The organism is Flavobacterium sp. ST-158 (genome assembly GCF_058309975.1).
On record NZ_JBZEEN010000006.1, the window covers coordinates 230686 to 285401 of the forward strand.

The 54716-nt window shown below is 34.3% G+C and carries 54 protein-coding genes and 2 tRNA genes (1 of these 56 running past the window's edge); 19 read left to right on the forward strand and 37 right to left on the reverse strand.

The window, feature by feature from the left end; translation table 11 throughout:
• The 8 genes from AC4FRF_RS11010 to ruvC form a co-directional block, all read right to left on the reverse strand.
• On the reverse strand, positions 1-26 hold the start of the coding sequence (locus AC4FRF_RS11010; protein ID WP_491159584.1) for a dihydrodipicolinate synthase family protein. 904 nt of this gene lie to the left of the window's left edge; only the first 26 of its 930 coding nucleotides appear in the window; the start codon lies at positions 24-26; its stop codon lies beyond the left edge, outside the window.
• 11 nt (positions 27-37) lie between these two features.
• Complete coding sequence (locus tag AC4FRF_RS11015; protein ID WP_491159586.1) at positions 38-1180, reverse strand: iron-containing alcohol dehydrogenase; 1143 nt, start codon at positions 1178-1180, stop codon at positions 38-40.
• Positions 1181-1279: 99 nt separating this feature from the next.
• Positions 1280-2287 (reverse strand): LacI family DNA-binding transcriptional regulator, encoded by a 1008-nt coding sequence (locus AC4FRF_RS11020; protein ID WP_491159588.1) that lies wholly within the window; start codon positions 2285-2287, stop codon positions 1280-1282.
• A gap of 130 nt (positions 2288-2417) precedes the next feature.
• Positions 2418-2780 (reverse strand): MmcQ/YjbR family DNA-binding protein, encoded by a 363-nt coding sequence (locus tag AC4FRF_RS11025; protein ID WP_491159589.1) that lies wholly within the window; start codon positions 2778-2780, stop codon positions 2418-2420.
• Positions 2777-3178 carry a GNAT family N-acetyltransferase gene (locus AC4FRF_RS11030; RefSeq protein WP_491159591.1) on the reverse strand — a complete coding sequence of 134 codons (402 nt, stop codon included), beginning with the start codon at positions 3176-3178 and terminating at the stop codon, positions 2777-2779. The genes AC4FRF_RS11025 and AC4FRF_RS11030 overlap by 4 nt, the downstream gene beginning before the upstream one ends.
• Positions 3175-3939 carry a cyclase family protein gene (locus tag AC4FRF_RS11035; protein WP_491159593.1) on the reverse strand — a complete coding sequence of 255 codons (765 nt, stop codon included), beginning with the start codon at positions 3937-3939 and terminating at the stop codon, positions 3175-3177. The genes AC4FRF_RS11030 and AC4FRF_RS11035 overlap by 4 nt, the downstream gene beginning before the upstream one ends.
• Positions 3940-4033: 94 nt before the next feature.
• Positions 4034-5167 (reverse strand): radical SAM family heme chaperone HemW, encoded by a 1134-nt coding sequence (gene hemW / locus AC4FRF_RS11040; protein ID WP_491159595.1) that lies wholly within the window; start codon positions 5165-5167, stop codon positions 4034-4036.
• A gap of 58 nt (positions 5168-5225) precedes the next feature.
• Entirely contained in the window at positions 5226-5780 is a 555-nt protein-coding gene (gene ruvC, locus AC4FRF_RS11045; protein WP_491159596.1) for a crossover junction endodeoxyribonuclease RuvC, read from the reverse strand.
• A gap of 55 nt (positions 5781-5835) precedes the next feature.
• Here ruvC and AC4FRF_RS11050 point away from each other — a divergent pair, with 55 nt between their 5' ends.
• The gene (locus AC4FRF_RS11050) at positions 5836-6780 is read left to right on the forward strand and encodes a hypothetical protein (RefSeq protein WP_491159598.1); all 945 of its coding nucleotides are present in this window, start codon (positions 5836-5838) and stop codon (positions 6778-6780) included.
• Positions 6777-7868, forward strand: coding sequence for a glycosyltransferase family 2 protein (locus AC4FRF_RS11055; protein ID WP_491159600.1), 1092 nt, complete (start codon positions 6777-6779; stop codon positions 7866-7868). Before AC4FRF_RS11050 ends, AC4FRF_RS11055 begins: the two co-directional genes overlap by 4 nt.
• Before the next feature lie 80 nt (positions 7869-7948).
• Here the strand turns inward: AC4FRF_RS11055 and AC4FRF_RS11060 are convergent, their stop codons facing one another.
• The 7 genes from AC4FRF_RS11060 to AC4FRF_RS11090 form a co-directional block, all read right to left on the reverse strand.
• Positions 7949-8425: a hypothetical protein gene (locus tag AC4FRF_RS11060; RefSeq protein ID WP_491159601.1), complete on the reverse strand. Its 477-nt coding sequence runs from the start codon at positions 8423-8425 to the stop codon at positions 7949-7951.
• A 156-nt stretch (positions 8426-8581) separates the two neighbouring features.
• Positions 8582-8655 (reverse strand) — tRNA-Asp (locus AC4FRF_RS11065).
• A gap of 254 nt (positions 8656-8909) precedes the next feature.
• Positions 8910-8983: transfer RNA gene (locus tag AC4FRF_RS11070), tRNA-Asp, on the reverse strand.
• 86 nt (positions 8984-9069) lie between these two features.
• Complete coding sequence (locus AC4FRF_RS11075) at positions 9070-9996, reverse strand: DUF58 domain-containing protein (protein ID WP_491159603.1); 927 nt, start codon at positions 9994-9996, stop codon at positions 9070-9072.
• 142 nt (positions 9997-10138) lie between these two features.
• Positions 10139-10456, reverse strand: coding sequence for a thioredoxin (gene trxA, locus AC4FRF_RS11080; RefSeq protein WP_491159605.1), 318 nt, complete (start codon positions 10454-10456; stop codon positions 10139-10141).
• A gap of 218 nt (positions 10457-10674) precedes the next feature.
• Positions 10675-15213 (reverse strand): DNA polymerase III subunit alpha, encoded by a 4539-nt coding sequence (gene dnaE / locus AC4FRF_RS11085; protein ID WP_491159607.1) that lies wholly within the window; start codon positions 15211-15213, stop codon positions 10675-10677.
• Positions 15214-15331: 118 nt separating this feature from the next.
• A complete protein-coding gene (locus AC4FRF_RS11090) occupies positions 15332-16078 on the reverse strand; it encodes a tetratricopeptide repeat protein (protein WP_491159609.1) in 747 nt (248 codons plus the stop codon).
• 699 nt (positions 16079-16777) lie between these two features.
• On the opposite strand from AC4FRF_RS11090, the gene leuC reads away from it, so the two are divergent.
• From leuC to leuB, 4 genes are all read left to right on the forward strand, one after another.
• Positions 16778-18172 carry a 3-isopropylmalate dehydratase large subunit gene (gene leuC, locus AC4FRF_RS11095; protein WP_491159611.1) on the forward strand — a complete coding sequence of 465 codons (1395 nt, stop codon included), beginning with the start codon at positions 16778-16780 and terminating at the stop codon, positions 18170-18172.
• A gap of 132 nt (positions 18173-18304) precedes the next feature.
• Positions 18305-18901, forward strand: a complete 597-nt coding sequence (leuD, locus tag AC4FRF_RS11100) for a 3-isopropylmalate dehydratase small subunit (RefSeq protein ID WP_491159613.1) — start codon at positions 18305-18307, stop codon at positions 18899-18901.
• A gap of 145 nt (positions 18902-19046) precedes the next feature.
• Entirely contained in the window at positions 19047-20570 is a 1524-nt protein-coding gene (locus AC4FRF_RS11105; RefSeq protein WP_491159615.1) for a hydroxymethylglutaryl-CoA lyase-like TIM-barrel protein, read from the forward strand.
• A 42-nt stretch (positions 20571-20612) separates the two neighbouring features.
• Positions 20613-21668 (forward strand): 3-isopropylmalate dehydrogenase, encoded by a 1056-nt coding sequence (gene leuB, locus AC4FRF_RS11110; protein ID WP_491159617.1) that lies wholly within the window; start codon positions 20613-20615, stop codon positions 21666-21668.
• Positions 21669-21738: 70 nt separating this feature from the next.
• Here the strand turns inward: leuB and rbp are convergent, their stop codons facing one another.
• Together rbp and AC4FRF_RS11120 are read right to left on the reverse strand one after the other, a co-directional pair.
• Positions 21739-22089, reverse strand: a complete 351-nt coding sequence (rbp, locus tag AC4FRF_RS11115; protein WP_408081648.1) for an RNA-binding regulator — start codon at positions 22087-22089, stop codon at positions 21739-21741.
• A 156-nt stretch (positions 22090-22245) separates the two neighbouring features.
• Complete coding sequence (locus tag AC4FRF_RS11120; RefSeq protein WP_491159620.1) at positions 22246-22725, reverse strand: DUF6252 domain-containing protein; 480 nt, start codon at positions 22723-22725, stop codon at positions 22246-22248.
• Positions 22726-22923: 198 nt separating this feature from the next.
• Here AC4FRF_RS11120 and AC4FRF_RS11125 point away from each other — a divergent pair, with 198 nt between their 5' ends.
• Both AC4FRF_RS11125 and rimM read left to right on the forward strand, forming a co-directional pair.
• On the forward strand, positions 22924-23469 hold the full coding sequence (locus tag AC4FRF_RS11125) for a 30S ribosomal protein S16 (protein WP_491159622.1): 546 nt from the start codon (positions 22924-22926) through the stop codon (positions 23467-23469).
• 14 nt (positions 23470-23483) lie between these two features.
• Positions 23484-24008, forward strand: coding sequence for a ribosome maturation factor RimM (gene rimM / locus AC4FRF_RS11130; RefSeq protein ID WP_491159624.1), 525 nt, complete (start codon positions 23484-23486; stop codon positions 24006-24008).
• Between the two features lie 63 nt (positions 24009-24071).
• On the opposite strand, the gene AC4FRF_RS11135 is transcribed toward rimM, so the two are convergent.
• Entirely contained in the window at positions 24072-24422 is a 351-nt protein-coding gene (locus tag AC4FRF_RS11135) for a four helix bundle protein (protein ID WP_491159626.1), read from the reverse strand.
• 201 nt (positions 24423-24623) lie between these two features.
• Here AC4FRF_RS11135 and AC4FRF_RS11140 point away from each other — a divergent pair, with 201 nt between their 5' ends.
• The 4 genes from AC4FRF_RS11140 to AC4FRF_RS11155 all read left to right on the forward strand — a co-directional run bounded on the left by AC4FRF_RS11140 (position 24624) and on the right by AC4FRF_RS11155 (position 28427).
• Entirely contained in the window at positions 24624-25331 is a 708-nt protein-coding gene (locus AC4FRF_RS11140; RefSeq protein WP_491159627.1) for a tRNA1(Val) (adenine(37)-N6)-methyltransferase, read from the forward strand.
• 151 nt (positions 25332-25482) lie between these two features.
• A complete protein-coding gene (locus tag AC4FRF_RS11145) occupies positions 25483-26661 on the forward strand; it encodes an acyl-CoA dehydrogenase family protein (RefSeq protein ID WP_491159629.1) in 1179 nt (392 codons plus the stop codon).
• A gap of 176 nt (positions 26662-26837) precedes the next feature.
• A complete protein-coding gene (locus AC4FRF_RS11150) occupies positions 26838-27620 on the forward strand; it encodes a DUF3050 domain-containing protein (protein WP_491159630.1) in 783 nt (260 codons plus the stop codon).
• Positions 27621-27677: 57 nt separating this feature from the next.
• Positions 27678-28427, forward strand: a complete 750-nt coding sequence (locus tag AC4FRF_RS11155) for an SGNH/GDSL hydrolase family protein (protein WP_491159632.1) — start codon at positions 27678-27680, stop codon at positions 28425-28427.
• Positions 28428-28485: 58 nt separating this feature from the next.
• Here AC4FRF_RS11155 and AC4FRF_RS11160 read toward each other — a convergent pair whose 3' ends face one another.
• From AC4FRF_RS11160 to AC4FRF_RS11195, 8 genes are all read right to left on the reverse strand, one after another.
• Complete coding sequence (locus tag AC4FRF_RS11160; protein WP_491159634.1) at positions 28486-28803, reverse strand: 2Fe-2S iron-sulfur cluster-binding family protein; 318 nt, start codon at positions 28801-28803, stop codon at positions 28486-28488.
• A 78-nt stretch (positions 28804-28881) separates the two neighbouring features.
• On the reverse strand, positions 28882-29121 hold the full coding sequence (locus tag AC4FRF_RS11165; RefSeq protein ID WP_128192921.1) for a NifU family protein: 240 nt from the start codon (positions 29119-29121) through the stop codon (positions 28882-28884).
• A gap of 8 nt (positions 29122-29129) precedes the next feature.
• Positions 29130-30257, reverse strand: a complete 1128-nt coding sequence (locus tag AC4FRF_RS11170; RefSeq protein WP_491159636.1) for an Mrp/NBP35 family ATP-binding protein — start codon at positions 30255-30257, stop codon at positions 29130-29132.
• 178 nt (positions 30258-30435) lie between these two features.
• Positions 30436-30768 (reverse strand): MGMT family protein, encoded by a 333-nt coding sequence (locus tag AC4FRF_RS11175; protein ID WP_491159665.1) that lies wholly within the window; start codon positions 30766-30768, stop codon positions 30436-30438.
• A complete protein-coding gene (locus tag AC4FRF_RS11180; protein WP_491159638.1) occupies positions 30768-31919 on the reverse strand; it encodes an AraC family transcriptional regulator in 1152 nt (383 codons plus the stop codon). Before AC4FRF_RS11180 ends, AC4FRF_RS11175 begins: the two co-directional genes overlap by 1 nt.
• A gap of 155 nt (positions 31920-32074) precedes the next feature.
• A complete protein-coding gene (locus tag AC4FRF_RS11185) occupies positions 32075-32713 on the reverse strand; it encodes a LysE family transporter (RefSeq protein ID WP_491159640.1) in 639 nt (212 codons plus the stop codon).
• Between the two features lie 43 nt (positions 32714-32756).
• Positions 32757-33434, reverse strand: coding sequence for a tRNA (guanosine(46)-N7)-methyltransferase TrmB (gene trmB, locus AC4FRF_RS11190; RefSeq protein WP_491159642.1), 678 nt, complete (start codon positions 33432-33434; stop codon positions 32757-32759).
• A gap of 105 nt (positions 33435-33539) precedes the next feature.
• Positions 33540-34904 carry an ammonium transporter gene (locus AC4FRF_RS11195; protein WP_491159643.1) on the reverse strand — a complete coding sequence of 455 codons (1365 nt, stop codon included), beginning with the start codon at positions 34902-34904 and terminating at the stop codon, positions 33540-33542.
• 342 nt (positions 34905-35246) lie between these two features.
• On the opposite strand from AC4FRF_RS11195, the gene AC4FRF_RS11200 reads away from it, so the two are divergent.
• On the forward strand, positions 35247-36824 hold the full coding sequence (locus AC4FRF_RS11200) for a L,D-transpeptidase family protein (RefSeq protein ID WP_491159644.1): 1578 nt from the start codon (positions 35247-35249) through the stop codon (positions 36822-36824).
• Between the two features lie 83 nt (positions 36825-36907).
• Here AC4FRF_RS11200 and AC4FRF_RS11205 read toward each other — a convergent pair whose 3' ends face one another.
• The 4 genes from AC4FRF_RS11205 to AC4FRF_RS11220 all read right to left on the reverse strand — a co-directional run bounded on the left by AC4FRF_RS11205 (position 36908) and on the right by AC4FRF_RS11220 (position 42520).
• A complete protein-coding gene (locus tag AC4FRF_RS11205) occupies positions 36908-37222 on the reverse strand; it encodes an HPF/RaiA family ribosome-associated protein (protein WP_491159645.1) in 315 nt (104 codons plus the stop codon).
• A gap of 118 nt (positions 37223-37340) precedes the next feature.
• Entirely contained in the window at positions 37341-39473 is a 2133-nt protein-coding gene (locus AC4FRF_RS11210; protein ID WP_491159646.1) for a prolyl oligopeptidase family serine peptidase, read from the reverse strand.
• Between the two features lie 213 nt (positions 39474-39686).
• Complete coding sequence (locus AC4FRF_RS11215) at positions 39687-41894, reverse strand: TonB-dependent receptor (protein ID WP_491159647.1); 2208 nt, start codon at positions 41892-41894, stop codon at positions 39687-39689.
• 275 nt (positions 41895-42169) lie between these two features.
• On the reverse strand, positions 42170-42520 hold the full coding sequence (locus tag AC4FRF_RS11220; RefSeq protein WP_491159648.1) for a hypothetical protein: 351 nt from the start codon (positions 42518-42520) through the stop codon (positions 42170-42172).
• Positions 42521-42688: 168 nt separating this feature from the next.
• Between AC4FRF_RS11220 and AC4FRF_RS11225 the strand changes: the two genes are divergently transcribed.
• The 4 genes from AC4FRF_RS11225 (at position 42689) to AC4FRF_RS11240 (ending at position 44965) form a co-directional block, all read left to right on the forward strand.
• The gene (locus AC4FRF_RS11225) at positions 42689-43408 is read left to right on the forward strand and encodes an HNH endonuclease (protein WP_491159649.1); all 720 of its coding nucleotides are present in this window, start codon (positions 42689-42691) and stop codon (positions 43406-43408) included.
• 209 nt (positions 43409-43617) lie between these two features.
• Complete coding sequence (locus AC4FRF_RS11230; RefSeq protein ID WP_491159650.1) at positions 43618-44085, forward strand: DUF4262 domain-containing protein; 468 nt, start codon at positions 43618-43620, stop codon at positions 44083-44085.
• A gap of 246 nt (positions 44086-44331) precedes the next feature.
• A complete protein-coding gene (locus AC4FRF_RS11235) occupies positions 44332-44685 on the forward strand; it encodes a type II toxin-antitoxin system RelE/ParE family toxin (protein ID WP_491159651.1) in 354 nt (117 codons plus the stop codon).
• Complete coding sequence (locus tag AC4FRF_RS11240; RefSeq protein WP_491159652.1) at positions 44675-44965, forward strand: helix-turn-helix domain-containing protein; 291 nt, start codon at positions 44675-44677, stop codon at positions 44963-44965. Before AC4FRF_RS11235 ends, AC4FRF_RS11240 begins: the two co-directional genes overlap by 11 nt.
• Positions 44966-45130: 165 nt before the next feature.
• Here the strand turns inward: AC4FRF_RS11240 and AC4FRF_RS11245 are convergent, their stop codons facing one another.
• From AC4FRF_RS11245 to AC4FRF_RS11255, 3 genes are all read right to left on the reverse strand, one after another.
• Complete coding sequence (locus AC4FRF_RS11245; RefSeq protein WP_491159653.1) at positions 45131-46126, reverse strand: aspartate-semialdehyde dehydrogenase; 996 nt, start codon at positions 46124-46126, stop codon at positions 45131-45133.
• Between the two features lie 168 nt (positions 46127-46294).
• On the reverse strand, positions 46295-46717 hold the full coding sequence (gene mscL / locus AC4FRF_RS11250; protein WP_491159654.1) for a large conductance mechanosensitive channel protein MscL: 423 nt from the start codon (positions 46715-46717) through the stop codon (positions 46295-46297).
• Between the two features lie 91 nt (positions 46718-46808).
• A complete protein-coding gene (locus AC4FRF_RS11255; protein ID WP_491159655.1) occupies positions 46809-49253 on the reverse strand; it encodes a bifunctional UDP-N-acetylmuramoyl-tripeptide:D-alanyl-D-alanine ligase/alanine racemase in 2445 nt (814 codons plus the stop codon).
• A 168-nt stretch (positions 49254-49421) separates the two neighbouring features.
• Here AC4FRF_RS11255 and AC4FRF_RS11260 point away from each other — a divergent pair, with 168 nt between their 5' ends.
• Complete coding sequence (locus AC4FRF_RS11260; protein ID WP_491159656.1) at positions 49422-50030, forward strand: hypothetical protein; 609 nt, start codon at positions 49422-49424, stop codon at positions 50028-50030.
• Here AC4FRF_RS11260 and AC4FRF_RS11265 read toward each other — a convergent pair.
• Complete coding sequence (locus tag AC4FRF_RS11265) at positions 50025-50741, reverse strand: porin family protein (RefSeq protein ID WP_491159657.1); 717 nt, start codon at positions 50739-50741, stop codon at positions 50025-50027. The genes AC4FRF_RS11260 and AC4FRF_RS11265 overlap by 6 nt on opposite strands.
• Positions 50742-51098: 357 nt before the next feature.
• Between AC4FRF_RS11265 and AC4FRF_RS11270 the strand changes: the two genes are divergently transcribed.
• Entirely contained in the window at positions 51099-51461 is a 363-nt protein-coding gene (locus AC4FRF_RS11270) for a hypothetical protein (RefSeq protein ID WP_491159658.1), read from the forward strand.
• A 99-nt stretch (positions 51462-51560) separates the two neighbouring features.
• On the opposite strand, the gene uxuA is transcribed toward AC4FRF_RS11270, so the two are convergent.
• Genes uxuA through AC4FRF_RS11285 form a run of 3 tightly spaced genes read right to left on the reverse strand, consistent with a single transcriptional unit; the run spans position 51561 to position 54654 of the window.
• On the reverse strand, positions 51561-52739 hold the full coding sequence (gene uxuA, locus AC4FRF_RS11275; protein ID WP_491159666.1) for a mannonate dehydratase: 1179 nt from the start codon (positions 52737-52739) through the stop codon (positions 51561-51563).
• 28 nt (positions 52740-52767) lie between these two features.
• On the reverse strand, positions 52768-53610 hold the full coding sequence (locus tag AC4FRF_RS11280; RefSeq protein ID WP_491159659.1) for an SDR family oxidoreductase: 843 nt from the start codon (positions 53608-53610) through the stop codon (positions 52768-52770).
• A gap of 42 nt (positions 53611-53652) precedes the next feature.
• Entirely contained in the window at positions 53653-54654 is a 1002-nt protein-coding gene (locus AC4FRF_RS11285) for a BT3233 family polysaccharide utilization protein (RefSeq protein WP_491159660.1), read from the reverse strand.
• Positions 54655-54716 lie beyond the last annotated feature (62 nt).

Genomic DNA, 54716 nt, shown 5'->3' on the forward strand with positions numbered 1-54716 from the left:
CCACTATATTTTTTATTATTTTTCATTTTTTATTGTACTAAAAAGCGGCTTTATAAATAGCAACCGCGTCTTCAACCCCTATTTCTCTTATATTGTTTTTCAACAATCGTTGTACTTTAATGGCTCCTTCTGCCAACTGAGGAATAGAATCTTCTTTTACTCCTGCTTGACCTAAAGTTATCGGTAAACCACAATCGATAATTAATTGTTTCAAAATCTTCACCCCTTCTAAAGCTGTTTCCCTTGAAGTACTTTTCTTTTCAGCACCTAAAACCTCCGCAATTCGCTCATATTTACTAACGTCCGCTTCAATGTTATATTCCATCACATAAGGCAACAACAAGGCATTAGACAATCCATGTGGAATATGATATTCTACCCCCAAGGGATAGGACAACGCATGAACAGCCGCTGTATTTACAGGCCCCAAACACATTCCGCCATACATACTTCCCAAAGCAACCTGCGCTCTGGCTTCTAAATCAGCTCCATTATCACAAGCCCTTTTTAGGTATTTAGCAATCAATCGTACCCCTTCTAAAGCATACAAATCCACAAAAGGATGTGCAAATTTATTGGTATATGCTTCTAAACAATGCGTTAAGGCATCAATTCCTGTTGCAGCCGTAATACTTCTTGGCAAAGAAATGGTTAAAACAGGATCAATATACGCAGCGTCCGGCACTAAATACGGACTAATAATCCCTACTTTCTCCCCTAATTCGTTTACAAAAATAGCATTTGGCGAAACCTCACTTCCTGTCCCGGAAGTTGTTGGGATACAGGCTACATAAACTTGTCTTTCTTTAAGATTTCCTATTCCTTTTATTTCCTCTAAGGTTTGGTTATTTTTTAATTGAGCTGCTACTAATTTAGCTACATCCAAAACACTTCCCCCTCCAATTCCTACAATGCTATCCGCACCAAAAGCTTTTGCTTCAAACAACACTTTATTAAAATCTTCAAATGTTGGTTCACCAACAATCGATTCATTAATGCTAATTTCAACTCCTTGTGATTGTAATGCATCTAAAAAAGGGCTTAACGCATTTTTAAGTTCTGCTATACTCAGCAAAAACATTCGCTTAAAACCTTTTTCTACAAAATCATCAACAAATCGCTGCATACTTCCCTCCCCGAAAACGACACGATTAGGATTTAAAATTACAATTTCTTTCATTCTTTCTCTTTTAACACCAAGCACTCTCTAACAACTTCTTATCCTCAAAAAAAGCTTTAATTAAAAATGTAAACGTTTACATTTTTAAATTAAAAAAAACTACTCAATACGAGTAGTAGACTTCCTAAGCATCAATTCAGTTTTCAAAATAATATTTTCTTTTTTCTTAATTGGATTTACCATTCTTTCATATAGCATCTCAGCCGCTTTTCTTCCCATATCAAAACCTGGTTGACGAACAGCAGTCAATGGTGGATTTAACGAAATAGACCAAGGCATATCATCAAAACCAATTATCGAAATCTCTTCCGGAATTCTAATATTTTGAGCATGAATGGCTTCTAGCGCTCCTAAAGTCAACAGATTATTTCCTGAAAAAATAGCTGTTGGTCTTTGTTCCAATTCTAAAATTTTATTAGCAATTTCAAATCCACTTTTATAATCTGTATTTCTGGCAAAAACTAAACTTTCATCAAAAGGAACACCGTGTCCTTCAAGAGCTTTTTTATAGCCCGCCATACGTTCGATATAAGTTGGAATTTTAAAATTACCCGAAATAAAAGCAATTCGTCTGTGACCATTAGTCAACAAATGATTAATGGCATTATAAGCGCCTTGTTCATTATCTACTTTTACAACATCTACATCAATATCTGTCAACCCTCTATCAATGCAAACAACAGGAATGTTTTTCTTAACCAGATTTTCAATTCCTTTGTCTTTTCCATGAATAGGAGCCACAATCAAACCGTCAATATTTTCAGATTGAAAAATATCCAAATACAACTTTTCTTTTTTCTCATCCTGCCCAAAATTCCCAATCATAACAGCAAAATTATTCTCATAAGCATAATCCTCAACTCCTCTTACCACATCAACGAAAAAAGGGTTTTGAATATCTGGAATAATCAAACCTAATAATTTAGTCTTGCCATTAGAACTTCTTAGTCTTTGAGCAACACGATTGGGTTTATATTCCAGCGCCGCAATAGAAGCCTGAACTTTAAGCACAGTTTCTTTACTTACCTTAGGATCATTATTGATGACTCTAGATACTGTGGCTATAGAAACCTTAGAATGCTCTGCTACTGCTTTTAGATTTGACAATTTGATAGAATGTAAACGTTTACACCACAAATATCAAAATATTTAATTTAAAAAACAAATTTTACGAACTATTGTTTTTCTATTCTAATAAAATAGCAAAAAAACACTAAATAACTACAAAAAATCTTATTTAACCCAACAAGCTTTCCTGAACAATTTTAGTTAAAGAACTAAAAACCAAATCATAAGAACAGTCAATCATTTCTTTTAAAAATGAATCCGAAACATCAGTATTGATAGCCACTGTATTCCAGTGCTTTTTATTCATATGAAAACCGGGTTCAACAGCTTCAAACTGCAACCTCCACTCGACAGCAACCTCAGGATCACATTTCAAATTAACTGACGGTTGCCCTGATTCCCATTGTTTTAACGACGAAAGTGCAAACATCTTTCCTCCCACCTTAAAAACTAAAGTATCCTGATCAAAAGGAAAATGCTCCGTAACCCCTTTTTTGGAAAGACAATATTCATAAAAAGTTTCTAAGTTCATAGTATTATTTTTTCCATTAATTTCTCCGGATGTGCCAATAATTTGAATCCAAATTTTTCGTATAAAAAATGAGCATCTGTAGTAGCTAATCGCCAGATTTTTATGTTTTGTAATTCCGGTTCATTCATCATAGCATCTATTAAAAGTGACGAATAGCCATTTCCCCTATGTTTTTCATCAATAAAAACATCCATCAAATAAGCAAAAACTACATAATCGGTAATCACTCGTGCAAAACCTATTTGTTGATTGTCTAAGTAAATTCCGAAACAAAAAGAATGCTCAATTGTCGTTTTCACTTCTTCAATAGTACGACCTGCTGCCCAATAAATATCCTTCAAAAAATCTTGAATAAAAGCAACATCTAATTTATTTTTATCGGTAGAAATGCTAATCATATTTTGTACAAAATGGGTTTACTTGGACTGGCATCATTTTCAAAAGAAGCGATTTGTAAATTCAACAAATAACTTCCGTCTTGCAACTCATCAGGTACAAAAATCATTTCCGTAATACTACAATTCAATCGGGCATCAACATTCAAATCATTCACATCTTTAACATTCCAAAATGCTTTATGCGCCAATAATTTTCCTTCGTCATGCTCTTTGTCTACACTAGGCAAATCAATCAATAAATGTTGAATGCCGCTTTCGCGAATGAAAATCGCTGCTTCTTCGGACAAATAAGGCGGATTGCTATTGGAATAATTTTTATGCTTTTTAGATTCCAAGTTTGGCAAAGTACGCATAATTAAAGCTTCTTTTGGAATACCTGTTTTTAACGTCAGATCGAGTGCCGTCAAAATAACATCCAAAGTAATCACCAAATCTTCTCCTTGAATCTCTGGTTGAATCGAAATCAATTCTGCCAAAAAGAAAAACTCTTTCAAACATTGGTTGATACTAAAAAAATCTTTAGTAATATGACCCAAACACTCAGTATGTGTACCGTGAGCGTGGGGATTAAAGACGATATTATTAAAGTTGGTCGACGCCCCTTCTTTAACACTTCCAGTCCAATCTCCAAAAACGACTGGTTTTATTTCTGGTTTTTCTAAATACCAAGCAATAGGATTCTCATCCGTATTCGTCAACGGAATAGAAATATCAATGGGTTTTGATAAATCGACTTGGAAATTATTTATTGATGCTATCATTGTTTTTAACCACAAAGGGTACGAAGTTTACACTAAGTTCACAAAGCTTTGTGTGCTTTGCGCCTTCTTTGCGATCTTAGTGGTTAAATTAAAACTATTCCAAATTTAAATAAAACAAATCACTTGCAATCCCATCTGTCAAAAACTTTCCTTTTGAAGTAGGTCTCAAAATATCATTTTCAATAAAAAGCAACTCATCATTCAGGAATTTTTGGGATTGTTTTACCAAATAATCCAAATAATCTTGTCCAAATTCATTCTGAATTCTGTCTAATGAAACACCCCAAATCGTTCGCAATCCCGTCATAATATATTCATTATAACGGTCTTCTACAGATAATTTTTCGGTTTCATTGGGCAATTGATTTTCTAAAATAGATTTAATATAAAGCGAATTATTCGCAATATTCCAACTTCTGGAAATCCCATCGTAAGTATGTGCCGAAGGACCAATTCCGATGTATTTTTTACCCAACCAATAGGCCGAATTGTTCTTTGAAAAGTAATCCGGTTTGCCAAAATTGGATAATTCATAATGCACAAATCCGTTTTTTTCTAATGTTTCTACCAAAATCATAAAATGTTCCGAAGCTACTTCGTCTTTGGGTTCGGCAATTTTTCCCGTTTGAATCAGTTTATTCAAAGCCGTTTTAGGCTCCACCGTCAAGGCATAACTGGAAATGTGTGGAATTCCAAAACCCAAAGCCGTTTCTATATTCTGCAACCATTTTTCGTTACTCATTCCCGGAATTCCATAAATCAAATCCAGGGAAATATTATCAAAATATTTTGTAGCTAATGCTAAACATTTTTTGGCTTCCGCCGAATTATGCGCGCGATTCATCATTTTCAAATCCTCTTCATAGAAAGATTGAATTCCAATAGAAAGACGATTAATTCCTATTTGTTTTAACGCAATTAAATATTCTTCAGACAAATCATCCGGGTTGGCTTCTAATGTTATTTCAGGATTATCGCTAACTTTATAATTCTCATAAATCGAATCCATCAGCAATCTCAAATCTTCAATTTGCAACCTGCTTGGCGTTCCTCCTCCAAAATAAATGGTTTCTATAACCTCATTTTCAAACTCGTTTTTACGCATGATAATTTCTTTGGCTAAAGCCAAAACCATTTCATTCTTCTTTTTCATCGAAGTCGAAAAATGGAAGTCACAATAATGACAAGCCTGTTTGCAAAAAGGGATATGGATGTAGATTCCGCTCATTTTATAGTAGTCAGTGGTCTGTAATCAGTTCTGCAAACAGAACAGCAAATACCGAACACTATTTTTTAATTCGTTCTTCGTTTTGTTTCACAAAAGCATCCCAACCGGAATAGCTTTTGCCAGCTACCACTTTTCCGGAATTGAAAAAATGACAAACTGCAGCGGCTAAACCATCGGTAGAATCCAGATTTTTAGGTAACTCTTTCAGTCCTAAAAGCTGTTGCAGCATTTTTGCCACCTGCTCTTTACTGGCGTTTCCATTTCCAGTAATCGCCATTTTTATCTTCTTCGGTTCGTATTCTGTAATGGGAATTCCTCTCGAAAGTCCTGCTGCCATAGCCACTCCTTGTGCACGACCTAATTTCAGCATCGATTGCACATTTTTCCCAAAGAAAGGAGCTTCAATAGCAATTTCGTCAGGACAATGGGTATCTATCAACTCAATAGTACGCTCAAAAATGATTTTTAGTTTTTGATAATGATTATCATATTTAGATAATTGTAATTCGTTCAACTGAACGAACTCCATTTTTTTATTGATAATGCGTATCAAACCAAATCCCATAATGGTCGTTCCGGGGTCAATTCCTAATATGATGCGTTCGTTAGCCAAAAGATTTATTTAAAGATTAAAGAACAAAAATTAAAGTTTTCGTTTCTTTGCAACAATGATTTCAATTCCTCACAAAACTAAGCAATTCCTCGTACTTCTAATCAAAATTCTGATTGTAGGTGGCGCCTTTTATTTTATTCACAACCAATTGGCGAATAACGACCAACTGGACTGGCAAAAGTTCATCGTTTTATTCAAAAAAAATCAATCGGCTTCAGGGATTCTTTTTATCCTGTCGCTGAGTGTTTTGAATCGGTATTTTGAAATTCTGAAATGGCAAAATCTGGCACAGCATATTCGTAAAATATCAACAGCCGAATCGACTCAACAAGTACTGGCTGCCTTAACAGCGGGATTATTTACGCCCAACGGCGTGGGTGAATATGCTGGAAAAGCATTGTTTTTCAAAAAATCAGAGGCCAAAAAAGTAGTTTTCCTAAACTTAATTTGCAACGGAATCCAAATGGTTTTAACCATAATTTTTGGATTATTTGGTTTACTGTATTTTAATTCTCTTTTTAATGTGATTACTCCAAGAACTGTTTTGCTGCTTTTTGGAATATTGCTTGCTGTTATCGCTTTGCTTTTTTCGATAAAAAAAATAACGATTAAAGGCTATTCGATAGAAAAACTCATTCATAAAATTAACGAAATACCGAAAAGCATTCACCGAAAAAACATCCTTTTAGGGACTTGCCGCTATCTTGTTTTTTCACATCAATACTATTTCCTATTTTTAGCTTTTGATGTTCATTTGCCTTATCTCACGCTTATAGCGACCATCGCCAGCGTTTACTTTTTAGCTTCTTCTTTGCCTACTTTTCAGTTTTTAGACTTTGCCGTAAAAGGAAGTGTAGCCATTTATTTCTTTGGAATTTTAGGTGTAAACGAATGGATTGTGGTTTTCATTTCCACCTTGATGTGGTTTCTTAATGTCGTTATTCCGGTAATTATTGGGAGTTATTATGTGTTGAATTTCAAATCCGAAAAAATTGCATGATGTTTCTGCTAACCATCATATTGAGCGTATATGTAGCGAGCATTTTGCTTTTAATTTATGGTTTTACCAAAGTAAAAAACTATGATACTATTAGTTTAAAACCAAAGACCACTTTTACAATTGTAGTACCTTTCCGGAATGAAGCGGAGAATTTACCTATTCTTTTAGAAAGTATTTCGAGACTGAATTACCCAATGGATTTGTTTGAAGTGGTTTTAGTAGATGATGATTCAGATTTCAAATTTCAGACTTCAGATTGTAGATTTCAGATTTCCATAATCGACAATATTCGACTTTCCTATTCTCCTAAAAAAGATGCAATAACCACAGCCATAAAACAAATAAATACCGAATGGATTATTACCACCGATGCGGATTGTGTAGTTCCTGAAAACTGGCTTTTAAGTTTAGATAATTACATTCAAACGCATGAAGTGGCTATGATTGCGGGAGCTGTGACTTATGATTGCAAAAATTCTTTTTTACATCATTTTCAACAATTGGATCTGGCTAGTTTGCAAGGAGCAACCATCGGCAGTTTCGGGATAGGAAAAGCTTTCATGTGCAATGGAGCTAATTTTGCTTACACCAAATCTTTTTTTAATGCACTTCACGGATTTGAAGGGAACAACAACATTGCCAGCGGAGATGATGTTTTTCTGCTTCAAAAAGCTATTAAACAATTTCCAGAGAAAGTGCATTATCTAAAATCGGAAAATAACATTGTAAGTACAAAACCTTTGGATGATTGGAAATCTTTATTTTACCAAAGAGTACGCTGGGCTTCTAAAACGGCTTCATATCAAAGTAATTTCGGAAAAGCATTAGGATTGCTCGTTTTTGCTGGCAATATTGCTTTTCTATTGGCTATTTATTTTTGCTTATTTGGAAACCAAAATCAATATTTATTCTTGCTTTTAGCATCAAAATTAACTGTTGACTTTATTCTGATTCTCAAAACAAATCAATTTTTAAAAACCAAAACACCTTCTTTTTTGTTAAGCAGTTTGTTGTATCCTTTTTTTAGTGTTGGAGTCGCTTTGTATTCTTTATTTGGAAAATATGAATGGAAAGGAAGACGGTTTTAGCCCTGATGGGAACGGCATCCTTTTATGCCGGTGTTCGGTATAAAAGATACAGTGGACAGCAGGAATAGCTTCTAAAACAACTATTCTACTTTAATAATTACAGGAAGAATGAATTGGGTTTTTACAGGAATTCCTTGTTTGATAGCTGGATTTACTTTAGGAAAATCAACCAATCGAGCATGCAAAATACTATCAATTTTAATGGTATCGTAAGCAACAGAATCTTTAGGGAACTGCGGTTCAAATTGCATTCTGGAATCTGGAAAAACAGTCACTTTTACCTCAATGGTATCCAATTCAGGATACAAAATAGAAAGCGTGTCTACTTGTAATTTTTCCTGTATAAGTTGGGTTAGAAAAGTAAAAAAGCATTGTTGACGCTTGGTTTTATCTTCTAATTTGTCACAATCTATAAAAGAGGGATATTCATCTACTTCTTTCCAATTAATCGATTTCAATTCCTTTTGCAATAATTCTTTCTCAGACGGCACCTGCTTCTCGAAGTATTGACAGGAAGTGATTAGAATAAAAAGTAATAAAAAGTAATAGTGCTTCAAGGTTGTGTGTTTGAATTGAACTAATATTTTATAAAAATACAATCATTTTTTGATTTTTCTAAAATAAAAAGAAAGCAGGAAACAGTTTTTGACTTTCTAATAGATTATTGGAATAAAAAAAGCCTTTCCGTTAAGAAAGGCTTCTTGCAAAATTTGCGGTCTGGACGGGACTCGAACCCGCGACCCCATGCGTGACAGGCATGTATTCTAACCAACTGAACTACCAAACCTCTGCTTTATTGCGAGTGCAAATATACAATATAATTTTATTTAAAAACAAGATAAATTTTAAAAAAAGATTTCAGCAATAAATCATGCTCTTAAATCAAAAAAGCCATTCACAATTAAGTGAAAAGCTTTTCATTGGTCTAACTACTAAACCACGGTTAGCGTTACAAAGGCTAACCAAACAACACAACTAGCTTTCGATACCGTATAGTGGAAAAAAAAGCCTTTCTGTTACGAAAGGCTTTCCCAATATTAGCGGTCTGGACGGGACTCGAACCCGCGACCCCATGCGTGACAGGCATGTATTCTAACCAACTGAACTACCAAACCTCTGCTTTATTGCGGTGGCAAAGATACAATAGATTTCTGTTTACACAAGTGTTTTTATTAAAAAATACAAAAAAAATTCCTAGTCTTTATCCAAATTTTTGTTTTTCAGTTAAATATGTCAAGATTATTTTTTCAAAATCCTCTCTAACACTTACCGGAACGTACTTAATTTTATTTTGCGCACAACTCAAAGCTAACTTTTTAAAGTATTCCGAAGCTTGTTTTTTATATGCTGACTTTACATTTTCAGCAAAAACCGAAATCTCCTCTCCCGTTTCAACATCAATAAATTTGCGAGGCGAGTTATCAAAATCAAAACTAAATTCGGTTTTACCATCAAAAACATGAAACAAAACTACTTTATGTTTATTGTGTTTTAAATGCTGCAAAGCACTCAATAACCTATCCTCATCGCCCGTTTGAAACATATCTGTAAACAAAATTATCATTGAACGGCGGTGCATTTTCTCTGCTATTTGATGCAAATAAGTAATGGTATCGGTACTTTTTTTAACAACTGATTCTTTTAAAACATTTTCAAGTGCGTTCAAAATCATACGATGATGCCTGTCACTTCCTTTTTCGGGAGCATAATATTCATAAGTATCCGAAAAAACACTCAGTCCTACTGCATCTCTTTGTTTCTTTAAAAGATTCATCAAAACAGCCGAAGCCAAAACCGAAAAACCAATTTTATTTTCATAAAAATTTTGATTCCCTTTTAATTTCGGATAATGCATTGACGACGAATTATCAATAACAATATGACAACGCAAATTAGTTTCTTCCTCAAATTGCTTGGTATACAAACGATCGGTTTTAGCAAAAAGTTTCCAATCAATATGTTTAGTACTTTCACCTACATTATACACTTTATGTTCGGCAAATTCGGCCGAAAAACCATGAAACGGACTTTTGTGCATACCCGAAATAAAACCTTCCACCACCTGATTAGCCAACAATTCCAAATGCTGGAAACTGGATATTTTTTCTATTTGCGATTCGATCTTCATCTCTCAAATGTATTAAAAGATTGAAAACAATAGAAAAAAGAAACAAGAAAAAAGAGAACAAAATCCTTAAATTCGATTTAAACCAAAAAAAAAGGCCTGACTTTCGTCAAACCTTTTTCTCATATAAATTATAATCTCTCGATTACAACAATGCGTCTAAACTATCTGAGTAAGTTTGTTTTGGAGCAACTCCTACTTGTTTCCCTACGACTTCTCCGTTATGAAAAACCAATACCGTAGGTATGTTTCTCACTCCGTATTTTGCAGCAAATTCTTGGTTTGCATCAACGTCTACTTTCCCTACAACAACTTTTCCGTCGTATTCAGTACTCAATTCGTCAATGATTGGACCAACCATTCTACAAGGACCACACCATGCTGCCCAAAAATCTACCATTACAGGTTTATCTGATTTCAAAACTACTTCTTCAAAAGTAGCGTCTGTTATTGCTAATGCCATATTTCTTTATTTAAAGTTTATAAATCTAACGTCTAATTCCTTAAACACTATGCAAATTTAGAAATTAAAAACCAACAAAACACCATTCCAAAATTAGTTTTACCTATAAATGTATTGTTAATTATTATCAGTAGCCATTCCTGCTGTTCGCTTTATCTTTAATGCCAAAACCTGGCATTAAAGGATACCGCTTCCATCAGGGCTAGGGATTTCATGCATTAATTCAACTTAAAATTCACCTGTAACTTTTCTAACTCCTGTAGCAATTCTGTCGAAATTTTAATTTTCAACCTTCTGCTTACCATACTTAACTTGGTCACAACCTTTACTTCTTCTACCTCAGTTACCTGAACAGCTTTGTTTTCTGACATGTCTGAAGCTTCTGCATCCTCATTATCATCCTCAAAAACTACATCCTCATTATCATCAAGAACCGCAACGGTTTCTACCAGCTTCTTAATCCTTTCTAGCTCCATTACTTCAAATGTTACCTGATGATCCCCTTTATTTGAATTAAAAAGAGCACTTAGTTTATGAATAAATTCTGGTTGCAAATCTTTAATATTCAGCAAAACAATTAGCTTTTTAGCAAAAGATTCTAACACATCCTGCAGCTGCTTTAATTCCACAAACTGCATCCTAGGATCTCCTTTTTTACCCGTTTCCTGATTCATCCAACCCTCTTTTACCGTTAATTTCATAAAAGTAAAATTGTTCTGTATCAGAAAATGACGAAACTTCAAATATTCTTCTCCAAAGATTCTAAATTCAAAACTCTCATCATATCCTTCCAGCGAGAACATCGCCCACCCTTTTCCATTCTTAGCCACACGATGCTGTACATCATTAATAATTCCACCAAAAGTGAGCGTTTTACCCACATAAGCTTCTAGATTTTTTAATGCTTCTAGCTTGGCGTTACAAAAATATTTCATCTCAAATCTAAAATCGTCCAGCGGATGACCGGAGATATAAATCCCAACAACTTCTTTCTCCTTAGCGAGTTTTTCCATAGTACTCCAATCCTCACATGGCGGCACCACTGGCTCAGCAATTTGGACTTCACTGCTTTCACCAAACAAACTTACTTGCGAAGAATTCTCATTTTCCTGAAACTTTGAACCATAACGCATGGCTTTTTCATAAAAGGTAATTCCATCTCCTTCATCATGAAAATATTGGGCTCGAGTTGTTCCTTCAAAAGCATCAAACCCCCCAGCCAAGGCTAAGTTTTCAATCGCTTTTTTATTAGCCGCACGCAAATCTATTCGTTTAGCTAAATCAAAAATTGACTTGTACTTGCCGTTTTTTCTGTTCTCCACAATAGTTTCTACCGCACCAGCTCCTACTCCTTTAATAGCTCCCATCCCAAAACGTACTGCATATTCATCGTTAACCGTAAATTTATAATAGGATTCATTCACGCATGGTCCTAGAACCTGCAATCCCATTCGCTTACATTCTTCCATAAAAAAGGAAACTTGCTTGATATCATTCATATTATTTGAAAGTACCGCCGCCATATATTCAGCAGGATAATGTGCTTTTAAATAAGCTGTTTGATACGCAATCCAAGCATAACAAGTAGAATGCGATTTATTAAAGGCATAACTTGCAAAAGCTTCCCAGTCTTTCCAAATTTTCTCTAAAACTGTAGCATCATGCCCTTTTGCCGAAGCCTGTTCTACAAACTTAGGCTTCATTTTATCCAAGACATCTTTTTGCTTCTTACCCATCGCCTTACGCAAAACGTCGGCTTCACCTTTTGTAAATCCTGCTAACGATTGCGACAAAAGCATTACCTGCTCTTGGTAAACCGTAATTCCATAAGTTTCTGACAAATATTCCGCGCAAGCATCTAAATCGTATTTGATTTCTTCTTCACCATTTTTCCTTCTAACGAAAGAAGGAATATACTCTAAAGGCCCTGGACGATACAAAGCATTCATGGCAATCAAATCCCCAAAAACTGTTGGTTTTAGGTCCTTCATGTATTTCTGCATTCCGGGTGACTCGTATTGGAATATACCTACAGTTTCTCCTCTTTGGAAAAGCGCATAAGTTGCTTCATCATCAATGGGAAAAGTATCCGGATTTAATTCAATTCCTGTTCTATACTTAACCAGTTTTACAGTATCTTTTATCAAAGTTAGGGTCTTCAGCCCCAGGAAGTCCATTTTCAGCAATCCAGCACTTTCCGCAACCGAGTTATCAAACTGGGTAACATATAAATCGGAATCTTTAGCTGTAGTTACCGGAACATAATTGGTAATATCCGAAGGCGTAATAATTACTCCGCAGGCATGAATACCCGTATTTCGCATCGAACCTTCCAAAATCTTCGCCTGCTGAATCGTCTCTCCAGCCAAATCATCTTCATTGGCAATTCCGATTAATTGTTTTACAAGTTCAAATTCATCGGCACCTTTTAATGCTTTTTTAACCTCATCTTCTGATTCAGAAAGGAAACGAGCCAGATTCCATTTACCTGGCATCATAGCCGGAATCAATTTGGCAATTCTATCCGCTTCAAAAAGTGGTAAATCCAGCACACGTGCCGTATCACGAATTGCCGATTTGGTTGCCATTTTACCATAAGTGATAATCTGCGCCACCTGATTAGCTCCGTATTTTTTAATTACATAATCCATTACACGACCACGACCTTCATCATCAAAATCAATATCGATATCGGGCATGGACACACGATCCGGATTCAGGAAACGCTCAAAAAGCAAATCGTACTTAATAGGGTCAATATTTGTAATTCCGAGACAATAAGCAACCGCCGAACCCGCTGCCGATCCACGACCCGGACCTACCGAAACATCCATTTTTCGGGCTTCGGCAATGAAATCCTGTACAATCAGGAAATAACCCGGATAACCCGAATTGGAAATTGTAAGTAATTCAAAATCCAATCGCTCCTGAATATCGGGAGTAATATCGCCATAACGCCTTTTAGCCCCTTCCATGGTTAGATGCCTCAAATAAGCATTTTCTCCTCGTACACCATTATCCTTTTCATCTTCAGGATCAACAAACTCCTGAGGAATATCATATTTAGGAAGCAATACATCCCGGTACAAAGAGTAAATTTCGACCTTATCCACAATATCCTGAATATTAATCACAGCCTCAGGTAAATCGGCAAAGAGGTTTTTCATCTCATCACCCGACTTATAATAATATTCCTGATTAGGCAATCCATAGCGATAACCACGTCCACGACCAATTGGCGTTGCCTGTTTTTCACCATCTTTTACACACAATAAAATATCGTGCGCATTAGCATCCTCTTTATTTAAATAATAGGTATTATTAGTTGCAACTAACTTTACGTTATGTTTTTTAGCAAATTCAATCAAGGTTTTATTCACCCTGTTTTCATCTTCCTGATTATGGCGCATGATTTCAAGATAGAAATCATCTCCAAACTGCTCTTTCCACCAAATCAAAGCTTCTTCGGCTTGGTTTTCTCCAATATTTAGAATTTTACTCGGAATCTCTCCGTATAAATTCCCCGACAAAACCATGATATCTTCCTTGTACTTTTCAACTACTGTTCTGTCAATTCGAGGAACATAATAAAAACCATCTACATAAGCAATGGATGCCATTTTAGCCAAATTATGGTAGCCTTTTTTATTTTTGGCCAACAAAACCACTTGATATCCATTATCTTTTTTGGACTTATCGGTATGGTTTTCACAAATATTAAACTCGCAACCTACAATAGGTTTTATTTCAGTTTCTGTTGGCTCTTCTCCGGCTTCCACCAAAGCTTTATTTTTAGCCGAAGCTCCTTTGTTGTGATTCATCACTGCACTCACAAAATGAAAAGCGCCCATCATATTGCCTGTATCGGTCATTGCTACGGCTGGAAAACCATTTTTAGCGGTAGCTGAAACTAACGGCCCTATTCCAATTGTGGATTGTAAAACCGAAAACTGCGTGTGATTGTGCAAATGCGCAAACTTAGCTGCAGAGAAACCCTCTTTATCCGCTACCGAAATAGTAGTTTGCGAAACGTTTTGCTCTGATTTTTTCAGCTGCTCCCGTATTTTATCCGAAGCCGCTTTTAAATTGATATGTTTTAATCCGATGAGTTGAATCTCTTTCGGATTCTTATTTTGAAACTCTTGAAAATAAGAAGCCGGAACATCCAGTTCTTCCTTAGTAAAAACTTCTCTTTTAATTAATTCTAAAAAACAACGCGTAGTTGCCTCCACATCGGCAGTGGCATTGTGCGCTTCCGCAAAAGGAACGTTGAATAAATATTCGTGTAACTCTGTTAAAGTGGGAAGCTTAAATTTTCCCCCACGACCTCCGGGCAATTTCAATAAATTAGCTGTTACCTCTGTACAGGTATCCAAAACCGGCATCGAAGCCATAGGCGAATCGACTCCCATTCTGTAAAACTCCGCTCCCATAATATTAACATCAAAACCTAAGTTCTGACCCACAATAAATTTGGCTTTACCTAATGCAATATTAAATTTTTCTAAAACTTCACTCAAAGAAATCCCATCTGCTTCTGCTAATTCAGTTGAAATTCCGTGAATGCGCTCGGCATCATAAGGAATATTAAATCCTTCTGGTTTGACCAAATAATCCTGATGTTCGATAAGATTCCCCATATCATCATGCAACTGCCAGGCGATTTGTATACATCTTGGCCAGTTATCAGAATCGGTTATTGGAGCATTCCAATTTTTAGGCAATCCAGTTGTTTCGGTATCAAATATTAAATACATAGCTGTAAATGAAGGAATTAAAATTCTGTGAAATCACAAAAATTGAGTTTCAAATTTAGTTTTTTTTTAGAGTAAAATAAAGGGAAGTTATCAACAAATAGACACGAAAAAAGCAAGATTATTCAACCAATTGATTGAATTTTTCAATCATAGTATTTCCTCTTTCTGTTTTTCCTATTTTTAACAATGCATTTCCAAAACGATAATAATACATAGACTCTATAGTATTATCACCCATAGAAAACAACTCTTCGTACCATTTGGCCGCTTTGTCCATTTGGTTTTTAAAATAATAGTAATCCGCTACTTTTTTAAACATGAAAGCCGATTTATAACCTTTTTCAAGTACCCGTTCGTAAACATACACAACATTTATTAAAATAAAATCTCTTTTCTCTCCGCCTGTTTCTGTTTTAACAACAGGAGCAGCATCTACTTTAGCGATTTTCCCTATCACTAACGCTAATGTTTCCTGATCAATCTCGGCATTATCTGAAATTTCAATCTTACCACTTTCAATACTTATTTCAAGAAGATTAGTAGGCTCTCTATTTTTTTCTGAAATTGTATTTATATTTTTTGTCTCTATGTAATAACGCTTCTTGTAATTTTGATCTTTATAGATTGGCGTAATAATCCTGATATTATCCGGCCCCAACTCAACCTTACTAATCAAACTCAAATCAGACACCGTATAACGCGTAGTTGTCCCCCCAAAAGTCATCTTTACAACCTCCTCTACTTTAAAATACAATACATTTTTGGTTTCAATTTTAGTATAAATTTTACGCATCTGACCATAGCCATAATAAGAATTCAGCGTATTTAAAATAATTACCAACATTATCAAAACACTCTTTTTCATGATAGTTCCTTTAGCTTTTATTCCTTTTTTAATCCATCTGTTATGATTTTAAAATCAATATCCAAAACACCTAATGTTATGCACCAAGAAACAATCTTTTTTTCTCTTTATGGCGTTCAAACCAAAGTCTTCACTATAAAATTAATCAATTAAAAAACAAAGACATAGTATTACAAAAACAAATTTAGAGTTTAATATTAAGAGCTAAAAAAAGGAAAAAACAGCCCTTCTATTTAATTTTCTTATTTTTTGGTTGTCGTAATATTTAATTAAAAAAAACTTCCTATTTAGGTTTTAATTCTCTCTATTTATTTTGAAATAAAAATACACCTTATCAAACAGCATAACAAACAAAACCTTAACGATTTTTTTATTTTCAACCACACATTTAACAATTTATTAAACAAAACTCTGCAATTACGCAAAAACACTTAAAAATTCACAAATACAAAACCCCTCAATTACTGTTATAAAAAACAAGTTTAACTATCAAAATTGAAACAAAAAAAACTAACTCCCTAAAACACAAGCAAGCAAAACAAAAGAACACCATCTTATAATATAGTTTGGGTATCGTATATAATCGATAATATTAATTGAATACATGATTTCATTTTTATACTTTTGCGTCCTTGTTACCACCTTATTAAAAAAACACGGTAGTACAAAACACAGAAATACACTAAAAAAAATTAAAAAATGAGCAAGACATTATTTGACAAAGTATGGGATTCGCATGTTGTGCGTAAAATTGAAGACGGACCAGATGTGTTTTTTATTGATCGTCATTTCATCCATGAAGTTACAAGTCCAGTAGCTTTCTTGGGTCTAAAATCTAGAGGCGTATCGGTATTATATCCAGAACGTACATTCGCAACTGCCGATCACAATACACCGACCATTAACCAACACTTGCCTGTTGAAGACGCTTTATCTGCTAATCAATTAAAAGCATTAGAAACTAACGCGGCTGAATACGGAATTTCTCACTGGGGGTTAGGTCATCAAAAAAATGGAATTGTACACGTAGTAGGTCCTGAAAACGGAATTACTTTACCAGGTGCTACAATCGTATGTGGAGATTCGCATACTTCTACTCATGGTGCTTTTGGTGCTATTGCTTTTGGAATTGGTACTTCTGAGGTAGAGATGGTTCTTTCTACTCAATGTATCATGCAGCCAAAACCTAAAAAAATGCGTATTAATGTAAACGGAAAACTAAGCAAAGGAGTCACTCCTAAAGACGTTGCATTATACATTATTTCAAAATTAACTACTTCCGGAGGCACAGGATATTTTGTAGAATATGCAGGAAATGTATTCGAAGAAATGACTATGGAAGGTCGTATGACTGTATGTAACTTAAGTATCGAAATGGGTGCTCGTGGAGGTATGATTGCTCCTGACCAAACCACATTCGATTTCTTAGAAGGAAGATTATACGCTCCTAAAGGTGAAGCTTGGACTAAAGCAGTTGAATACTGGAAAACTTTAAAAACAGATGCTGACGCTGTATTTGATGCTGAATTAAACATCAACGCAGAAGACATCGAACCAATGATTACTTATGGTACAAATCCTGGAATGGGAATTGGTATCACTAAACATATCCCAAGTGCAAAAGAAGTAGAAGGTGGTGAGGAAACTTACAAAAAATCTTTAGCTTACATGGGCTTCCACGAAGATGATGTAATGATTGGTAAAACAATTGATTATGTATTCTTAGGAAGTTGTACTAATGGTCGTATTGAAGACTTTAGAGCTTTTGCTGAAATTGTAAAAGGTCGTAAAAAAGCAGATAACGTTACTGCTTGGTTAGTACCAGGTTCTCACGTTGTAGAAGCTCAAATTAAAGAAGAAGGAATTTTAGACATTCTTACTGAAGCCGGATTCGTATTGCGTCAACCAGGCTGTTCAGCTTGTTTAGCTATGAATGATGATAAAGTACCAGCTGGAAAATATGCAGTAAGTACTTCTAACAGAAATTTCGAAGGTCGTCAAGGTCCTGGTTCAAGAACTTTGTTAGCTTCTCCAATTATGGCAGCAGCAGCAGCAGTTACCGGAAAATTAACTGACCCAAGAGATTTATTGTAATAGAATTCAATTTCAAAAGCAATAACAATTTCAAAAAAGAATTTATAAAATAAAGAATAAGAATTGGAAATTTAATTTTCTTCGAAAGAAAATCTGAAATCTAAGTTCTTAAATCTGAAATAAAAAATTAAAATGGCATACGATAAATTTAATATACTTACCAGTAGTGCAGTGCCACTACCGATAGAAAACGTAGATACTGATCAAATCATCCCAGCTCGTTTCCTTAAAGCTACAAAACGTGAAGGTTTTGGAGACAACCTTTTTAGAGACTGGAGATACAATGGAGACGGAACTCCTAAAGCTGATTTCGTATTAAACAACCCAACTTACAGCGGAAAAATCCTTGTAGGCGGAAAAAACTTTGGTTCAGGTTCTTCTCGTGAACACGCTGCTTGGGCAGTTTACGATTACGGATTCCGCGCTGTAGTTTCTTCTTTCTTTGCAGATATCTTCAAAGGAAACTGCTTGAACATTGGTGTTTTACCAGTACAGGTTTCTCCTGAATTCTCAGACAAAATTTTTGCCGCTATCGAAGCTGATCCTAATACAGAATTAGAAATCAATTTACCAGAGCAAACCATCACACTGAAAGCTACGGGTGAAAAAGAATCTTTTGACATCAACGGATACAAAAAAAACAACATGTTGAACGGATTTGATGATATTGACTATTTACAAAACATCAAAGAAGAAATTGTAGGTTTTGCTGACAAGCTTCCTTACTAAATAAAATCATCATACAAAAATGCAGCTGCTAAAGCATCCTTTACAAGGATTGTGTCTAGCAGCTGCTTTTACCGTTTTATAAAACACACAACAAAATGATTTCAAAAACTTGGAATCAAAAACCTTTTTTAGCATCAAATTTATAATGGGAAAAAGAAAAATTGAAATAATGGATACGACACTTCGTGATGGCGAACAAACATCAGGAGTATCATTTTCTGCCGCAGAAAAACTAACCATTGCCCAATTATTACTAGAAGAGCTGCAAGTAGATCGCATCGAAATAGCTTCGGCTCGTGTAAGCGAAGGAGAATTTGAAGGTGTAAAAGGAATCATGACTTGGGCAGAAACGAAAGGATACAGTGACAAAATTGAGGTATTAACTTTTGTTGACAAAGGGCTCTCTATCGAATGGATGAAAAAATCAGGCGCAAAGGTTCAAAACCTTTTAACCAAAGGTTCTCTCAACCACCTTACCCATCAATTAAAAAAAACACCCGAACAGCATTTCGCTGAAATTGCCGAAAGCATTGCTTTAGCACATAAAAACGGAATAGCAACCAATGTTTACTTAGAAGACTGGAGTAATGGTATGCGCAATTCTCCGGAATACGTTTACCAATATCTAGATTTCATCAGCACACAACCGGTAAAAAGAATACTCCTTCCAGATACTTTAGGAGTACTTATTCCTTCTGAAACTTTTGAATACATTTCGGAAATCGCACAAAAATACCCAAAAATTCATTTTGACTTCCACGCACACAATGACTACGATTTAAGTGTAGCCAACGTTATGGAAGCGCTAAAAGCGGGTGTTCACGGATTACACGTTACAGTAAACGGAATGGGAGAACGTGCCGGAAACGCACCTTTAGCCAGTACTATTGCTGTAATCAACGATTTTATGCCTGAAATCGAAATCGGGGTTAAAGAAACTTCTTTATATTCAGTCAGTAAACTAGTTGAAACTTTTACTGGTTACCGTATTCCAGCTAACAAACCTATTGTAGGCGACAATGTTTTTACTCAAACAGCTGGTATTCACGCTGATGGAGACAATAAAAATAATTTATATTTTAACGATTTATTGCCGGAGCGTTTTGGAAGAAAAAGAAAATATGCTTTAGGAAAAACTTCTGGAAAAGCTAATATTGAAAAAAATCTTCAGGAATTAGGATTGCAATTAAATCAGGAAGATTTAAAACTGGTTACCCAAAGAATTATCGAATTAGGTGACAAAAAAGAAACAGTTACCAAAGAAGATTTACCATATATCATTTCTGATGTTTTAGATAGCCACACTTATCAAGAAAAAATCACGGTAGAATCCTATTTATTATCTCACGCCAAAGGAATGCGTCCTTCAACAACTATCTGTTTAAAAATTGACGGACAAATCATAGAAGAACACGCTCAAGGTGATGGTCAGTTTGATGCTTTTATGAATGCTTTAGCCAAAGTATATAAAACAAAAAAAATGACTTTACCTAAACTGGTTGATTACGCAGTAAGAATCCCACCCGGAAGTAGTTCGGATGCTTTATGCGAAACCATCATCACCTGGTTAAACGACGGAAAAGAATTCAAAACCAGAGGATTGGATTCAGACCAAACCGTAGCTGCTATCATTGCCACTCAAAAAATGCTTAATGTAGTAGCTGTTTAAAATTAAAAAAAGAAACAATAAAATTAACATAAATACAGAATAATGAAATTAAATATCGCACTTTTAGCAGGGGACGGAATCGGACCAGAAGTAATTGATCAAGCAGTAAAAGTATCTGATGCAATTGCACAAAAATTTGGACATGAAATCACATGGAAACCAGCTTTAACCGGTGCTGCTGCAATTGATGCAGTAGGTGAACCTTACCCAGATGCAACACATGAAGTTTGTAAAAATGCTGATGCTGTTTTGTTTGGAGCTATTGGACACCCTAAATACGATAACGATCCATCTGCACCTGTACGTCCAGAACAAGGATTATTAAAAATGCGTAAAAAATTAGGTCTTTTTGCTAATGTACGTCCTACATTTACTTTCCCTTCTTTATTAGATAAATCTCCATTAAAAAGAGAAAGAATCGAAGGAACTGACTTAGTTTTCTTAAGAGAACTAACTGGAGGTATTTACTTTGGTGAAAAAGGAAGAAGAGACAACGGAGATACTGCTTTTGACAACTGTGTTTACACAAGAGAAGAAGTGCAGCGTTTAGCTAAAAAGGGATTTGAACTAGCAATGACTCGTTCTAAAAAACTATGCTGTGTAGACAAAGCTAACGTATTAGAAACATCTCGTTTGTGGAGAGAAACAGTTCAGGCTATGGAGAAAGATTATCCAGAAGTAACCGTTTCTTATGAGTTTGTTGATGCAGTTGCGATGCGTTTGGTGCAATGGCCAAATTCTTATGACGTATTGATTACTGAAAACTTATTTGGAGATATCTTAACTGATGAAGCTTCTGTAATTTCGGGTTCCATGGGATTAATGCCTTCTGCATCTATGGGAGCTGAAGTATCTTTATTTGAGCCAATTCACGGATCTTACCCACAAGCAACCGGTTTAAATATTGCTAACCCAATGGCGACTGTATTATCTGCAGCTATGATGTTTGAAAACTTCGGATTAATGGAAGAAGGAAAAGCAATGAGAGACGCTGTTAACAAAGCTTTAGAAGCTGGTGTAGTTACTGAAGACTTAGCGAATGGCGGGAAAGCTTACGGTACTAAAGAAGTTGGAGATTGGTTAGCTGCTAATATCTAATTCACTTCGCAATACAATAAAAAAGGGGACAATTTACATTGACCCCTTTTTTTATATAAAGAAAAAAATATTAATATCCTCCTCTGTTTCCTCCGCGAGAATCACCTCCACGGTTGTTTCCGTAACCTCCGCGAGAATCACCTCCACGGTTGTTGTTAAAACTTCTTCTTTCACCTTCTGGTTTTGGCTCAGATTTATTAACAACAATTGCACGTCCTTGAACAGTAGCTCCGTTCAATTCATCAATTGCTTTTTGAGCTTCAGCATCAACTGGCATCTCAACAAAACCAAATCCTTTACTTCTTCCAGTAAATTTATCAGTAATAATTTTAACAGAATCAACTGCTCCATAAGCCTCAAAAGACTCTCTTAAATCTGCTTCCTCAATACTGAATGGAAGGCTTCCAACAAAAATATTCATATATACTTATTTATAATAATCTCACAAATGTAGTCTTATTTTTTTATAACCCACTATAAATAAGCTTATTTATATTTTAATTTAGATTCTAATTCCTAAACTCTTCAAAAAGGATTCGTAAACACTAAAAAATTACTATAAAAATGTATTACTCCTTTATTTTATAGTAACAGGAATGTTATAAAACACACCATATTGAAAGTTCAAAGTAGGTCCTGCCATAGGATTATCAAAGGTATTTTCCAAATTAAATTTAAAAGTTCCCGAAATGGTTTTCCCTACAGGATCATAGTCTGTAATAACAATTTGACCATCTCCAACCCCAAAACCAGAAGAAAAAGTAATACTTTCTTTTGTTGCGGGGTCTGTAACCACATAAGTAGCTATTTTATTTGCACTTGTCCCTATAAAATAAGTACCTGGCGAAGTAGAATTGACTTTTAAAGTTACCACTTCTGTTGCTGAATAGGCTTCAATAACCAAAGCCCCCCCAGAATTAACTGTAGCCACAGTCTGAATAGCTCTCCAAAAAACATTGTCTATTGATGCTTGAAAAGAAGGATTATTAAACCTCACATCTTCTTGACAGGAAAACAACGTAAAGAACACCACTAAAAACAAAAAATGCTTTTTCATAATAAATAAGGAATTTACAAACAAAAATAAACTATTAAAGCTAAAACAACCGATATAAGCCAAAAAAAAGACTCAAAAAAATCGCTAAACAATTACATATCAAAATAATAAATTACTTTTTGGTATATTAAAAAATAATGTATCTTTGCAGCCTTAATTAATCGAGGTCGAGTACCTCAAAATTTAATCATAGAGATTATGTCAGTAAAAATTAGATTACAAAGACACGGTAAAAAACAAAAACCGTTTTACTGGGTTGTAGCAGCAGATGCTCGCTCAAAAAGAGATGGTAAATACTTAGAGAAAATCGGTACTTACAATCCAAACACAAACCCTGCAACTATCGAATTAAACTTAGATAGCGCTGTAAAATGGTTACACAATGGTGCACAACCAACTGATACTGCTAAAGCAATTCTTTCTTACAAAGGAGCTTTATTGAAACACCACCTTGACGGAGGAGTTCGTAAAGGTGCTTTGACTCAAGAGCAAGCTGATGCTAAACTAGCTGCATGGTTAGAAGCTAAAGCTGGAAAAGTTGATGCTAAAAAAGATGGTTTATCTAAAGCACAAGCTGATGCTAGAGCTAAAGCTTTAAAAGCTGAACAAGAAGTAAACGCAAAACGTATCGCTGCAGCTGCTCAAGCAGAAGCTGATGCTATTGCTGCTACACAAGCTGAAGAAGCTACTACTGAAGAAGAAGCTCCTGCTGCAGAAGAAAACAACGAAGAAGCTCAAGCATAATTTAGTAAGCGAAAATGCGTAAAGAAGATTGTTTCTATTTAGGTAAAATCGCTAAAAAATTTAGTTTCAAAGGGGAAGTTCTAGTCTATCTTGACACAGACGAACCTGAGTTATACGAAAACTTGGAATCAGTGTTTGTTCAACAAAACAAACACTTGGTTCCTTTTTTTATTGAAAGTAGTTCCTTGCACAAAAATGACTTCCTGAGAGTTCATTTTGAAGATATTAATACTGAAGCCGACGCAGAAAATCTTCTAGGCAGCGAAATCTACCTTCCTTTAAACATGCTGCCCAAACTTTCTGGCAACAAATTCTATTTCCACGAAGTAATTGGCTTTGAAGTGGAAGACAAACGATTAGGAATTGTTGGAGAAATCCAATCCATTAACGACACTACTGCTCAACCTCTTTTTGAGGTTTTAAAAGACGGAACAGAAATCCTAATTCCGATGATTGATCATTTCTTAATCAAAGTAGATCGAGACAGCAAAAAAATCATTATGGATTTACCTGAGGGATTGATTGAGATGTATCTTTAAATAAAATTCCAAATTTTTAAATTCCAAATTCCAAAAAAATATAGGAAGAATTACAACACTTGACTATATTGTGATTTTTGTTAATATCGCTGATAGAATTTTTCTTAATTCCTCAACTTCAAACAGTAAAGCTTCTGAGTTTTCTTTTAATTCCGGATTTAATTCTTGTAACAGGCGTAGCCAATATTTAGATTCTTTGGCTTCTTTTCGAGCTATTTTTAAACGAAAAGACAAATCTTTTTCTCCTAGTTTTTCATTTGCTTCAATATAATTAGCCCCAACAGAACCAGAAGATCTAACTAACTGCTTACCATCTTCAATATTTGCAATTGTTTTAGGTAACTTCTGAATGTAAATTCTACATTCTTTTGCAAATAAAAATGTTCTTTCTTCTAAATCAAATGGTCTTTCCATAAAATATTAAATTTCAATCTAAAATCAAATATAATCAATTTCGATATTTAGGAATGGGAATTCGAATATTTAATCTAATTTTGGAATTCAAATTAATTAAAAGAAGTATTCCTAATTTTTAAATTAGAATTTGGAATTTTAGTATTGAGATTCCCCTCTTTTGGTTGGAATTTGGAATTTAAAAATTTGGAATTTTACTTTATGTTTTCATTCAAACAATTCTCTATCGAACAAGACCGTACGGCAATGAAAATTGGAACCGATGGAGTTTTACTGGGTGCCTGGACTCCCATAGAAAATTATCCGTTTAATATTTTAGACATTGGAGCCGGAACCGGAATAATTGCTTTAATGTTAGCACAACGCAGTACCGCAGAACAAATTGATGCCTTAGAAATTGATGAAGACGCCTACGAACAAGCCACAGACAATTTTGAAAATTCCCCTTGGAACGACCGACTGTTTTGTTTCCATGCCGGTTTAGACGAATTTGTCGAAGAGCCCGAAGACGAATACGATTTAATCGTTTCCAATCCCCCTTTTTACAGTGAAGATTACAAATCCAGTAATGAACAACGCGATTTAGCCCGCTTTCAGGACGCCATGCCTTTTGAAGATTTGGTAGAAGCCGCCGCATTATTACTTTCTGAAAACGGAATCTTCTCTGTTATTATTCCTTTTAAAGAAGAATCTTCTTTCTTGGCTTTGGCCAATGAATACGAATTGTATCCAATAAAAATTACCCGCGTAAAAGGAACACCAACCTCCGAAATCAAACGTAGCCTTTTGGCTTTTAGCCGAAATGAAGCCCCAAAATTTCCAATTGATGAATTAATCATCGAAACTGCACGTCATCAATACACTCCAGAATATATTGAACTAACAAAGGATTTCTATTTGAAGATGTAAAACTTCTTTTTGCTTTAATCAAAATTTAACTACTTTATTCATGCTTGGTTAAAATCCTTTATGTAAATTTATAACACAGCATTAAATCTAGTTTTCAAATAAACTGAAAAACCTGAGGGTCTGATAAATATAAATTTTACACTAAGCCATCATGAAACCAGACTTATTCCAAGCTCCAGATTATTACAACCTTGACGAATTATTGACGGACGAACATAAATTAGTACGTGATGCTGCGCGTGAATGGGTCAAACGCGAAGTTTCTACCATTATTGAAGACTACGCTCAGAAAGCAGAATTTCCCATGCAAGTCATTAAAGGTTTAGCCGATATTGGTGCATTTGGACCTTACATCCCACAAGAATATGGCGGCGCTGGTTTAGATCAAATTTCATACGGTTTAATCATGCAAGAAATAGAACGTGGTGATTCTGGCATCCGCTCTACTGCATCAGTGCAATCTTCCTTAGTAATGTATCCTATTTGGAAATACGGAAGCGAAGAACAAAAATTAAAATACCTTCCTAAATTAGCTACTGGAGAATTTATGGGTTGTTTTGGTTTAACAGAACCTAATCATGGTTCTGACCCTGGAAGCATGACCACTAACTTTAAAGACAAAGGTGATTATTTTCTACTAAATGGAGCCAAAATGTGGATTTCTAACGCTCCTTTTGCAGATATTGCAATAGTCTGGGCAAAAGATGAATCGGAAAGAATTCACGGTCTAATTGTAGAACGCGGCATGGAAGGCTTTTCTACTCCCGAAACACACAACAAATGGTCTCTTCGCGCATCGGCAACAGGTGAATTAATTTTTGATAATGTAAAAATACCGAAAGAAAATATTTTGCCTAATAAATCAGGATTGAGTGCACCACTAGGTTGCTTAGATTCTGCCCGATACGGCATTGCTTGGGGAGCCATTGGTGCCGCTATGGATTGTTATGACACTGCTTTGCGCTATGCAAAAGAAAGAATCCAATTTGACAAACCCATTGCAGGAATGCAATTACAACAAAAAAAATTGGCCGAAATGATTACTGAAATCACCAAAGCACAATTATTAACCTGGCGTTTGGGCGTTTTACGAAATGAAGGCAAAGCCACATCTGCACAAATTTCAATGGCTAAAAGAAATAATGTAAACATGGCTGTCACTATTGCTAGAGAATCCAGACAAATTCTAGGCGCCATGGGAATTACAGGAGATTACTCTATTATGCGTCACATGATGAATTTAGAATCGGTAATAACGTATGAAGGAACCCACGACATACATTTATTAATTACCGGAATGGACATCACGGGTATAGCCGCTTTTAAATAATCTTTTATAAAAAGGCACACTTTTTGGAACACCTCTTAAAAATCAAAATCAGTAAAACCAACAAACATCTAAAATCGTATATAAAAGAGAACAAATTTATTAAAGTATTGATAAAATCGATACAGGATAGCCTCCCTGAATTATAGCTTTTTTATCTTTACACAAAATTAAAAGCAATGAACATTCAGCACATAAATAAAAGCATTGAAACCCAAAAAAGCGCATTATTACAACATTCGCTTTACAACAAGGTAAAAACAATCGAAGACTTACATACATTCTTAGAAAGCCATGTTTATGCTGTGTGGGATTTCATGTCTTTATTAAAAGCATTACAATCTAGATTAACCTGTACCACTACACCTTGGTTTGCTACTAAAAACCCTGAAACAAGATATTTAATAAACGAAATTGTTTTAGCCGAAGAAACCGATTTAACCCTTGACGGAAGACGTCAAAGTCACTACGAAATGTACATCGAAGCTATGGAAGCTTGCGGTGCCGATACAAGTAAAATTGAATCATTCTTATCTGAAATCCAATCTTTACAAAACATATTTGTTGCTATTAAAAAAAGCGACTTACACCCTCATATTAAAGCTTTCCTAGACTTTACTTTCCGAGTAATTGAAGAAGGAAAGCCACATGAAATTGCAGCCGCATTTACTTTTGGTAGAGAAGATTTAATACCGAGTATGTTTCACGCTATTTTGAAAAATTTCCAAGAGCAATTTCCTGAAACCGACCTAAGCAAATTGATTTATTATTTTGAAAGACATATTGAATTAGATGCCGACGAACACGGACCAATGGCGATGCAAATGATTACAGAACTTTGCGAAGAAGACGAACAAAAATGGAAAGAGGTAAAAGAAGTTTCTATTCTAGCACTTGAAAAAAGAATAGATCTTTGGAATGCTATCGAAGAAATCATCACAATGAAGGTTGAAATGGCTTAGATTTCAATCCGAAATTAGAAAAAAAACGTAACTATTATTAAATTCAATTTCATACTTATGAGAACGACATTAAAAATAATAGTTACGTTTTTTGTTTTTACTATAACTACAAGCTGCAGCAGCGAAAACCCAATTATGGAATCTGAAATAAAACCACCGTTACCAGATTCATCTCTACAACTTCAAACACGTGCAGAAACGATAAACTACTTAGCACTTGGAGACAGCTATACTATTGGCGAAAGCGTATGTGAAACTTGCCGATTTCCTGAACAACTCAAAAGTGCTTTAAAAAATATAAATCTGCAAAATAATTTCTCCTTAGAAATAATTGCTAGAACGGGTTGGACAACAACTGATTTGATTTCGGCAATAGAATTTAATAATCTAAAAAACAATTACGACTTAGTTACACTATTAATAGGTGTTAACAACCAATACCAAGGCTTTAACTTTAGTATTTATGAAAGAGAATTTCCTCAATTAGTAGCTACTGCTATCAAGCTAGCTAAAGGAGATAAAAGCAAATTAATTGTTATTTCGATTCCGGATTATGCCTATACCCCTTTTGGACAAAACTACGGCAATCCTAGTTCTATTTCGAGCGAAATTGACCACTACAACTCTTTTGCAAAATCCTATTGCGAAAGCAACGAAATAACATTCCTTACTATTACCGATATTACGCGTCAAGGATTAGACAATACCAGTTTAGTAGCCAATGATGGCTTACATCCTTCAAAAGAAGCGTATACATTATTTGTAAAACGATTACTTCCAAAAGCAGTTACAGCACTACAAAACTAAAAAAGGCTTGTTTTTCTAATTGAAAAACAAGCCTTAACTATTTCTTTAAAATAAACCATTAACTCTCAGGAGCCAATTCTAATTCTAAACCATCTAAATCAACCGTAATAGGAATTTGACACCCCAAACGACTATTCGATTTTACGTAGAAAGCCTCAGAAAGCATTGCTTCCTCATCTTCCCCCATTTCTGGCAAACCTACTTCATTTAAAACATAGCATTGACAAGATGCACACATGGCCATTCCGCCGCAGGTTCCTTCTACAGGCAACTCATAAGCTTTACAAAGTTCCATGATGTTCATGGCCATATCTGTAGGAGCTTGTAACTCATGCACTACTCCTTCTCTATCTTTAATTTTTATTAATACATCCATTTTTTACTATTCGGAATTGATTGATTTAACAATATTACAGTTTTAGCAAATTATCTTTTAGACAAACCCAAGGTTCTGTTACAAGATATTTACAACAGTTTCTATTTGTGGAGCAAACTTTTTAATTGTAGTTTCCACACCCGCTTTAAGCGTCATTTGATTCACACTACAATTTGTACAAGCTCCTTCAAGACGCACTTTTACATGCTTATCTTCTTCAATGGAAACAAGAGTAATATTTCCGCCATCTGACTCTAAAAAAGGTCTGATTTCAGCAAGTGCTTTTTGAACTTCAATTGTTAATTCTTCTGTTGTCATTTCTTTTATTATTTTTTTACTGCTGAACAACCAGCCATAGTAGTAATTTTTATCGCTTCAGTCGCAGGTAAATTCTCGTTTCTGCTCACTGTTTCTTCCACCACTTTGCGTGTAATATTTTCAAATACTGTTTCAATTACAGAACCAGTTTGCAAAGCTGCAGGACGTCCGTAATCACCAGCTTCGCGAATAGACTGAACAATTGGAACTTCTCCTAAAAATGGCACATTTAAATCTGCTGCCAAATTTTTAGCTCCTTCTTGTCCAAAAATATAGTATTTATTATTTGGTAATTCTTCTGGTGTAAAATAAGCCATGTTTTCAATAATTCCTAATACTGGAACATTGATTGCCTCAGACATGAACATAGACACTCCTTTTTTAGCATCAGCCAAAGCTACTGCCTGAGGAGTACTTACTACCACTGCACCTGTAACAGGCAATGATTGCATAATAGACAGATGAATATCTCCTGTTCCTGGAGGCAAATCGATTAGCATAAAGTCTAATTCTCCCCAATCGGCATCAAAAATCATTTGATTTAATGCTTTTGAAGCCATTGGACCTCTCCAGATAACTGCTTGGCTTGGTGAAGTAAAAAATCCTATAGAAAGCATTTTTACTTCGTAACTTTCAATAGGCTTCATTTTTGATTTTCCATCAACAAGAACCGAAACAGGTTTCTCATTTTCAACATCAAACATGATGGGCATAGATGGACCGTAAATATCAGCATCTAAAACACCAACACTGAATCCCATTTTTGCCAAACTTACTGCTAAATTAGCTGTAACTGTAGATTTCCCTACTCCTCCTTTTCCAGAAGCTACAGCTATAATATTTTTGATTCCTGGAATTGCTTTTCCTTTAATTTCAGGTTTCTCTGGAGCTTCCACTTTAATATTTACTTTAATCTTAGCTTCAGCAGAAACTTTTTCTAGAATTGTTTTTCTAATATCGTCTTCTGCACGTTTTTTAATGTGCATAGCTGGCGTATGTAAAACCAAATCAACAACTACCTCATCTCCAAAAGTGATTACGTTACTTACAGCACCACTTTCAACCATGTTTTTTCCTTCTCCCGCAATAGTAATTGTTTCTAAAGCTTTAAGAATTTCTTTTCTATCTAATTTCATTACTAAGTTTACTATTTTTCAATTGCTATTTTCAGTCCAAAAAACTAATTTTATTTAAACTGATTTCAGATTGCAAAGATAATAGATTAAGTTCTTAATTTAAAGGATTTAAATTGTATTTATTAATGCTTGAATTAGTTCTAACTATTAAGTTGTTTACTGTGACATTAACAGTCAATTATCCCAACTCATTTGGATCCCAAAAATGCTTTTCGAAATCAACCAGCTGATTATCGATAACTTCTAAACCTTCACTTTCTAATAATTGCTGCATTACATTAGTTCCATCAAAATGAAATTTCCCAGTAAGCAATCCTTTTCTATTAAGCACTCTATGCGCCGGAACATCTTCCATAGCATGCGATGCATTCATAGCCCAACCTACCATTCTGGCAGAACGAGCTGCACCAAGATATTTTGCAATTGCTCCATAAGAAGTCACTTTCCCGTAAGGAATTTGCCGAACAACTTCGTAAACACGCTCAAAAAAATTAATTTTATCAGGAGACATCATACATTAACCATTTTATTATACTCTTGAGGCGTAACACCTGTTATTTCTTCAAAACCAGCTAAAAATAAATCATAAGATGCAAAACCTGATTTCTTAGACAACGAAACTACTGTTTTCTTATTTAAATAACCTTCTTCTATTAGATTAATAGCGTCATAAATTCGAACGGCTCTTTTAAATTCCAGAAAACTTGCATGAGAATGGTATTTAAAAAGATAGAGTAAATGACTCTTTGGAATTCCTAATGTAATAGCAAAATCCTGCATAGAAACTGAATGGTTTCTAAAACAAAAATGCTCCAAAGCCTTTCTTTCTATCTCATGTATGTAGGTTTCTAAATTATTTTCTATTCGCTCTTTTAATTTTAAATCCAGATTATTCTTAATCAGAACAGTATTTGACCAAATCCAAAAATCATCAAAAACCAATTCAAAATTTTCTTTTCGTTCAATCTTGCCTAAATGAGCGTAGCTTACAATCAAAATTTCGGAAGTAAATAAAAACTTAAAAAACAAAACACAAAATACAATTGCTCCTATCCACAAATAACTGGATCCATCTGAATAACCAGCTATATAAACATCTAAAACAAGAGTAACCAATAAGCGTAAATTCACCAAAACACAAACTGAAAAGAAAAAAATAGTCCAATTACGCAGCAACTTTTTCTCTTTTTCAACAACCAAAACTTTGGAACTCCTGAACCAAACTTTTCGTTTTAACAATGCATAACTAATATACAAATAGTACAAAACCATTGCTAAGAATAAAAAATATACCCAAATATGCAAAAAAGGGAAATACTCCCGAAGAAAAAGATTAGTACAACCAAATAAAACAGGAATAATAAAATGTTTCAAATCTGATATCAAAAACCCTTTTCTATCCTCAACCAAACATTTGAAATACAAATAAATACAAGAAAAAGCAACACATCCAAACGAACAAAATAGAATTAAAATCTTCTCATCGACCGAAAACGAAATAAGAGTTTGAATCGCAAAAAACAAAAACCGAAAAGAAGCTAAAAAAAACATTACCAACAGGTATAAATTTACCTTTTTATTGCATTTGTATTGACTAATCATAACGGTCAGGGTGATAATTCCCAACAAGGCAGTTATAAAAAATACAATACTCTCAAGCATAAATAATTCGGTTTTTTTTGGATAAAAAAAATAAAGTTATACAATTATCCAACTTTCCAAACTGCCCTGAAAAAATATCCGACATACACTATCAAAAAAACGATATTTGGAGAATATTTACAATATTTTGAACAGGTAAATTCCTGCTTTAGAACCTATAAGCTCAAATAGTACTCTAATATATTAACTAAAGTAATAACAGAAATAATACCTGTTATACAGCCAATAATAATATTCATATTCTTCAGTAGATAATCAGCTTTCTTTTCTATTTTTTGAAAAAAAGCAATATAGAAGTAAAAAACAAGTACAGAACCCAAAACGGCTCCGCTAACAAAAATAAAAATAGACGCCATATCAAAAGAGAAAATAGCATACGAAGACAAAGAAATACTCACAAAAACGTAATAAGGAATTGGGAAAAAATTCAATGCCGACAAGAGCATTCCTAAAAAAAAACGTTTCTTTTTGCTGTGTTTTTTTATTTTAGGCTGTTTGAGTTTAGGTTGTTTAGCAATCCACAAAAAATAAACGGTTAAGGTTCCAAAAATTCCAAAACCTACTTCGCGCAACAATAAAATGATATCTGGTCGCACATTAATAATCCGGGCAAATAATACCGCCAAATATACCTGAAAAAAAATCACTACAACTGCCCCTGACACAAACCAAAAAGCATTGCGCTTTCCTTCTTTCAAACTCACCTTTGCGGCTGTCATATTCAGTAAACCAGGAGGAGTAATCCCTATAAAAGCAGAAATAAAACCAGAAAATAAGGATAAAATTAAATTCATAAGCTTTTATAGAAATAGCTTTAAAAACGTTTTAAAACCAAAATTAATCTTTGATTTTAAAACGAATATAAGTGATTGCTTTATTAATTTCTAAATATTGTTTTTCGTAAAATGTCTGAAAAGCAGTCACTTCTTCTGGGCTTCCTGAATTCACATACACATTATGATTAGCATACAAAACCTCATGTCCTTCACCATGAAGCAATCCTAAAGTATAACCGTGCATGAATTCGCTATCGGTCTTAAGATTAACAACACCATCTTTTTTTAGAATTTTCTTGTACAATTGTAAAAATTGCGAATTGGTCATTCTATGCTTCGTACGCTTGTATTTGATTTGAGGATCTGGAAAAGTAATCCAAATTTCATCGACTTCGTTTTCAGCAAAAATGTGATTGATTAATTCTATTTGAGTACGAACAAAAGCTACATTATGCAAACCAGTTTCAACTGCTGTTTTAGCTCCTCGCCAAAAACGTGCTCCTTTAATATCAATTCCGATAAAGTTTTTATCTGGATATCTTTCGGCCAATCCTACTGAATATTCTCCCTTACCACAACCTAATTCCAACACTAAAGGATTGTCATTTTTAAAGAAATCGGCATTCCATTTTCCTCTTAAAGGAAACAAATCACCTACTACTTCTTCTCTAGTTGGTTGAAAAACATTATTGAATGTTTCGTTCTCCTTGAATCGTTTTAATTTATTTTTACTTCCCACTGTTTTTTAAATATTTGAGCAAAATTAAACAAATAAATAAGACCTAGGGCAAGCTTTTACAAAATAAAAACTTGCCCTAGCATCAAAACTTAGTATCAAAAGAACTTATTCTGCACATTCAATAGGGAACAGCGTTTCATCATGTTGAGACAAATCCAATCCCATAATTTCTGATTCTTCCGAAACACGCATCGGAATAATTTTGTTTGTAATTTTAAAAAGAATATAAGCTCCAAAGAAGGTATAAATAGAAACTAATAACAAAGCGGTCATATGATGTCCAAAAACACTCCAACCACCATGCAACAAACTAGCCTCTTCACCATGAGCAAAAATAGCTGTTAAAATCATTCCCATAATTCCACCTACTCCATGGCAAGCAAAAACATCTAAGGTATCATCTATTCCTTTTAAATATTTAGAATACACCACATTATTAGATACTAAAGCTGCAACAAATCCAAAAAACATACTTTCAGGAACCGTAACATAACCCGCTGCTGGCGTAATAGAAACCAATCCTACTACTGCACCAATACAAGCGCCAAGAGCCGATACTTTTCTACCATTAATCCTGTCAAAAAATATCCAAGTTAACATAGCCGCTGCCGAAGCTGTAGTGGTTGTTCCAAATGCCATTGCTGCAACACCATTAGCTTCCATTGACGAACCAGCATTAAATCCAATCCAACCAAACCAAAGCATTCCCGTTCCTAACAAAACAAATGGAATATTAGTTGGTACATGGCTGCTATTTTTTCTTTTCCCTAAGACTAAAACACCTGCTAATGCGGCAAATCCAGCACTCATGTGCACTACTGTTCCACCAGCAAAATCCTTAACACCAAAGAAAGAACCTAAAATCCCTGTTGGATACCAAACTGCATGACACAAAGGAGAATAGATAAAAATACTAAACAAGCATATAAAAAGTAAATAGGAAATAAAACGCACACGCTCAGCAAAAGAACCCGTAATAATGGCTGGAGCAATAACCGCAAATTTCATTTGAAACAAAGCAAAAAGCATAAACGGAACTGTTTTAGCAATTTGTTTATGAGGTAAAACCCCAACAAAATCCATAAAAGTAAAAGTAGTTGGATCTCCTACAAAGCTGTAAAATCCTTTTCCGATATGAATACCAAGTGGTTCACCAAAAGCCAAACTAAATCCAACGACAACCCATATTAAAGTGACTACTCCCATACAAATAAAGCTTTGCAACATAGTCGAAATTACATTTTTCTTGCCTACCATTCCTCCATAAAAAAAGGCCAAACCTGGTGTCATAATCAATACCAAGCAACAAGAAGTAAGCATCCAAGCCACATCGGCAGGAACAATTTGATCTACAGTTCCAAATTGAGAATGAACAGTTTTAGGTTCTAAAGGTACTTCCCAAAAAAGTCCTGAAATACAAACAATACTAATAACAACAAAAGAGATGATCCAGCGTTTCTCTATTTTCATATTTTCCTATTTAACCCATTAAAATTTGGGGGCAAATTTAAAAATAATTTATATTTCAACCTCTTAAGTCCATAAAATAAGGAAGTCTACAAGAAATAACCCTAATTTAACACTAGTACAAGAATTTTATTCGAAAAAATTATCGATTTTAAAGGATTTTTCTCTTTTCAATGAGAAAAATATTTTTTCCTTTCTTTAAAAAATCAAACAAAACAGCTTTGAAATTCAAAATTTTGAAAAAAAAGTTGTAAATTTTCAAATAGCAAAATCTATTTCTGCTATATGCCATTAATTAAATGCAAAAGCAAAAATATTTTCCTTAAAACTTAATTGAATTACTGTATGAAAAAAAAAGTTTTAGTTTTTTACTTCCTAAACCTACTTATCTTAAGCTCCTTTTTTTCATGTCAAAAAAAGGAAACCAAAATACAATCGTCTGCTCCTTTGGACACCATAGCTTCGTATCAAACTACTTTTGACAGCACTGCCGTTAAAACTTTTTTTAACACACATCCATTGCTAAAAAAATACCAGACTGAGGTGATAAAATTATACCAAAAACATCAGTATCACTATGTTTGGTATGACAAAAATGGTATCAATGAATTTGCAAATCTTCTATATGATAAAATCAATAATTTAGATAAAGAAGGCATTCAAACGGAGGTTCCTTATAAAGACAAATTAGATTCCATTCATAACAACACCAAACAAAAACCCAATATTGAGGCCGAGCTTTTAAATTCAGCCTTATATTTATTTTATACCAATACCGTTTATCATGGTTTAGACAGCGATAAATCAGCAGACATAGAATGGTATATTCCTCGAAAAAAACAATCTTATATCAATTATTTGGATTCCCTTTTAACCAATCCTACATTAATAAACAAAGACGAAAAAAACCTTATTAGTCAATATTTTTTGCTTAAAAAAGCACTTCAACAATACCGTGAAATTGAAAAAAAAGGAGGTTGGAATACAATTGCTATTGATAGCTCTGTAAACTCTTATAAAATTGGCGATAGTGCAACTACTATTGCACAAATAAGAGAACGATTGTATTTGAGTAATGATTTAAAATCTAATTCGAAAAGTGCTATTTATGACAAAGAATTATTAAAAGGAGTTTTAAATTATAAACTCAGACGCGGAATGCTGTCTAGTAGCATTATCACTAAATCATTAATTCAGGATTTAAACATTCCCATTAGTGAACGCATTAAAACAATCATTGTAAATATGGAACGATGCAGATGGGTTTCTAGTGATATTCCAAAATCAAAAGAATTGATTGCAATTAACATTCCTTCGTTTCAATTATCGTATTTTAAAAACCAGGAAGTAGTATTGCGTGCCAAAGTTGTGGTAGGTAAAACCATGAACAAAACCGTTATTTTTACAGCTCCCATGAAATACATTGTTTTTAGCCCCTATTGGAATGTACCTTCTAGTATTCTAAAAAATGAAATTCTTCCTGGCATTGCTAAAAACGAAAACTATCTAGCCGAACATGATATGGAATGGAACGAAAACAAAGTAAGACAAAGACCAGGTCCAAAAAACTCATTAGGATTAATCAAATTTTTATTTCCCAATTCAAATGATATTTATTTGCACGACACCCCTTCAAAAAACCTTTTTGAAAGAGAAACCAGAGCTTTTAGTCATGGCTGTATTCGGGTGGCCAACCCTAAAGATTTGGCTATCGAAATTCTAAAAGACGATCCTAACTGGACTCCCGAAAAAATTGATGAAGCCATGAATAGCGGCAAGGAAACTTGGTACACATTAAAAAACAAAATACCCGTTTACATCGGTTATTTTACCGCTTGGGTAGATAACGATGGAATCATTCATTTCTATAATGACATTTACAAAAGAGATGAATTATTAGCTAATTTATTATTCAAGCAATAATTTAAAAGCTCAATATTTAGGTACAAAAAAGACAGCTACACAATGTAACTGTCTTTTTTTTTAAGCTAAATTAGGATTCTATTTTAATGCACTTTTTGTTTTTCAAAAGTGGTAGTTAAAGCTTTCTTGATTTTATCCAATGCACCTCTAAATGCTTTTTCAACCGTATCAGCATGCTCCGTAACTACAATAGGTTGCAGTTTTGCAGGACGCACTTCAATTAAACAACGTTTATCATTTACTCCAAATTTAGCGCTATTTTCATCTCCGACATGCACTTCAATGCGAGTGATTTTCTCTTCAAAACGCGCTAAAGCTGTTTCTAATTCAGATGAAAAGTAAGCTTCTGCTCTTTGGTGACCTTCTATATTTTTGTCGGTATTAAATTGGATTTTCATAGTATGCTCTGTTTAATATTATTTATCTAAGATAGCCAACTGCAATTCAAAAACCGAATGTATTAATAAAAAATTGTGATTCTTTTTTATGTAAAAAAAACATTCGTCCTACTACTAATTATTGTTTCGGCAATTGCGTAATTCCCATATTAAACAAAGTAAAAGCCTGAATATCGACATTTTCCTGTATCGTTGCCGCTACTGATTTTCCTGCGCCATGACCCACTTTAACATCGATACGAATTAGAACAGGATTATTCCCTGATTGCTTCGCTTGCAATTCGGCAGCAAACTTAAAACTATGCGCTGGAACCACTCTATCATCATGATCGCCAGTAGTCACCATCGTGGCAGGATACTGTACTCCTTTTTTAATATTATGCAAAGGCGAATAGCCTTTTAGATATTCGAACATTTCTTTGCTGTCTTGCGCCGTTCCATAATCATAAGCCCAACCTGCTCCGGCGGTAAAAGTATGATAACGCAACATATCCAAAACACCAACAGCTGGCAAAGCCACCTTAGCCAATTCAGGTCGTTGCGTCATTACCGCACCTACTAACAAACCGCCATTAGAACCTCCGCGAAGAGCCAGAAAATCGGAAGACGTATATTTTTCAGTAATCAGGTATTCGGCAGCAGCGATAAAATCGTCAAAGACATTTTGTTTTTGCATCTTGGTTCCTGCATCGTGCCATTCTTTACCGTATTCTCCTCCTCCACGTAAATTTGGAATGGCTAAGATCCCTCCGTTTTCCATCCATACTGCATTTGCTATGCTAAAACTTGGCGTCAGACTAATATTAAATCCACCGTAGCCGTATAAGATAGTTGGATTTTTTCCATCTAATTTCAATCCTTTTTTATGGGTTATTAACATTGGAATTCGGGTTCCATCTTTTGAAGTATAAAAAACCTGATTGGATTCGAACTCTTCTGATTTAAATTCAGCTTTCGATTTTTGATACACCTCAGACTCTCCAGAATTTGGCTCTAAAGCAATAATAGTTCCTGGCGTAATATAATTGGTAAAAGTATAGTACACCTTTTTATCCTTTTTCTTCCCACTAAAACCAACAGCCGTTCCCAAGCCAGGAAGCTTAATTTCGCGCACTAATTCCCCTGAATAATCATATTGTTTCACTACCGAAACCGCATCTTTCATATAATGTGCAAAAATATATCCACTGCAAGCAGCAGGTTCTAAAACCTGAGTCGTTTCTGGAATTAAATCTTTCCAGTTTTCTGGATTCGGTTGACTTACATCTACGGTCACAATGCGTTTGTTAGGTGCATTTCTGTCGGTTACAATAAACAACTTCGTTCCCTCATTGTCCAAAATGGTATTGTCACTATTAAAATCAGCAACAACGGTAACAATTGGGCTATCAGCTTTAGACAAATCCTGAATATACAACTCATTCCCATAAGTAGAAGTGGCGGCTGTAATAATCAAATAGCGGTCGTCTTCAGTAACAGCTCCACCTACATAGCGGCGTTTTTGGCTTTCGCCAAAGATAACTGGGTCTTCTTTTTGAGCAGTTCCTAGTTTATGGAAATACAATTTATGTTGATCGGTTTTAGCCGATAATTCGCTGCCTTTGGGCTTTTCGTAACTCGAATAATAAAAACCTTCATTTCCTTTCCAAGACAATCCACTGAATTTTACATCCACCAAAGTATCTTCTAAAACCTTCCCATTTAAAGCATCCATAATGATTACTTTTCGCCAATCGCTGCCGCCTTCTGAAATGGAATAAGCTAGTTTAGAACCATCTTTTGAGAAAGCGAACTCTCCTAAAGAAGTCGTTCCATCCTTAGAAAAAGTATTCGGATCCAGAAAAACTGTTTCTTTTCCAGCAGTATCTTTTCGATACAAAACCGACTGATTTTGCAAACCGTTATTTTTAAAATAATAGCTAAAATCGCCTTCTATAAATGGAGCCCCTATTTTTTCGTAATTCCATAATTTCTCTAATCTTTCTTTGAGTTGCTTTCGAAAAGGAATTTGTTCCAAATAAGCATTGGTCACTTTATTTTCAGCAACTACCCAAGCAGCCGTTTCCGCTGAACGATCGTCTTCCAGCCATCGATACGGATCTACTACTTTGATCCCAAAATAATCATCAACAATTCTTCCCTTTATGGTAGCAGGATAAATGATATTTTTTGAAGTTTGGGCAAATGAAGTCATTGCAGCAGTAATAATTGTTGTTATAATAATTGTTGTTATAATAATTGTTTTTCGCATAGTATTCTCACTATTAATTCACACAAAAATAGGGATTCAAAATTTCAAAACTTTGACTAATTCTTAAAAATTAGAAAACCATTAAGAAATTAAGAAAATCAAGTACTACACTTAATAACTCTTAACACCTTAATGGTTTAAACTAACTTATTTTAAACCACAAAGGAAGCACGAAGCAAACAAAGCTTTGTGTTCTTTGCGGTTGAAGACGTGTTATAAATTAAAATTCACGCCCAGAACGATGTTTCTTCCAATATTTGGGATTCCATCTGTTTTTAATCTTGACAAGTGAGCGATATATTTTTTATCAAAAAGGTTATTGGCATTCAAATTGACATTAAACGCTGTTTTACCCCATTTTACATTGCCTCCCAAACCTAGATTCACTAAAGTATAGCCGTTAGAACTAGTTTCAAAATCACTTACATTGTTTTGATTAAAAGTTGTATTCACATTAAAAGAAGCAAAACCATCTTCGAGCCAATTTTTAATTTTAAACTCGGTTCTCAATGTATTATTCCAATTATTAGCTGGAATTAACGGCAGGTAATCGCCATTTTGTTTCTTCCCTGTAACGGTTTCAAAACTCGTTTCATAATGCAACCAATCCAATGGATGTGGGTGAAAATGCAAGCCTATTTCTCCTCCGTACAATTTGGCATCATTCTGAATGTATGCAAAAACATCATTGTCTTCCAACTGCTCTCCCGTAGGAGAAACATAAATATAATTGTTGATGTGATTGTAAAATCCATTAACAAAAAACTCAAAATGACTGTTTCCGTATTCAAAATTCACATCGGTTTGCAGGTTTTGTTCGGTTTTTAAATCGCTATTCCCTATTTCGTATCGATAGGTTCCTTCATGAACACCATTCGAACTTAATTCAGCCAAATTAGGCGCTCTAAATCCTGAAGCTACATTAAAACGCATGGTTAAATTATCAGCCAAATTGGTTTTATAACCCAAAGAAGCATTAAAACTATCAAACGATTTATCAATCGCTTCAAAAGAACCTTCTTCTCCAGAAATCCCATGAGCTTCTGTCGAAACTTGGCGATTATCAAAACGCAATCCTCCCTGAATCACATTGCTTTTCCACTCGTAATTCACCGTTCCAAAAACACCAAAATCATTCGTAGTTGCATCTGGAATTAAAAATTCTTCAGCAAAATTAGTATTGGTTTGGTGCATGCCTTGAATTCCAAAAATGGATTCTAAGTTTCCTATTTTTGGCAAATAGTATTTGGCATCATAATTAAAAGTATTCAACTTCATTCGTAAACTAGGATCGCTACTATCTTCAAATTCGCTTCTGTCATTAGCAATATACCCTAAATCGACATCCAGTTTTGAATTTTTCAAATAGATAACCGAATTCAAACTCAACAAATGATTGTCCACTCCTTGACGCGGAAAAATAGTATTCTTGCTTTTGGATTGTTCCGCAATGCCTTCTTCAGGAATTCCCAAATCCAACTTATTGAAATTATAACGCAATACCGTAGAAAATGCCGAATTACTATATCCAATTCCTGTTTTGAAATCGGTTTCATTGTAGCGGGTATTGGTTACTCTATCACCCCCTGAAATTTGATAATCCGAATGCGTATTATAACTTCCGCGAGCTAAGAATTTCCAATTTTCTGTAGATGTTTTTATTCCAAGGCTAGAATTACTTCCCAGTGTATTGGAGAATAATTTTTGACTAAAATCGGCTTTCAAAGTATGTGCTGCTGCAAATTTTTCCGGATTAAAATACAACACACCACCAATGGCATCCGAACCGTATAATAAAGAAGCAGGCCCTTTAATCACCTCGACACTTTCTACTCCGGCACCGTTTAACCCTAAACCATGCTCGTCGCCAAACTGCTGATTTTCGACTCTAACCCCTTGCGAATACACTAAAACACGATTACCGCTTAAGCCTCGAATCACAGGCTTTCCAATTGATGTCCCCGTAGAAACCTGAGAAACTCCCGGAATAGTCGCTAAACCTTCAATAAGTGTTGCAGTTCCTTTTTTCTCCAAATCTCGCATCGTTGCGTGTTCTACTTTCATCACATTTTGCGATTGTATTTTGTTAAAAGCAGTAGAAACAATTACCTCATCCATTTGAAAAGTCGAGGTTTCTAATTGTACATCTAAGGTGTTTTCTTTTTGCAATTTAGCGATCTCTTGGTTCTGAGTGGTATAACCTACGTACTCAAAACTAAGTTTTAAAGTTCCATTAGGCAAGTTCTTAAAACTGTATTTTCCATTAGCATCAGTCGTGGTTCCTTTGTGCAATTCTGGAATATAAACTGAAGCGCCAATTATAGCTTGCTTAGAAGCATCAGTTACTGTTCCTGAAACGGAATTTTGGGCTTGTAATACAGCCGGCAAGCCCATGAATAGGGCAATTATATATTTTTTCATTGAAAATGATTGTATTGTTTATTTTCTAAAATTTAATTGAAAACAGAAGAAAGTGAAATTAAAATGGAGTCACTTAACACAATTTGTTAGTGAGCTAAAAAATTGAAGCGTACCATTTAAACTTAGAAACTATAGTAAGAACTTCCAAAACCAAACTTCAACAGTTAGTTTGTAATTCCGACGAAGGAGGAATCTCACCAAATGCAATAGCTCACTGTGATTCCTCCTTCGTCGAAATGACAAGTTTGCGATTTTATTTGATAGCTTAAACGGTATTAAACAATACTTACAGGAGGTCCACGATGGGCAAATAAACTGCCCGGGAAAGAAATGATATTTTGTTGTTCCTTATCAAAAAAAGGAATTAACTTAAAATCAGCGTAGAAATGATAGCTGCTTATTTTAGTTTGCAAAAAACTGCTAAACGCAAAATGACAAACCGAACATTGTTCGAAAACCTTGTGCTGGTGCGTTAGTTCGTGCTTATTGTGCGAATGATCATGCTGACAAAACTTATGCGAAAGCTGTTTCTCCAGATGCTCATAACTATGAAAAGACTGGAACAGTATCGAGAACAATACCGCTACCGCAAGCGTGACACTATATTGAATCTGATTTCTTTTCATTGTCACAAAGGTAAGCGGTGAAATTAAAAATTCCTAATTAGTTAGATTCCCTTAACAATTCTGTAACTCCTAGCATAATTTTGTAAGAATATTTTATATATTTGGTTTAAATAAAAAAAGACGGTTATCTGATCTATATATTAGTTAACAGCAATAAAACTTAACCATATGCCAAAAATTGGAAACAAAGAAATAATATCTCTTTTCGAAATTGGAAAAAAATTCCATGAAAAAAAACTCTCTTTGAAAAATGCTACCGAGACTTTAGAGAAACAGGGCATTAAAAAAAGTTCAGCAATAGATTATATATATAATTACTCCAACCTTATTGAAGGGAAAGTTTTTACTAGAAGAATTAATGTTCCATATACGGAATACTTCTTAAAAGAAATATTTAATACGAAAGGTGAACAATCTTTACATAAGGCTTTACAATCTTTATCCCTACATATTGACTATTATGAGAGTATTACTAATACTAAAGTAAAAAAGCAAAAAGAAATTCTTGAAAAATATTTAAACGAATTCAAACTAAATATTGACAACTATTTTGAAGAAAACACTGAAAATGAAAAGCTCTTTGAAGGAGCCGTCAAAACTGTAAAATTAAATATTTATGAAAGAAATGGCTATGCAAGAAAAAAATGCATTGAGTATCATGGCTGTAAGTGTTCAGTATGTAGTTTTGACTTTGAAGAAAATTATACAGAAATTGGTAAAAATTTTATTCATGTTCATCATTTGTTGGAAATTTCACAAATAAAAAAGGAATATGAAATTGACTATAAAAAAGATTTGATTCCAGTATGCCCAAACTGCCACGCAATGTTGCATAAAAAGAAACCTGCATTTACTATAAATGAATTGAAATCAATTATAAAAAAGTAATATTTACTACTGCTAACAGCTAGAACGGATTTGGGCAATCGGTTTAATGGGTCGTTGATTTTGTTTTGGGATGATTTGGCAAATCCCCGACTGCTCGAATATACACAAACGTAAGCGCAGCATTGTATTCTGTGCCCGCAACAGTGAATAAAAGTTAAACACATTACTTGTATAATCACTTTTGTGCTCAAAAAAAGAAGAAAAACCAAATGAACGAAGATAATAAAGAAAAATATTTTAAAATGGTTTATGAGAACATAGATAGATATGGTTTTCATACAACTTATGTAATGGAAAGTGTAGACTTTACTCCTTTTGGTTATTCAACTGGAATTTATGACAATTTTAAAATTCCTGAATTATTTATATCCGGATTACCTAACGGTTTAACTTCGGAATTAATTAATAATTACATTGAAAAATATAAATTTAAAACAATACCGATCAACGAAAAAATTTATGATTTAATTGATAGATTCCCTGTTTATTTTATTGAAGTTAAAAATGAATCTCTAAAAAAATATGTTTTAAGTTCTATAAAATATTATAACAATAACAAATACAAATATTTGCAATTAATATTTCCAGACTTAAACGGACATTTTCCAAATGAGCCTCATTATGATTATGACCAAAAAATCTTTGGAAATCTTATCTCAGATAGCGCGGATTTTTAATCCTTGCCCGCTATGAAGAGATTGCTTCGCCAGTTCGCTATCGCTCGTGTCCTCCTTCGTCGGAATGACAAGATTGCGAAAAACTAAACACCGCCTCTCAGAAATAAAGATAAACATTACAGCAGAATTGCATTCTGTGCACAACAAAATGAGATTGCTTCGCTGCGCTCGCAATGACATTACAAAACCCAATTCATTGATTTAAAAAAACTTGTAATTACGTAACTTTTAAGTTACCTTTGAAAAATGAAAGTACGTGAAGTCATAGCTTACAAAAACTATTTTGAGGATTTTCTTCTGGAACAACCTATAAAAGTTCAGGACAAAATTTTCAAAATTATTGAAGCCATTGAAACTCTAGAACGTGTTCCATCCAATTATTTAAAATCAATGGAAGGAACCAACGGACTTTATGAAGCAAGAATACAACTGGCTTCGAATATCTGGAGAGTTTTTTGTTTTTTTGACAATGGCAAACTGGTGATTCTTCTCAATGGCTTTCAAAAAAAGACGCAAAAAACTCCAAAAAATGAGATTGAAAAAGCGTTACGATTAATGAATCAGTATTATCAGGAAAAATCAAATGAACATGGAAACTAAAAGCTGGAAAGAAATTAAAGATACTGTTTACGGTGAAAAAGGAACCGAAAGACGCAACGAACTGGAAAGAGATTTTGAAGGTTTTAAAATTGGCTTACAATTAAAAAAAGCACGTGAAGAAAAACATCTTACCCAAACAGAACTTGGCGAACGCATTGATAAAAAGCGTGAATACATTTCCCGAATTGAAAATAACGGAAGCAACTTAACACTAAAAACACTTTACGATATTGTAGAAAAAGGTTTTGGTGGAAAAGTTACTATCAATATTGAAATCTAATTTTTCACAAAAAATCCCAACCGCTCGGATATACACAAACGTTAGCAAAGCATTGCATTCTGTACCTGCAAAATGAGATTGCTCCGCTGCGCTCGCAATGACAATTTAGCCCATAAAAAAAGCTTCTCAATTGAGAAGCTTTTCCGTATATAGTGATTTAGTAAATTATACTAAATTGTTAGCTACTAAATATTCAGCAATTTGGATTGTGTTTGTAGCAGCACCTTTTCTTAAGTTATCAGCAACAACCCACATGTTCAAGGTATTTGGTTGCGATTCGTCTCTTCTAATTCTACCAACAAAAACATCATTTTTACCTTGAGCAAAAAGAGGCATTGGGTATTCAAATTCTTTTAAGTTGTCTTGAACCGTAACTCCATCTGTATTTTCAAGAATACTTCTTACTTCGTTTACATCAAAATCATTTGAGAACTCTACGTTGATTGCCTCAGAATGCCCACCTACGATTGGCACACGAACAGCAGTAGCTGTAACAGCAATAGTATTGTCACTTAAGATTTTTTTAGTTTCACGAACTAATTTCATCTCTTCTTTAGTGTATCCGTTTTCTTCAAAAACATCACATTGAGGAATTGCATTGCGGTGAATTTGGTATTTGTAAGCCATATCTCCGTCGATTCCAGCGTATTCGTTTTCTAATTGTTTCACCGCTTTTACACCAGTTCCAGTGATCGATTGGTAAGTAGAAACGATAACTCTTTTTACATTGTATTTTTTATGTAATGGCGCTAAAGCCAAAACCATTTGGATTGTAGAACAGTTTGGGTTAGCAATGATTTTGTCTTCTTTTGTTAATTGATCCGCGTTAATTTCTGGTACAATTAATTTTTTAGTAGCATCCATTCTCCAAGCAGAAGAGTTATCCACAACTGTAGTTCCTACAGCAGCAAATTTTGGAGCCCACTCTAATGAAGTATCACCACCAGCAGAGAATAAAGCAATTTCAGGTTTCATATCTACAGCAGTAGCTAATCCAACCACTTTGTATGTTTTCCCTTGAAATTCCATTTCTTTCCCAACTGAACGCTCAGAAGCTACAAGAATTAATTCGTCATTAGCAGTTACAAAATTTCTTTCTGCTAATACTTGCAACATTACTTCACCAACCATCCCGGTTGCACCTACAACTGCTATTTTCATATCTATATCTTTAGTTTTATTTTAAAAATCAAATTTTGAACTGCAAAAGTAATTAATATTCAAAGGAAAACAAGCGCGTTCACAAAAAGTAACAAAAAGTTATAAATATAACAAAAAGAAAAACCATTCGTTTCCGAATGGTTTAGTTGAACATATAGTGAAGCGGTATTACTTTTTTAACAAGTCTCTAATTTGAGTAAGCAATTCTTCTTGAGTAGGTCCAGCTGGTGCAGCAGGAGCAGCAGCCACTTCTTCTTTCTTTTTTGCCTTTTCAGCAGCTCTTAATACTACAAAGATAAAAAACGAAATAATTACAAAATTGATGATGGCTTGTACTAAATTACCATAAGTAATTACAGCAGCTCCTGCTTCTTTAGCAGCAGCTAAATCAGCATAACTATTACCATCTAAGGAAATGAACTTAGTTGTAAAATCAATTCCACCAGTAATTAATCCAACAATTGGCATAATAACATCGTCTACGGCAGAACCAACAATTTTACCAAAAGCACCACCAATTACTACAGCAGTAGCTAAACTTAAAACATCACCTTTCATTAGAGAGGCTTTAAAATCACTGAAAAATCCCATAGTTTATCTTTTTTATAATTGCACTAATTTTTGATTTTTCTAAATTAATATTTTTTTTAACAAAAAAAACATTTCAACATAAAAAAATGGACTAACGATAGAATACCCGTTTCACTCGCTGCGAAATACTGGTTAGAATTTCATACGGAATGGTATTTAATTTTTGAGCGATATAAGAAACTGTTGGGCTTTCGCCAAAGATAATCACATCGTCGCCTTCGGTACAATCAATTTCACTAACATCTACCATCAACATATCCATACAAACACTTCCAAGAATAAACGCCTTTTGTTCTTTGATAGTTACAAAACCCACTCCATTTCCCCAAGCTCTGGAAATTCCATCGGCATAACCAACAGGAATGGTGGCCACTCTGGTACTTTTGTCAGCCATAAACCGGCGACCATAACCTACACTATCACCAGCCGGAATAGTTCTAATTTGAGAAATAATAGATTTTAATGTTCCTACATTTTCCAAATGTCTCTGCTCGTTTTCATCATTAGAAACGCCATAAAGTCCAATTCCCAAACGAGTCATATCAAATTGTGCATCCGGAAAATTACTAATTCCCGAAGTATTTAAAATATGACGAATTGGTTTAATTTCTAATTGGTTCATGATTTTAGCGGATAATCTATCAAATAATCGAATTTGCGAAAGCGCAAAATCATAATGTTTCGAATCATCACTCGTAGCCATGTGCGACAAAATACTCTGAACCTTAACGGCGGAATTCCCTTTTAATGTCGCTATCAACTCATCAACGGTATCTTCTTCAAAACCCAAACGATGCATTCCCGTATCTACCTTAATATGGATAGGAAAATGTTGTAGATTTTTTTGTTTGGCTATTTTAAGAAAAGCCTGCAAACCTTTTATACTATAAATTTCAGGTTCTAATCTATGCTGAATAATCGCTGAAAAACTGGTGCTTTCAGGATTTAGAACCATAATAGGCAAATTGATTCCGCCGTTTTTTAACGAAATTCCTTCATCGGCGAAAGCTACACCTAAATAATCCACTTTATGATGCTCTAGTAATTTGGCAATTTCGAGTCCGCCATTTCCATACCCAAAAGCTTTGACCATCACCATGATTTTGACCTTAGGTTTCAACTTGGATTTAAAGAAATTCAGATTGTAACTTATAGCATTCAGATTAATTTCTAAAACGGTTTCATGGGTTTTCTCTTCCAATAAAGCTACGATTTCTTCAAACTGAAACGAACGCGCTCCTTTTATCAAAATGCTTTCATTGGAGAAATCCAATTTATCAAAGTTGGCAATAAAATCGGCTGTATCTTTAAAAGTAATGCAAGTCGAAAATTGGTTTTTAAACTCCGAAATGGTTTCACCAATCCCAATAACGCGATTGATTTTATTGGAAACAATCAACTTGGCCACCTTGGCATACAATTCTTCATTAGGAAAACCACTTTGAAAAATATCCGAAAGGATTACCGTTTTCTTCTCATATTGATTTTGACTTTCTAAAACATCCAAAGCAATCTTCAAAGACTGAAAATCCGAACTGTAACTATCATCAATAATACTGCAATTGTTGATTCCGTTTTTAACTTCCAAACGCATTTCAACAGGAAAAAGCATTTCCATTCGGGATTGAATCACTTCAATTCCATAATCAAAATACAACATTACAGCCAAACAAGAAATAGCGTTTTCTATAGAAGCTTTGTCAACAAAAGGAATTTTCAACTGATAACTTTCAGCCTCATACTGATAAAATAAGGTGGTTTCTTGATTTGTAATTTCTTTTTTAGAAATAAATATATCGGCATTTTCATCTTTAAAACTCCAAGAAAAAGCCTTAGTTTGAGATGAAATATAGGTTTCAACAGCAGCACTTTTTTGATATATCAACACTTCAGCAGCTGCAAAAAGCTGCATTTTTTGTTGGATTTTTTCCTCCAAATTAGCAAAACCTTCATCGTGAGAAGAACCTATATTAGTCAAAACTCCAATAGTTGGTTTGATAATTTGCTCTAATTTATCCATTTCGTTCACGGTAGAAATTCCCGCTTCAAAAATCCCTAAATTGTGTTTTTCATTTATAGCCACAACAGACAATGGAACACCTACTTGCGAATTGTAACTTTTAGGACTTCGAATCACATTATAATCCGGACTTAAAAGAAAATTAAGCCATTCTTTGACTATTGTCTTTCCATTACTTCCTGTTAAACCAATAATTGGAAAATGAAAAAGACTGCGGTAATAAGCCGCAAATTTTTGAAGTGCCACGAGTGTGTTTTCTACCACTAAAAAATTAGCTTTATCGTTGCAATCTTCGGGAACATGAGTCACAACAAAGTTTTGCACCCCTGCAGCAATTAAATCCTTGATATAATGATGCGCATCATTATTGGGACCAACTAAAGCAAAAAAAAGTGTTTGCTCACTATTTTGCAATGAACGACTATCAATAGAAATGGTGTCTATTGTTGCTTCGGGATGAATTCCAATCCATTTTGCATTTAGGATTGTAATACTATTTTTAATTGTTATACTCATGAATTTGAAATAGACTTAAAAAACTACGTACCCTCAAAAGTAAGACTTCTTTTTAAATTGAAACCATACAGCCTGCGTTAAAAAAAAGGACACAGTATAATTCTGTGATAACTAGACAATGTCTTTTTATAAGATTCGTTATATTTGTGAGTCTAAGCTAATTTTACAATGCCAAAAAAAATATTTCCTTTTTTCTCCTACGTTTTTCATCCGGTTTTTATCCCGATATATGCCACACTTTTCTATCTTTTTTCAAATCATTCTTATTTTATAAACAAAGAAAAATACTTGGTTATCCTTGAAGTAACCATCATTACATTCATTATTCCCATTCTTTTTTTCTTCTTGCTTAGACTCACCGGAAAAATTAGTTCTATGATGGTTCCCGAATTATCCGAACGAAAATTTCCTCTAGTCGTTCAATGTTTTTTACTGATTCTTTTAGTCAAAAAAAGCATCACACTAGAACTATATCCTGAACTACATTTTTTTATGTTAGGAGCTTTATCTAGTACACTTATTGCCTTAATGCTTCTTTTTGCTAACACAAAAGCAAGTCTACACATGATGGGATTAAGCGCTTTGACCTTTTTTATTTTTGGACTGAGCATGCATCATCAAAACCAAAATACACTACTAATTGTTTTTATGGTGTTAATGAATGGCTTTGTGGCATCCTCCCGATTGATTATGAAAGCACACACACCAAAAGAATTGATTATTGGAGTGCTTTTAGGTAGTGTTCCGCAAATTCTCTTATTGTTTTTATGGTTATAAAATATAGAAAATAACTCCTACATTTAAGGATTTCATTTTCACTTTTTCTCCATCAATTTGAGCCGATTTAAAAATTGGATTCAAGCCATAATACGCATAAACATTCAACGTATTATAACCTGCTGAAAGATACAATCCATAAAGAAATTTATTAAAATCAGCATTGTTAGTAATCACCGTTTTCCCCTCACTGTCTTTAAAAACCGATTTACTATAGGCCAAATAACTGAATTTTATTCCACCATAAATCCTCCAGAACTTGTAACTTTCATAAGTTGAAGTTCGCCATCTAAATTCAAGAGGGACATCAATTAACAATTGGGTAAACTTGTTTTTATCAAAATTAGATTGCGAACCTAAAATGGCATAAGTAGCCTCATTCGAAGTTCCAGTAATTCCTAAATTTTGGTTGTAATTGTTATAACTCAAGCCCAAACCAGTTGCAAAAGCTTTTGTTCGAAGTTTATTAATGGGCATATCTCTCAGGAAACCTCCCGAAAGACCGATGGAGAATTTTTGTTGGTTCAGGCCAGCCGGTTTTTGTTGCAACGTATTATAAGTAAAAGCAAAATAAAACTGATCTTCCCGGTACAACGAATCGATTTTCATATCGTTAGTATCCTCTTTAAGGGTTTCTTCCTGTGCAAATCCACTAAAAAAAGGAAGTATTAGCAACAAACTCCAAAAAAACTGTTTTTTAAAAAGATTCATAATTTACCGTTTAGGATCTATTTTTAAACCATTAAGAAATTAAGGTTATGAAGACTTAATGGAACTCCGTTTCTTAATGGTAAAATTAATTATTTTAAATGACTATCTATCAAATGAACTTAATAAATAATGGAGCCACGGATAAAACTGAGACAATAGATAAAAACGGATTTAGTTTCTATTTTAATTCCAAACTGTTAAAATCCTATGGCTCGGACTTGTAGATTTTCGTTAGTTCAGTCCCGAAGCTTCAGGGCTGAACTAACGATTGTTGTAAGTTTGCGACTTTGGAGCAAACTAATATAATACTGGTAAGTATAATTTATTATTTTAGTAATATATAAACAAAGTTTAGACATGAAAAGAAATGTTTCTTTATTAGTAATTAGTTTTTTTATTGTTATTCTATACATTTTCACAAATGTATGTATAGGATCACGTAAAGAGTATGTCACAAAATATGATTTTATTATCACTAAAATAGAATCGGACGCTAAAGGAGACCTAATATTTTCTGACAGTTTAAATAACAAATATTTTTTTTACAGTTACCAATTTGATAAATGGCATAATTTAGGGATTTCAGTTGGTGATAAAATTTTTAAAGATCATTATTCCAAAAACATGATAATTAGTAGAAAGAAAAATAATAACTATAAAATATACCATATTCAAGAACCTAACGGTATGATTCCATTTTCATTTTACTCTTGTTGGTAACGAAAAAAATTAAAACTCATAGATATTGAGAATTTACTATTTAACTATTAAATAATTTAAAACAAAAAAGGAGCAAAAAAATTGCTCCTTTTCATCGTATTAATTTTGATTTCCTCTGATTCCTCTTTCCAAACCTCTTAATTCGGCTAAACCTCTTAAGCGACCTATGGCAGAATATCCCGGATTCATTTTCTTATCTAAATCGTCCAACATTTGATGACCATGATCGGGACGCATTGGTAATCTATAATCCGGACGACCACTCGCGATTCTCTTATCTTGTTCTTCCACAATCGCTTTCATTACGCCATACATATCCACATCACCATCTAAATGGTCTGCTTCGTAGAAGTTCCCTTCGGCATCACGTTTTGTTGCTCTTAAATGAATAAAGTTGATACGGTGACCTAAACGTTGCACCATTCCAACCAAGTCATTGTCTTCTCTTACACCGTAAGAACCGGTACAAAAACACAAACCATTGCTTTTGCTATCCACCACTTCAATAAGTTGTTTCGCATCCGCTTCCGTACTTACGACTCTTGGCAAACCTAAAATCGCATAAGGCGGATCATCAGGATGGATTGCCATTACAATTCCAGCTTTTTCAGCAGCCGGAATAATTTCTTTTAAGAACGCGTATAGATTGTTTCTTAATTCGGCATCGCCAATTTCAGCATAATCATCTAATGCTATTTGCAATTGTTCTACCGTATAACCTTCTTCAGCACCTGGCAATCCAGCAATAATATTTTTAACCAATAGTTTTTTTTGCTCTTCGTTCATCGCTTCGAAAACGGCAGTGGCTTTCGCTACTTCTTCAGCTGTATAATCATTTTCAGCTCCTTTTCTTTTTAGCAAAAACAATTCGAAGGCAGCAAATTCCATACGGTCAAAACGCAAGGCCTTAGAACCATCTGCTACTTCAAAAGCCAAATCAGTTCTGGTCCAATCCAAAACCGGCATGAAATTATAACATACGGTATCAATTCCGCAAGCACCTAAATTGGCAATACTTTGACAATAATTTTCAATATATTTTTTATAATCGCCTTTTCTGGTTTTGATGTTTTCGTGAACCGGAATACTCTCCACAACTGACCATATCAAACCAGCATCTTCTATTTCTTTCTTTCTTTTTTGAATTTCTTCAACAGTCCACACTGTTCCATTTGGAATATGGTGTAAAGCCGTTACAATTCCTGTAGCTCCGGCCATTTTAATATGAGAAAGAGGCACAGAATCCTTTGGCCCGTACCATCTCCAAGTTTGTTCAATTCCCATTTTTATATATTTTTTGATTCTTTTAAACTCCTGCGTATGACAAAAACCCTCCATCAACTGCTACTACAATTCCAGTTACAAAACGGGAAGCCGGATTACAAAGCCATAATAACGTACTATCTAAATCACTTGGTTCACCAAATCTTCCCATTGGAGTTTGAGAAAGGATTTTGTTTCCTCTTTCGGTCAAACTTCCATCTTCATTAGTCAATAATTTACGGTTTTGTTCTGTCAGAAAAAATCCCGGAGAGATGGCATTTACACGAATACCTTCTTTGGCAAAATAAACCGAAAGCCATTCTGTAAGATTACTAATAGCCGCTTTAGCAGCACTATAAGCAGGTACTTTTGTCAAAGGATGAAAAGCACTTACAGAAGAAACATTCAAGATACTACAACCTTCACGACCAATCATATCAGCAGCAAAAACCTGTGTAGGCAACAAAGTTCCAATAAAATTCAGATCGAAAACAAAACGCAATCCTTCGGTATCTAAATTGAAAAAAGTTTGTAAACCTTCTGTATTTACATTTGCTCTATCAAAAAACACGTCAGAAGTAGTTCCTTTTGGGTGGTTTCCTCCTGCTCCATTAATTAGAATATCGACCAATCCTAAAGCGTCATTAATTACAGTATGTGCTTTTTTCAAACTAGCTTCATCACAAACATCTGCCGAAACACCAACTGCTTTTCCACCAGCACTAATAATTTCGTTAGCTAATTTTTGTGCTTTCTCGCCATCTCTTCCTAAAATAGCTACTTTAGCTCCTTGTTTTGCTAATGCATTTGTAAATCCGGCACCTAATACTCCGGCGCCTCCTGTTATTACGACTACCTTATCTTTTAGTCCTGATATTATATCCATTTTGGTTTTTTTGTAAGTTTTAGCGAAACTACAAAAAAAGATTTATTTATTTCTTTTAATCGTTATTTTAAGGGGATTAGCTAACATTTTAGCTTGATTTTGTAATAAAGTATCCCAATCGGCTGCATTAGCAACCTGTCCGCTTTTTTGCCAAGCAAAACCAGCATAATAGGTCAATTTATTTTCTTTTGGTTTCGTAATCACTAAAAGGTTGCTGTTGTCTTTTATTTTTGAAACATCTGAAAAAGCATCTTTTACCAACTTCGGATTTAATACAATTCCTTCGCCTAGAAAAATCCCATCAATTTTTTCGCCATAACGAAACCAACCTTCTTTTTTATTGATTTTCACTTCGCCTTTGTTGTCATGCAACGCAATTCCAGTAGTAATATTAGGAACCAATTTTTCAGCAACTAAAGTGATTTCGAACTTAGAAAAATTCGAGCCTAAATCTAATGAGATTCTTTTGGTTTCTTTTACTTGATACGAGCTCCAGGGTGCATAAGTCAATTCGAAAACAGTACGCAAAGGGCCTACAGCAATAGTTTTATAACTCACAAAATTCTTTGAAACTGCCAATTTATTATCTTCCCAAATCCCTATTCCAGCTGTACCGCGACTTGGTCCTACTTGGTACGGATCATGTCCTTCACCATGATCAATATGATAATATCCTGGGGACTTAGTATTTTCGGCATACCATTTATTGATAATGGGTTTATCCGTTCTTTTTAACCAAAGGTCGATTCCACTAGTCAATGTTCCTTCAGGTCTGTTTTCCTCTACTCTTTTTTGAGCATCTGGTCCATAGGTTCTAAAAGCTACCTTATCATTTTCCCAAGCATAATCATCGGTACGTTCTGGCACAAATCGGGAATAAGTAGTAATGGGACTTTCTGGCAACGGAATTGTTCCATCAAAAACTACTTGATAATTGACTTTGGCATTAGCCAAAACTTCTGCCTGAAACAACAATTCATCCACAATCCCGTCTTGATTGTAATCCATCCATTGCAGAACCACATACTCTGGATATGCAAACAAAAACTGGAGAAAAAGTTAAGCTACATTTTTGTAATTAATTTGATTGTTAAATTCTTCAATAG

What these genes read in the sequence shown, in the direction of transcription:
- AC4FRF_RS11015 (WP_491159586.1), bottom strand. Translation starts at nt 1,180, where the DNA reads ATGAAAGAAATTGTAATTTTAAATCCTAATCGTGTCGTTTTCGGGGAG.
- AC4FRF_RS11025 (WP_491159589.1), bottom strand. Translation starts at nt 2,780, where the DNA reads ATGAACTTAGAAACTTTTTATGAATATTGTCTTTCCAAAAAAGGGGTT.
- AC4FRF_RS11030 (WP_491159591.1), bottom strand. Translation starts at nt 3,178, where the DNA reads ATGATTAGCATTTCTACCGATAAAAATAAATTAGATGTTGCTTTTATT.
- AC4FRF_RS11035 (WP_491159593.1), bottom strand. Translation starts at nt 3,939, where the DNA reads ATGATAGCATCAATAAATAATTTCCAAGTCGATTTATCAAAACCCATT.
- hemW (WP_491159595.1), bottom strand. Translation starts at nt 5,167, where the DNA reads ATGAGCGGAATCTACATCCATATCCCTTTTTGCAAACAGGCTTGTCAT.
- AC4FRF_RS11050 (WP_491159598.1), top strand. Translation starts at nt 5,836, where the DNA reads ATGATTTCAATTCCTCACAAAACTAAGCAATTCCTCGTACTTCTAATC.
- AC4FRF_RS11055 (WP_491159600.1), top strand. Translation starts at nt 6,777, where the DNA reads ATGATGTTTCTGCTAACCATCATATTGAGCGTATATGTAGCGAGCATT.
- AC4FRF_RS11075 (WP_491159603.1), bottom strand. Translation starts at nt 9,996, where the DNA reads ATGAAGATCGAATCGCAAATAGAAAAAATATCCAGTTTCCAGCATTTG.
- trxA (WP_491159605.1), bottom strand. Translation starts at nt 10,456, where the DNA reads ATGGCATTAGCAATAACAGACGCTACTTTTGAAGAAGTAGTTTTGAAA.
- dnaE (WP_491159607.1), bottom strand. Translation starts at nt 15,213, where the DNA reads ATGTATTTAATATTTGATACCGAAACAACTGGATTGCCTAAAAATTGG.
- AC4FRF_RS11090 (WP_491159609.1), bottom strand. Translation starts at nt 16,078, where the DNA reads ATGAAAAAGAGTGTTTTGATAATGTTGGTAATTATTTTAAATACGCTG.
- leuC (WP_491159611.1), top strand. Translation starts at nt 16,778, where the DNA reads ATGAGCAAGACATTATTTGACAAAGTATGGGATTCGCATGTTGTGCGT.
- leuD (WP_491159613.1), top strand. Translation starts at nt 18,305, where the DNA reads ATGGCATACGATAAATTTAATATACTTACCAGTAGTGCAGTGCCACTA.
- AC4FRF_RS11105 (WP_491159615.1), top strand. Translation starts at nt 19,047, where the DNA reads ATGGGAAAAAGAAAAATTGAAATAATGGATACGACACTTCGTGATGGC.
- leuB (WP_491159617.1), top strand. Translation starts at nt 20,613, where the DNA reads ATGAAATTAAATATCGCACTTTTAGCAGGGGACGGAATCGGACCAGAA.
- rbp (WP_408081648.1), bottom strand. Translation starts at nt 22,089, where the DNA reads ATGAATATTTTTGTTGGAAGCCTTCCATTCAGTATTGAGGAAGCAGAT.
- AC4FRF_RS11120 (WP_491159620.1), bottom strand. Translation starts at nt 22,725, where the DNA reads ATGAAAAAGCATTTTTTGTTTTTAGTGGTGTTCTTTACGTTGTTTTCC.
- AC4FRF_RS11125 (WP_491159622.1), top strand. Translation starts at nt 22,924, where the DNA reads ATGTCAGTAAAAATTAGATTACAAAGACACGGTAAAAAACAAAAACCG.
- rimM (WP_491159624.1), top strand. Translation starts at nt 23,484, where the DNA reads ATGCGTAAAGAAGATTGTTTCTATTTAGGTAAAATCGCTAAAAAATTT.
- AC4FRF_RS11135 (WP_491159626.1), bottom strand. Translation starts at nt 24,422, where the DNA reads ATGGAAAGACCATTTGATTTAGAAGAAAGAACATTTTTATTTGCAAAA.
- AC4FRF_RS11140 (WP_491159627.1), top strand. Translation starts at nt 24,624, where the DNA reads ATGTTTTCATTCAAACAATTCTCTATCGAACAAGACCGTACGGCAATG.
- AC4FRF_RS11145 (WP_491159629.1), top strand. Translation starts at nt 25,483, where the DNA reads ATGAAACCAGACTTATTCCAAGCTCCAGATTATTACAACCTTGACGAA.
- AC4FRF_RS11150 (WP_491159630.1), top strand. Translation starts at nt 26,838, where the DNA reads ATGAACATTCAGCACATAAATAAAAGCATTGAAACCCAAAAAAGCGCA.
- AC4FRF_RS11155 (WP_491159632.1), top strand. Translation starts at nt 27,678, where the DNA reads ATGAGAACGACATTAAAAATAATAGTTACGTTTTTTGTTTTTACTATA.
- AC4FRF_RS11160 (WP_491159634.1), bottom strand. Translation starts at nt 28,803, where the DNA reads ATGGATGTATTAATAAAAATTAAAGATAGAGAAGGAGTAGTGCATGAG.
- AC4FRF_RS11165 (WP_128192921.1), bottom strand. Translation starts at nt 29,121, where the DNA reads ATGACAACAGAAGAATTAACAATTGAAGTTCAAAAAGCACTTGCTGAA.
- AC4FRF_RS11170 (WP_491159636.1), bottom strand. Translation starts at nt 30,257, where the DNA reads ATGAAATTAGATAGAAAAGAAATTCTTAAAGCTTTAGAAACAATTACT.
- AC4FRF_RS11175 (WP_491159665.1), bottom strand. Translation starts at nt 30,768, where the DNA reads ATGTCTCCTGATAAAATTAATTTTTTTGAGCGTGTTTACGAAGTTGTT.
- AC4FRF_RS11180 (WP_491159638.1), bottom strand. Translation starts at nt 31,919, where the DNA reads ATGCTTGAGAGTATTGTATTTTTTATAACTGCCTTGTTGGGAATTATC.
- AC4FRF_RS11185 (WP_491159640.1), bottom strand. Translation starts at nt 32,713, where the DNA reads ATGAATTTAATTTTATCCTTATTTTCTGGTTTTATTTCTGCTTTTATA.
- AC4FRF_RS11195 (WP_491159643.1), bottom strand. Translation starts at nt 34,904, where the DNA reads ATGAAAATAGAGAAACGCTGGATCATCTCTTTTGTTGTTATTAGTATT.
- AC4FRF_RS11200 (WP_491159644.1), top strand. Translation starts at nt 35,247, where the DNA reads ATGAAAAAAAAAGTTTTAGTTTTTTACTTCCTAAACCTACTTATCTTA.
- AC4FRF_RS11205 (WP_491159645.1), bottom strand. Translation starts at nt 37,222, where the DNA reads ATGAAAATCCAATTTAATACCGACAAAAATATAGAAGGTCACCAAAGA.
- AC4FRF_RS11210 (WP_491159646.1), bottom strand. Translation starts at nt 39,473, where the DNA reads ATGCGAAAAACAATTATTATAACAACAATTATTATAACAACAATTATT.
- AC4FRF_RS11215 (WP_491159647.1), bottom strand. Translation starts at nt 41,894, where the DNA reads ATGAAAAAATATATAATTGCCCTATTCATGGGCTTGCCGGCTGTATTA.
- AC4FRF_RS11220 (WP_491159648.1), bottom strand. Translation starts at nt 42,520, where the DNA reads ATGAAAAGAAATCAGATTCAATATAGTGTCACGCTTGCGGTAGCGGTA.
- AC4FRF_RS11225 (WP_491159649.1), top strand. Translation starts at nt 42,689, where the DNA reads ATGCCAAAAATTGGAAACAAAGAAATAATATCTCTTTTCGAAATTGGA.
- AC4FRF_RS11230 (WP_491159650.1), top strand. Translation starts at nt 43,618, where the DNA reads ATGAACGAAGATAATAAAGAAAAATATTTTAAAATGGTTTATGAGAAC.
- AC4FRF_RS11235 (WP_491159651.1), top strand. Translation starts at nt 44,332, where the DNA reads ATGAAAGTACGTGAAGTCATAGCTTACAAAAACTATTTTGAGGATTTT.
- AC4FRF_RS11240 (WP_491159652.1), top strand. Translation starts at nt 44,675, where the DNA reads ATGGAAACTAAAAGCTGGAAAGAAATTAAAGATACTGTTTACGGTGAA.
- AC4FRF_RS11245 (WP_491159653.1), bottom strand. Translation starts at nt 46,126, where the DNA reads ATGAAAATAGCAGTTGTAGGTGCAACCGGGATGGTTGGTGAAGTAATG.
- mscL (WP_491159654.1), bottom strand. Translation starts at nt 46,717, where the DNA reads ATGGGATTTTTCAGTGATTTTAAAGCCTCTCTAATGAAAGGTGATGTT.
- AC4FRF_RS11255 (WP_491159655.1), bottom strand. Translation starts at nt 49,253, where the DNA reads ATGAGTATAACAATTAAAAATAGTATTACAATCCTAAATGCAAAATGG.
- AC4FRF_RS11260 (WP_491159656.1), top strand. Translation starts at nt 49,422, where the DNA reads ATGCCAAAAAAAATATTTCCTTTTTTCTCCTACGTTTTTCATCCGGTT.
- AC4FRF_RS11265 (WP_491159657.1), bottom strand. Translation starts at nt 50,741, where the DNA reads ATGAATCTTTTTAAAAAACAGTTTTTTTGGAGTTTGTTGCTAATACTT.
- AC4FRF_RS11270 (WP_491159658.1), top strand. Translation starts at nt 51,099, where the DNA reads ATGAAAAGAAATGTTTCTTTATTAGTAATTAGTTTTTTTATTGTTATT.
- AC4FRF_RS11280 (WP_491159659.1), bottom strand. Translation starts at nt 53,610, where the DNA reads ATGGATATAATATCAGGACTAAAAGATAAGGTAGTCGTAATAACAGGA.